The organism is Paenibacillus sp. FSL R7-0198, assembly GCF_038000415.1.
Classification (GTDB): domain Bacteria; phylum Bacillota; class Bacilli; order Paenibacillales; family Paenibacillaceae; genus Paenibacillus.
This window is the reverse complement of the sequence record NZ_JBBOCB010000001.1, coordinates 807,399-865,069: the sequence shown is the minus strand read 5'-3', so window position 1 is coordinate 865,069 and position 57,671 is coordinate 807,399. Positions and strand designations below refer to the sequence as shown.

General features: G+C 45.1%; 43 protein-coding genes and 1 other annotated feature (1 of these 44 only partly in view). Of the genes, 31 read left to right on the top strand and 12 right to left on the bottom strand.

The features are described from left to right. From MKY87_RS03540 to MKY87_RS03530, 3 genes are all read left to right on the top strand, one after another. On the top strand, positions 1-1,414 hold the final stretch of the coding sequence (locus tag MKY87_RS03540) for an amino acid adenylation domain-containing protein (RefSeq protein ID WP_340962951.1). 10,478 nt of this gene lie to the left of the window's left edge; only the last 1,414 of its 11,892 coding nucleotides appear in the window; its start codon lies beyond the left edge, outside the window; the stop codon is at positions 1,412-1,414. Positions 1,415-1,449: 35 nt separating this feature from the next. After that, positions 1,450-11,271 (top strand): amino acid adenylation domain-containing protein, encoded by a 9,822-nt coding sequence (locus MKY87_RS03535; protein ID WP_340962948.1) that lies wholly within the window; start codon positions 1,450-1,452, stop codon positions 11,269-11,271. A 474-nt stretch (positions 11,272-11,745) separates the two neighbouring features. Further along, positions 11,746-11,928 carry a YjfB family protein gene (locus tag MKY87_RS03530; protein WP_017687882.1) on the top strand — a complete coding sequence of 61 codons (183 nt, stop codon included), beginning with the start codon at positions 11,746-11,748 and terminating at the stop codon, positions 11,926-11,928. Positions 11,929-12,072: 144 nt separating this feature from the next. On the opposite strand, the gene MKY87_RS03525 is transcribed toward MKY87_RS03530, so the two are convergent. From MKY87_RS03525 to MKY87_RS03505, 5 genes are all read right to left on the bottom strand, one after another. Further along, the gene (locus tag MKY87_RS03525) at positions 12,073-12,810 is read right to left on the bottom strand and encodes an HAD family hydrolase (protein ID WP_340962945.1); all 738 of its coding nucleotides are present in this window, start codon (positions 12,808-12,810) and stop codon (positions 12,073-12,075) included. A gap of 71 nt (positions 12,811-12,881) precedes the next feature. Then, entirely contained in the window at positions 12,882-13,931 is a 1,050-nt protein-coding gene (locus MKY87_RS03520; protein ID WP_340962944.1) for a zinc-dependent alcohol dehydrogenase, read from the bottom strand. A gap of 275 nt (positions 13,932-14,206) precedes the next feature. Beyond that, on the bottom strand, positions 14,207-15,445 hold the full coding sequence (locus MKY87_RS03515; RefSeq protein ID WP_076250125.1) for an aspartate aminotransferase family protein: 1,239 nt from the start codon (positions 15,443-15,445) through the stop codon (positions 14,207-14,209). A 90-nt stretch (positions 15,446-15,535) separates the two neighbouring features. After that, positions 15,536-16,744 (bottom strand): MFS transporter, encoded by a 1,209-nt coding sequence (locus MKY87_RS03510; RefSeq protein WP_340962941.1) that lies wholly within the window; start codon positions 16,742-16,744, stop codon positions 15,536-15,538. A 341-nt stretch (positions 16,745-17,085) separates the two neighbouring features. Continuing rightward, positions 17,086-17,718, bottom strand: a complete 633-nt coding sequence (locus tag MKY87_RS03505; RefSeq protein ID WP_340962940.1) for a DUF1963 domain-containing protein — start codon at positions 17,716-17,718, stop codon at positions 17,086-17,088. A gap of 204 nt (positions 17,719-17,922) precedes the next feature. On the opposite strand from MKY87_RS03505, the gene MKY87_RS03500 reads away from it, so the two are divergent. Beyond that, a complete protein-coding gene (locus MKY87_RS03500; RefSeq protein WP_340962938.1) occupies positions 17,923-18,624 on the top strand; it encodes a pseudouridine synthase in 702 nt (233 codons plus the stop codon). 70 nt (positions 18,625-18,694) lie between these two features. Here the strand turns inward: MKY87_RS03500 and MKY87_RS03495 are convergent, their stop codons facing one another. The 3 genes from MKY87_RS03495 to MKY87_RS03485 form a co-directional block, all read right to left on the bottom strand. Beyond that, positions 18,695-19,624 carry a DMT family transporter gene (locus MKY87_RS03495; RefSeq protein WP_340962935.1) on the bottom strand — a complete coding sequence of 310 codons (930 nt, stop codon included), beginning with the start codon at positions 19,622-19,624 and terminating at the stop codon, positions 18,695-18,697. Further along, a complete protein-coding gene (locus tag MKY87_RS03490) occupies positions 19,621-20,472 on the bottom strand; it encodes an AraC family transcriptional regulator (protein ID WP_340962934.1) in 852 nt (283 codons plus the stop codon). The genes MKY87_RS03495 and MKY87_RS03490 overlap by 4 nt, the downstream gene beginning before the upstream one ends. Before the next feature lie 227 nt (positions 20,473-20,699). Then, positions 20,700-21,815, bottom strand: a complete 1,116-nt coding sequence (locus MKY87_RS03485) for an NADH:flavin oxidoreductase (protein ID WP_339783209.1) — start codon at positions 21,813-21,815, stop codon at positions 20,700-20,702. Positions 21,816-22,038: 223 nt separating this feature from the next. Between MKY87_RS03485 and MKY87_RS03480 the strand changes: the two genes are divergently transcribed. The 8 genes from MKY87_RS03480 (at position 22,039) to tyrS (ending at position 29,838) form a co-directional block, all read left to right on the top strand. After that, positions 22,039-22,620: a TetR/AcrR family transcriptional regulator gene (locus MKY87_RS03480; protein ID WP_339783211.1), complete on the top strand. Its 582-nt coding sequence runs from the start codon at positions 22,039-22,041 to the stop codon at positions 22,618-22,620. Positions 22,621-22,675: 55 nt separating this feature from the next. Then, entirely contained in the window at positions 22,676-22,975 is a 300-nt protein-coding gene (locus MKY87_RS03475) for a Dabb family protein (RefSeq protein ID WP_340962931.1), read from the top strand. Between the two features lie 46 nt (positions 22,976-23,021). Continuing rightward, on the top strand, positions 23,022-23,801 hold the full coding sequence (locus tag MKY87_RS03470; protein ID WP_340962930.1) for an NRDE family protein: 780 nt from the start codon (positions 23,022-23,024) through the stop codon (positions 23,799-23,801). 240 nt (positions 23,802-24,041) lie between these two features. Continuing rightward, the gene (locus MKY87_RS03465) at positions 24,042-25,358 is read left to right on the top strand and encodes a nucleobase:cation symporter-2 family protein (RefSeq protein WP_340962928.1); all 1,317 of its coding nucleotides are present in this window, start codon (positions 24,042-24,044) and stop codon (positions 25,356-25,358) included. A gap of 299 nt (positions 25,359-25,657) precedes the next feature. Next, positions 25,658-27,127 (top strand): protein adenylyltransferase SelO, encoded by a 1,470-nt coding sequence (locus tag MKY87_RS03460; RefSeq protein ID WP_340962927.1) that lies wholly within the window; start codon positions 25,658-25,660, stop codon positions 27,125-27,127. A gap of 91 nt (positions 27,128-27,218) precedes the next feature. Beyond that, complete coding sequence (locus MKY87_RS03455) at positions 27,219-27,662, top strand: Imm63 family immunity protein (protein ID WP_340962926.1); 444 nt, start codon at positions 27,219-27,221, stop codon at positions 27,660-27,662. Between the two features lie 20 nt (positions 27,663-27,682). Next, on the top strand, positions 27,683-28,132 hold the full coding sequence (locus MKY87_RS03450) for a DMP19 family protein (RefSeq protein WP_339783223.1): 450 nt from the start codon (positions 27,683-27,685) through the stop codon (positions 28,130-28,132). Between the two features lie 99 nt (positions 28,133-28,231). Continuing rightward, positions 28,232-28,459 (top strand) — a binding site (T-box leader). A 116-nt stretch (positions 28,460-28,575) separates the two neighbouring features. Then, on the top strand, positions 28,576-29,838 hold the full coding sequence (tyrS, locus tag MKY87_RS03445) for a tyrosine--tRNA ligase (RefSeq protein ID WP_091011938.1): 1,263 nt from the start codon (positions 28,576-28,578) through the stop codon (positions 29,836-29,838). A 158-nt stretch (positions 29,839-29,996) separates the two neighbouring features. Here tyrS and MKY87_RS03440 read toward each other — a convergent pair whose 3' ends face one another. The 4 genes from MKY87_RS03440 to MKY87_RS03425 all read right to left on the bottom strand — a co-directional run bounded on the left by MKY87_RS03440 (position 29,997) and on the right by MKY87_RS03425 (position 32,199). Next, a complete protein-coding gene (locus MKY87_RS03440) occupies positions 29,997-30,275 on the bottom strand; it encodes a YxcD family protein (protein ID WP_017687903.1) in 279 nt (92 codons plus the stop codon). Between the two features lie 5 nt (positions 30,276-30,280). Next, positions 30,281-30,784 (bottom strand): hypothetical protein, encoded by a 504-nt coding sequence (locus MKY87_RS03435; protein ID WP_091029269.1) that lies wholly within the window; start codon positions 30,782-30,784, stop codon positions 30,281-30,283. A 98-nt stretch (positions 30,785-30,882) separates the two neighbouring features. Continuing rightward, a complete protein-coding gene (locus MKY87_RS03430) occupies positions 30,883-31,449 on the bottom strand; it encodes a PadR family transcriptional regulator (RefSeq protein ID WP_036613540.1) in 567 nt (188 codons plus the stop codon). Between the two features lie 174 nt (positions 31,450-31,623). Further along, entirely contained in the window at positions 31,624-32,199 is a 576-nt protein-coding gene (locus MKY87_RS03425; RefSeq protein WP_062835011.1) for a beta-class carbonic anhydrase, read from the bottom strand. A gap of 349 nt (positions 32,200-32,548) precedes the next feature. On the opposite strand from MKY87_RS03425, the gene MKY87_RS03420 reads away from it, so the two are divergent. The 19 genes from MKY87_RS03420 to glnA all read left to right on the top strand — a co-directional run bounded on the left by MKY87_RS03420 (position 32,549) and on the right by glnA (position 57,563). Next, a complete protein-coding gene (locus MKY87_RS03420; RefSeq protein WP_339783225.1) occupies positions 32,549-34,063 on the top strand; it encodes a carboxypeptidase M32 in 1,515 nt (504 codons plus the stop codon). Between the two features lie 159 nt (positions 34,064-34,222). Next, positions 34,223-35,227 carry an ABC transporter substrate-binding protein gene (locus MKY87_RS03415; RefSeq protein WP_339783227.1) on the top strand — a complete coding sequence of 335 codons (1,005 nt, stop codon included), beginning with the start codon at positions 34,223-34,225 and terminating at the stop codon, positions 35,225-35,227. Between the two features lie 28 nt (positions 35,228-35,255). Beyond that, positions 35,256-36,050 (top strand): ABC transporter ATP-binding protein, encoded by a 795-nt coding sequence (locus MKY87_RS03410; RefSeq protein WP_076317596.1) that lies wholly within the window; start codon positions 35,256-35,258, stop codon positions 36,048-36,050. A 38-nt stretch (positions 36,051-36,088) separates the two neighbouring features. Next, positions 36,089-36,880 carry an ABC transporter permease gene (locus MKY87_RS03405; protein WP_370739078.1) on the top strand — a complete coding sequence of 264 codons (792 nt, stop codon included), beginning with the start codon at positions 36,089-36,091 and terminating at the stop codon, positions 36,878-36,880. A 347-nt stretch (positions 36,881-37,227) separates the two neighbouring features. Beyond that, positions 37,228-38,205 (top strand): aromatic acid exporter family protein, encoded by a 978-nt coding sequence (locus tag MKY87_RS03400; RefSeq protein WP_315935873.1) that lies wholly within the window; start codon positions 37,228-37,230, stop codon positions 38,203-38,205. Positions 38,206-38,280: 75 nt separating this feature from the next. Beyond that, positions 38,281-38,841: an outer spore coat protein CotE gene (locus MKY87_RS03395; protein WP_017687912.1), complete on the top strand. Its 561-nt coding sequence runs from the start codon at positions 38,281-38,283 to the stop codon at positions 38,839-38,841. 202 nt (positions 38,842-39,043) lie between these two features. Next, positions 39,044-40,294 carry a putative amidoligase domain-containing protein gene (locus MKY87_RS03390; RefSeq protein ID WP_339783229.1) on the top strand — a complete coding sequence of 417 codons (1,251 nt, stop codon included), beginning with the start codon at positions 39,044-39,046 and terminating at the stop codon, positions 40,292-40,294. 386 nt (positions 40,295-40,680) lie between these two features. Beyond that, entirely contained in the window at positions 40,681-43,482 is a 2,802-nt protein-coding gene (gene mutS, locus MKY87_RS03385) for a DNA mismatch repair protein MutS (RefSeq protein ID WP_340962925.1), read from the top strand. Between the two features lie 21 nt (positions 43,483-43,503). Continuing rightward, entirely contained in the window at positions 43,504-45,726 is a 2,223-nt protein-coding gene (mutL, locus tag MKY87_RS03380; RefSeq protein WP_340962923.1) for a DNA mismatch repair endonuclease MutL, read from the top strand. A gap of 17 nt (positions 45,727-45,743) precedes the next feature. Continuing rightward, entirely contained in the window at positions 45,744-46,529 is a 786-nt protein-coding gene (locus tag MKY87_RS03375) for a class I SAM-dependent methyltransferase (RefSeq protein WP_339783234.1), read from the top strand. Then, complete coding sequence (miaA, locus tag MKY87_RS03370; RefSeq protein WP_307411331.1) at positions 46,510-47,466, top strand: tRNA (adenosine(37)-N6)-dimethylallyltransferase MiaA; 957 nt, start codon at positions 46,510-46,512, stop codon at positions 47,464-47,466. The genes MKY87_RS03375 and miaA overlap by 20 nt, the downstream gene beginning before the upstream one ends. Before the next feature lie 374 nt (positions 47,467-47,840). Then, positions 47,841-48,083, top strand: a complete 243-nt coding sequence (gene hfq, locus MKY87_RS03365; protein ID WP_017687918.1) for an RNA chaperone Hfq — start codon at positions 47,841-47,843, stop codon at positions 48,081-48,083. Between the two features lie 170 nt (positions 48,084-48,253). Next, the gene (locus MKY87_RS03360; protein WP_340962922.1) at positions 48,254-50,926 is read left to right on the top strand and encodes a PBP1A family penicillin-binding protein; all 2,673 of its coding nucleotides are present in this window, start codon (positions 48,254-48,256) and stop codon (positions 50,924-50,926) included. A 289-nt stretch (positions 50,927-51,215) separates the two neighbouring features. Further along, positions 51,216-51,779 carry a DUF402 domain-containing protein gene (locus MKY87_RS03355; RefSeq protein WP_091029289.1) on the top strand — a complete coding sequence of 188 codons (564 nt, stop codon included), beginning with the start codon at positions 51,216-51,218 and terminating at the stop codon, positions 51,777-51,779. Between the two features lie 110 nt (positions 51,780-51,889). Continuing rightward, positions 51,890-52,861 carry an AAA family ATPase gene (locus MKY87_RS03350; RefSeq protein ID WP_062834999.1) on the top strand — a complete coding sequence of 324 codons (972 nt, stop codon included), beginning with the start codon at positions 51,890-51,892 and terminating at the stop codon, positions 52,859-52,861. A 124-nt stretch (positions 52,862-52,985) separates the two neighbouring features. Continuing rightward, positions 52,986-54,272 carry a GTPase HflX gene (hflX, locus tag MKY87_RS03345; RefSeq protein WP_340962920.1) on the top strand — a complete coding sequence of 429 codons (1,287 nt, stop codon included), beginning with the start codon at positions 52,986-52,988 and terminating at the stop codon, positions 54,270-54,272. A gap of 83 nt (positions 54,273-54,355) precedes the next feature. Beyond that, positions 54,356-55,609 carry a methionine gamma-lyase family protein gene (locus tag MKY87_RS03340; protein WP_340962919.1) on the top strand — a complete coding sequence of 418 codons (1,254 nt, stop codon included), beginning with the start codon at positions 54,356-54,358 and terminating at the stop codon, positions 55,607-55,609. A gap of 82 nt (positions 55,610-55,691) precedes the next feature. Next, a complete protein-coding gene (locus tag MKY87_RS03335; protein ID WP_017687924.1) occupies positions 55,692-56,105 on the top strand; it encodes a MerR family transcriptional regulator in 414 nt (137 codons plus the stop codon). 129 nt (positions 56,106-56,234) lie between these two features. Next, entirely contained in the window at positions 56,235-57,563 is a 1,329-nt protein-coding gene (gene glnA, locus MKY87_RS03330; RefSeq protein WP_340962918.1) for a type I glutamate--ammonia ligase, read from the top strand. Positions 57,564-57,671: the final 108 nt, after the last annotated feature.

Sequence of the window (57,671 nt, the reverse complement as noted above, 5' to 3'; positions counted from 1 at the left end):
TGAATGGCAGACCATTGAACAGATGGCTCAATCTATTGAACAAATGGAACAGGATGTATTAGTGTCCATTCCTCAAGTAGAGGAAAAAGAATATTATCCTATTTCTTCGGCGCAAATGAGAATGTACATTATGAGCATCAAAGCTGGCAAGGAACTCATGTACAACATGTCAGGCATGTTTATGTTGGAAGGATCGCTTGATCGGATCAGATTGGAAGAAGCATTCCAACAATTGATTCATCGTCATGAATCGCTTCGGACTGGATTCAAAGTCATACATGGAGAACCGAAACAGATCGTATACCCTAAAGTGAACTTTGGAATTGAATTGATCGAGTCAACGGAAGCAGAGATCGAAGATCGAATTGAACAGTTTGTTCGCACATTTGATCTCGGGCAAGCACCTCTTATGAGGGTGGGACTTATTGAACTTCAGCAGGAGCGTCATGTATTGCTGGTAGATCTCCACCATATCATTGCAGACGGACTATCCGTGCATCTTCTGATGACTGAACTTAGCCAGTTCTATAAAGGAGAGGAGCTATCTCCTCTTCGAATTCAGTATAAGGACTATGCAGAATGGCAGCAAATGCAACTTCATAGTGAGCGGATGAAAAAGCAGGAGAAGTATTGGCTTACTGTGTTTGGTGAGAGTATCCCGCTATTGGATCTGCCAACAGACTACGAAAGACCTGAAACGCTAAGCTATGCGGGAGATGTATTGGACATTGTTTTGCAGGAAGACATTCTTCCAGGCTTAAGGAACATGGAAGTACGGACAGGAACAACGCTATATATGATTCTATTAGCCGCCTATACGATTCTATTATCTAAATACAGCGGGCAAGAAGATATCATTGTAGGCACGCCGATTGCAGGAAGGACACATGCTGAGCTGGAGCCGGTTATGGGGATGTTTGTGAATACACTGGCTATTCGAAATTATCCTGCGGGGGATAAAACATTCACGGAGTATCTGCTGGAAGTGAAAGAAAATATGTTGAACGCATATGAGAATCAGGATTATCCGTTTGAAGAATTGATTGAGAAAGTAAATGTAACCAAAGATGCTCGGAGGAATCCGTTGTTTGACACCATGTTTGTATTGCAGAATACAGATGCTTCAGAGATTCAGATGGATGGAGTAACCTGTAAGCCTTATGCTCCAAATACGAGAGTATCCAAATTCGATTTAACGCTGTATGTTACCGAATTGCAACACAAGTTAGAAGTGGCCTTTGAATACAGTACGATTTTATTTGAGAAAACAACGATTGAAGCGATGTCACAAAATCTGTTGGTCATATTAACAACCATTGCCAACGACCCTCATATTGAGATCAACAAGATTCAATTGGTTGAAGAATTAATAGACGGGGATACGCTGGCTGATCTAATTGAAGTAGATTTCTAGAATAACTAAAAATATAAATGTGATCGGGGTGCCGTATGTCTATTTTTAAGAAACAGGAATCGTATTGGGCAAGCCGATTTGAAGATGATGATCATCTTGTTCATTTGCCTTATTGCAAAACAACCTCCAAACACCCAGACGATACGCAGCACCAGAATGCTATATATAAGTCTTTGTCAGCCGATGTTTCATATAAAATCAAGTCCATGTCGCGAAATGCTCCTATGGCAATATATACGATCTTATTAACGGGAGTTCAGTGTCTGTTATATAAATACACGAATGAAACCAAGATGATTATTGGCATACCTACGATGGAAGAAAAGAACAATGATCTATCGCTCTCGAATAAGGTTCTTGTCTTAAAAAATAATATCAATCATGCGATGACATTCAAATCCATATTTAATCAAGTGAAGACCAGTTTAACCGAAGCTATTCAGCATCAACGAATCCCTTTCAGAAAAATGGTTGAACGTTTAAATGTTCAGTATGATTCGAACCATGTACCTCTGATTCATACCTTGGTTTCGTTGAATGAAATTCATCCTGACCTTGATGAAAATAACGTAAAAGCGGCGACAATGTTCCACTTTGATCTGGAGAACGACTCCATTCAGTTAAGATTAGTTTATGATGATGATCGTTATGATCGAGAGTATATGGTTCAAGTTGTAGAACATCTTGACCAATTGTTATCCGTTGTGCTGTACCAACCTGATCTGGAGTTAAGTCATGCCGATATGTTATCAGAGTTTCATCGAAACAAGCTGTTATATGACTTTAACGATACAAGGGTTGAGTATCCACAGAACAAGACGATGCATCAATTATTTGAAGAACAGGTGGAACGAACACCGGACTATCCGGCAGTCGTATTTGAGAATAGACAGTTAACGTACAGAGAGTTAAATCAAAAATCCAACCAATTGGCCCGATTGCTTCAAGCTAAGGGGGTGCAGGCGGGTCAGTTCGTTGGCATTATGGCAGAGCGCTCGCTTGAGATGATCGTAGGTTTATTCGGTATTTTAAAAGCTGGGGCAGCTTATGTTCCAATCGATCCGGAATATCCGGCAGACCGTATTCACTATATCCTTGAGGATTCAAAAGTTGCTTCGTTGCTGCATCAAAGTCATATACAGAAGCCGGAACATTATGCAGGGACATGTGTCATTCTGGATTCTGAAATAAATCACTATGAGGATCATTTAAATTTGGTAGATGGAGCGATCTCCAGTGATTTGGCATACATGATCTACACGTCTGGAACAACAGGTCATCCCAAAGGCGTAATGATTGAACATGCCAGCATTGTGAATTCCCTGCAATGGAAATCGGATTTTTATCATTTTACCGGAGATGATCGGGTATTAATGCTGAATCCCTTCGTGTTTGATTCGTTTATTACCCACTTCTTTGGTCCGATAATATCTGGATCGACGGTATATTTGTTAAACCAGCAACAGTGTAAAGATGCTGTAGCCATCAATACGATGGTCAAAAAACAGCAAATCACGCACATCCAAAGTCCACCCAGTTTCTTGATGACCCTATTGGAACAAGTAAGCGGGGAAGATTGGGCATCCATGAAAAATGTGGTGGCTGCGGGAGAGAAAATTGTTCCTGCCTTAATACACAAATTGCAGCGCATCAATCCACGCATCGAAGTGTGTAATGAATACGGTCCAACTGAAAATAGTGTTGTATCCACAGTTCTGTCGATCAAGTCGGCAGATCAAAAGATTTCAATCGGGAAGCCCATTGCGAACAATAGAGTCTACATTTTAGGAGAACGGAATGAATTGCAGCCTATTGGAGTTCAGGGAGAATTATGTGTAGCCGGAGCAGGGCTATCCAGAGGTTACTTGAACCGTCCAGATCTGACTGCGGAGAAATTCGTGGATGATCCATTTGTTTCGGGAGCAAAAATGTACAAGACAGGTGACTTCGCAAGATGGCTGCCCGATGGGAACATAGAGTATATAGGAAGGGTAGATCATCAAGAGAAAATTCGTGGACACCGGATTGAACTTGGTGAAGTGGAGACGGCTCTTCTAAATAGTACCCAGATAAAAGAGGCCATCGTCATAGCCAGAGAAGATGAAACGGGAACCAAACAATTATGTGCATACCTGGTAGGAGAGGATGCAATCACGATCGGGGAACTGCGGGAGGCGCTGTCCCAGCAGCTGCCAAACTACATGATTCCGTCCTATTTTATACAACTGGATCAGATGCCGCTCACGTCTAACGGGAAAATCGATCGCAAAGCTTTGCCTGCTCCCAAAGAACATATGTTGAAGGGCATGGAGTACGAAGCACCCCGAACGATGGTGGAACAACAACTTGTATCGATCTGGGAAGAGGTACTTGGGGTAGAGAACATTGGGATTTTGGATAATTTCTTCGAGCTTGGAGGAGATTCGATTAAATCCATTCAAGTCTCTTCAAGGTTATATCAAGCAGGTTACCAGGTGCAGATGGATCATCTGTTTAAAAATCCAACCATAGCAAGCTTGATTCCCTATGTTCAACCCATAAGTACCCTGTCAGAACAGGGAATCATCACTGGAATAGTGATGCTGACTCCAATCCAGCATTGGTTTTTTGAGCAATACAAGGTAGATGCCCATCATTATAATCAGTCCGTGATGTTGTATCGGAAAGAAGGTTTTCACGAAGTCACACTTCGCCGTGTATTCGATAAATTGAGTGAGCATCATGATGCACTTCGTACAGTATATCGTCTTACAGAACAGGGTTATGAAGCGTGGAATGAAGGGTTGGCAAGGGAATCCTTATATACACTTGAAGTGATGGACTTCAGGTCATTAGCAGATCCGTCTCAAGAAATCGAGAAGAAGGCAAATGAAATGCAAAGCAAGTTTAACGTGGAACGTGGACCCTTGATGAAGCTGGGCGTATTTCAATGTGCAGACGGAGATCATCTACTAATCGTTATTCATCATCTAGTCATCGACGGAGTTTCATGGCGAATTTTGATCGAAGACCTATCGAGGGGTTATGAACAATTAAGTGATGGCGAACCCATTCAACTACCGCAAAAAACGGCTTCCTTTCAATTATGGGCAGAACAGCTCCAGTTGTATGCGAACAGTGATGCGGTAACGAAAGAAATTGCATATTGGAATGAAATTGAACAAGCAAGCTATAAGCCGTTACCTACAGATTTCGAAGCGGATCATGCACTGGAAAAAGACAGTGAAGAAATCACCATGGAATGGTCAGCGGCAGAAACGGAGCAATTATTAAAACAAGCGAATCGTGCGTATAAAACGGAGATTGGCGATTTGCTGCTCCATGCATTAGGCATGTCTATTCACCAATGGACGGGCATGGATAAAGTGCTGGTCAATCTGGAGGGACATGGAAGAGAACAAATTTTACCGGATCTCGATATTACACGAACGATCGGATGGTTTACGAGCCAGTATCCGGTTGTACTTGATATGGAAACAAGTTCAAATATGTCTCTTTTCATCAAAACAAACAAAGAAATGATTCGTCAAATCCCTAAAAAAGGGATTGGTTATGGTATTTTACGATATTTAAGTGCACATCAGCAAGAAACGCCCTTTACCTCGAATCCTGAAATTAGTTTTAACTATTTGGGACAATTTGATCAGGATCTTCAGAATAGTGGGATGCAGATCTCTCCCTATCCAGGCGGAGCAACAGCAAGCGACAATCACAGAAGAAATGTTCTTATCGATATGAATGCCTTAATTGTGGAAGGCAAATTGACGTTGTCACTTCGGTATAGTCGCACCCAATATCAAAAAGAAACGATGGAGCGAGTGGTAACATATTTTAGAGATCATCTGCAAGAAATAGTGATGCATTGTGTGACAAAAGAGAAGCCGGAATGTACACCAAGTGATCTAACGTTAAAAGGAATTACGATTGAAGAATTAGAAGGATTTGTTCAAGAATCGGAACACATTGGTGAAATCGAAGATATATATGCTTTGTCACCGATGCAAAATGGGATGTTCTTTCATCATTTGCTTCATTCAAAATCGGAAGCGTATTTCCTTCAAACCACGCTGGATCTTCATGGTCCGTTAGACGTGGAAGCTTTTACGAAGAGTCTGGATCAGTTGATGCAGCGAAATTCGATTCTCAGAACAAATTTTCATAGCAAATGGAAGAATGGACCTCTGCAAGTGGTATACCGTCATAAACGGAATGGGCTAATATACGAAGATTTGCGTGAGATGAATGAAAAAGATCGTGAAGCATACGTGGCAGAATATACAAGAGCAGATAAAATAAAAGGTTTCGACCTGTCTCAGGATGTGTTAATGCGTATTTCGATCTTGCAAACGCATGACCAAACCTATCGTTTCATTTGGAATTATCATCATATTCTGATGGATGGCTGGTGCCTGTCGCTTGTAATTCAGGAGTTGTTTGATGGATACTTTGCTATTCAGGAACAACGAAAACTGGAGGCAAAGAGTACGATTCCATACAAACATTATATTGAATGGCTGGACAACCAAGATCATGAAGAGTCCCTGAAATACTGGCGTGACTATTTGCAAGGTTATGATGAGCAGACCACTTTGCCAAAAGAACATTCAATTACGAAGAGTGATGAATATCATTCAGAGCATATGATTTGTACATTAAGTCAGGAATTAACCGGACAAATCGCACATGTGGCCAGTCAGAATCAGGTGACGCTGAATACGTTTATGCAGACAGCCTGGGGAATGTTGCTACAGATATATAACGGCAGTGAGGATGTCGTATTCGGAAGCGTGGTGTCGGGCAGACCTGCGGCGATTGTCGGAGTTGAGCGAATCATCGGTTTATTCATCAATACCATTCCTGTACGCGTTCAGACTCAAGGTAACGAGACATTTGCAGCGGTTATGAAGCGGAATCAGGAACAAGCTGTGGCTTCGCATCCACATGACACGTATCCGTTATACGAGATTCAAGCGGAAACATCGCAAAAGCAAAATTTGATTGATCATATCCTGATATTCGAGAATTATCCTGTACAGGGCATTATGGAACAGTTTGGGGATCAGGAAGAGACAGCTCTTCGGATTACGAATGTAGAAGCAGATGAACAAACGAATTATGACTTTAACCTGATTATCAAACCAGGCCAATCCATAAAATGCATGTTCTATTACAATGCTAACGTTTATGATCGGTCAAGCGTAGAACGGATTCAAGGTCACTTGATTCGAATGCTGGAGCAAGTGGTCAACAATCCGCTTATCCCTATCCATGACATTGACTTGACCACAACACAGGAGAAAACGCAAATTTTGGAACAGTTTAATGATTCTATGGCTGAATACCCAATGGACAAGACGATTCATGGACTGTTTGAGGAACAAGCGGCAAGAACTCCTGCACACGTTGCGGTTGTATTTGAGGATCAACATTTGACCTATCAAGGGCTGAACGAGAAAGCCAACCAATTGGCAAGAACGCTGAAGGCTAAAGGCATTCAAAATGATCAGTTAATCGGGATCATCGCTGATCGTTCGCTAGACATGGTTGTAGGAATCCTTGCGATTTTGAAAGCAGGTGGCGCATACGTACCGATTGATCCCGAATATCCAGAGGAACGTGTAAACTACATGCTTGAGGATTCGGGTGTACATGTATTATTGCTGCAAAGTCATTTGAAAGAACGCATCTCTTTTGCAGGAGAGGTCGTTTGCCTAGATCTACCTGATTCCTATCATGAAGATCATTCCAACTTGGGAGTGACTGCTGCACCAACAGGCTTGGCATATGTAATTTATACCTCAGGAACGACAGGTAAACCAAAAGGGACATGTATTGAACATAAAAATGTGGTTCGATTGTTGTTCAACAGTAAAAATTTGTTTGATTTTAATACATCAGATATATGGACCTTATTCCATTCTTTTTGCTTTGATTTTTCGGTATGGGAAATGTATGGGGCATTGCTCTATGGCGGAAAACTGGTTATTGTACCTCAAATGACGGCAAAAAGTCCGGAACAATTTCTACAATTGTTAAAAGACGAGCAAGTGACGATATTGAATCAAACGCCAACGTATTTCTATCATCTTCTTCAAGAAGAACTGGCAGGTCATGCAGCAGATCTGAAATTAAGAAAAGTGATTTTTGGAGGAGAAGCCCTCAATCCCGTGTTATTGAAGGATTGGAAGCTGAAATATCCATTTATCCAGTTAATTAATATGTATGGGATAACCGAAACAACGGTTCATGTAACGTATAAGGAAATAACCGACATTGAAATAAATGCTGGAAAGAGCAATATTGGAAAACCAATCCCAACGTTGCAGACCTATATTTTAGATCAACATCAACGGATTCAACCAATCGGTGTTCAGGGAGAATTAGTTGTAGCAGGTGAGGGCCTTGCCAGAGGGTATCTGAACCGTCCTGATTTAACCTCAGAGAAATTTGTTGATCACCCATGGATTACAGAAGGGAAAATGTATCGCACAGGAGATGCCGCAAGATGGCTGCCGGATGGCAATATTGAATATCTGGGACGAATCGATCATCAGGTGAAAATTCGCGGTTACCGAATTGAGCTTGGCGAAGTGGAAACAGCGCTTTTGCAAATAGACTCCATTCAGGAAGCGGTCGTTATTGCCCGTGAGCATGAGGATGGTTCGAAGCAGTTGTGTGCGTATTGGAAAGGCGACAGCTCACTGACAGCGAAGAAAATCAGAATGGCATTATCTCATGAAATTCCGGATTATATGATCCCGTCTTATTTTGTTCAATTAGAGCATATACCATTAACTTCCAATGGGAAGGTTGACCGTAAGGGATTACCATCTCCACAAGAACATATGCAAAAAGGGACCGAGTATATGGCGCCGCAGAACGCTGTAGAACAAGCGATCGTCTCTGCCTGGGAAGCTGTGCTTGGTGTGCAGAAGATTAGCACATCAGATCATTTCTTTGAACTCGGGGGCGATTCGATTAAATGTATTCAAGTTTCCTCACGACTGCTTCAAGCAGGGTATAAAGTGGAAATGAAGCATTTCTTCACCTATCCGACAGTAGCGGAGTTGAGTGAACACGTTACATCCGTGAGCACTATTTCTGACCAAGGGGAAGTTACGGGACAAGTGATGCTGACACCTGTTCAGCGCTGGTTCTTTGATCAAAATATGGTGGACGCACATCATTACAATCAGGAAATGATGTTCTTTCGTGAAAAAGGGTTTGATGTCCGCTTCATTCACAGCATCATGGATAAGATCGTTAAACAGCATGATGCTCTACGTACCCTTTATCGACAAGCGCCTGAAGGCGGATATGAAGCGTGGAACCGAGGGGCAGACGAAGATGGATTATACAGCCTTGAAATCGTTGACCTCAAAACAGAAGCAGATCCTGCATCGTTCATTGAAAATAAAGCAAAAGAAATTCAGAGTGGTATGGATCTGTCTCACGGACCTTTGATCAAACTTGGGTTGTTCCAATGTGCTCAAGGGGATCACCTGCTTATTGCCATTCATCATTTGTTGGTAGACGGGGTTTCATGGCGTATTTTATATGAAGATATTCAGACAGGGCAAGACCAGTTCCTGAGAGGCCAAGAAATCCGGCTTCCTCAAAAAACGACCTCGTTTAAACAATGGGCAGAACAATTGTCTACGTTTGCAGACAGCCCGGCGATGAAGCAAGAGAATCCATACTGGAGTCATGTGGAGCAGGCCCAGCTAAGCCCGCTGCCAAAAGATATGGATTGTGATGAGACGATTGGCAAAGATAGTGAAACGATCACTATTCATTGGACAGCAGCGGAAACCGAGCAATTATTAAAGCAAACACATCATGCGTACCATACGGAAATTAATGATATATTGCTAACGGCATTGGGAATGGCTGTTCATGATTGGACAGGCATGGGAGAAATCCTCGTAAATCTGGAAGGACACGGTAGAGAAGACATTCTGCCAGAGCTGGACATTACGCGTACAGTGGGATGGTTTACGAGCATGTACCCCGTTATGATTACGATGGAGTCCGGGGCTGACTTATCAAGGAAGATTAAGACCGTCAAGGAAGGACTGCGCCAGATCCCAACCAAGGGCATCGGTTACGGAATTTCGAGGTATTTGTCACATGGAAATGAAGGATTCAAGTTAGAGAAAAATCCTGAAATTAGTTTCAATTATATGGGACAGGTGAATCAGGATTCGGGCCAAGATGGCATTAAATTCTCGCCTTATTTCAGCGGACCATCCGTAAGTGAAAACAACAAGAGACCATTTGTGCTTAATATCAATGGCATTGTTACAGAGGGACGGTTGTCGCTGTCCATTAACTATAGTTCAAAACAATATCGCCGGGAAACGATGGAGCAACTGGCTTGTCTCTATAAGGAAGGTCTTAATAGAGTCGTTGAACATTGTGTAACGAAGGAACAAACCGAGCTTACGCCAAGTGATATTTCATGCAAGTCATTAACCATTGATCAATTGGATCAAATCGTGGAACAAACTGGGCACATCGGTCGAATCGAAAATGTGTACCCACTTACACCATTACAGAAGGAAATGCTGTACGAAAGTGAACGGAATCCAATTTCCGGCGCTTACTTTGTACAAATCATGTTTGACATGCGTGGTGATTTGGATGTTACCTCTTTTGCGCAAAGCTTGGATCAATTAATGCAAAGGCATGCGATATTAAGAACTAATTTTTACAGTGATTTCATGGACATCCCTCTTCAAATCGTGTATCAAGAGAAGAAATTTGAATTTAACTATGAAGTTGTAGCTGGCACAAGTGAGCTGCAACGTAAAACGTATGTTGACGAGTATATTGAGCAGGACAAGGCAAGAGGATTTGACTTACAACGAGATTCGCTAATACGCATGTCTGTTTTACGAACAAAGCCTGAGGAATACCGTGTCATATGGAGTTTTCACCATATTTTGATGGACGGCTGGTGTATGTCTCTGGTAAGCAAAGAGATATTTGAAAATTATTTTGCGATTCGGGAAAATAGAAAGCCTCAAGTGACTCTATTAACACCGTATAGTCAATTCATTGAATGGCTGGAACAGCAAGATCATCAAGGTGCAATAACGTATTGGAGTCATTACCTGGAAGGTTATGAAGGGCAAACGAAATTGCCTGGAGAAAAAATCAAACCAAAACATGAAAGACAGGATTCCAGAACGCTAAACTGTAATTTGGATGATGTACTAATCGAGCAAATGAAACAGATTGCGGAACAGCAGCATGTAACGCTCCATACGTTAGTGCAGACTGCCTGGGGTGTATTGTTGCAGCAATACAATGAAAGCAATGATGTTGTATTCGGAAGTGTTGTGTCGGGCAGACCACCTGTCATTCCTGGGATCGAAAGTATGATTGGATTATTTATTAATGCGATTCCTGTTCGTATCCAGGCTCAGGCCGATGAGTCATTTATATCTCTAATGAAAAGGAATCAGGCACAAGCTGTGGAGTCACATGCATATGATACGTATTCGTTAAATGATATTCAAAATCTGACCAAGCAAAAACAATCTCTGATTAACCATGTTGTTGTGTATCAGAACTTCCCGGTAGAGAACCGAATGGAGAGTCTGGGTCAGAAAGGTGAAACACCGCTTGAGATTATGAATATTGGGGGTACAGAACATAATAGTTTTGATTTTACCTTGATTGTCAAGCCTCATGAAAACATGAAGATCATATTGATGTACAATGCCAATGTGTATGACTTATCTACCGTTGAACAGATTCAAAAACACTTTATTTCCATGATTCAACAGGTGGTAAGTAACCCGGAAGTTAAAATAAACGAACTTGCGTTGAGTACGTCGAACAGTTATTAATGCACAAGTAATGGGCCGCTCCAAAAGTGAGTTTCCTCCTCACTCAAAGCGCTAACGAATCTGACGCGTCTTAAGAGGGAGATTCGATGTGAACGGCAAACTTTAACGAACCTAAGTAACGTTATTTCATCATATCAGGGTGTCAGAACCTAAAAAACGACCCAATCGACGAAATAACGTCTCTGTGATTCGTTACACCATAGACTTGTGCAAATCAGAGCGAATAGCGTGTGCCAGGTTCATTAGAACAAAATAACGTTAATAAGGGATGTCCTCAGTCATGCTCATGACTTATGGCATCCCCTTTTTATGCTCCATTAATGATGCAAAGGAACTGCCTGAAGCTGAGGGTGGTTATGATTGAATGGAATGCATTTCCGTATACATTTTGATCGACCTTTTAACAATTCCTCCCTTCTGACCGATATATAATAAGTACATCTATGTAATGAGAAAGTGAAAGGAGTGCAGAACATGGATATTGCAGCATTATCAATGGCGATGAGCCAAGCTTCAGTAGTGCAGTCGGCAAGCTTGCAAGTGATGTCGATTACAAAAGACATGGCACAGCAGCAAGGCCAGCAGATGGCGGAAATGTTGAAGTCAGTGCCTGCTCCTCATCCCAATCTGGGTGGAAGTCTTGATCTTTCGGTTTAGTTGAAATTACAGCATGTGTCCTCATGTAACACCCATTGCAGCAAGCAAAACCCAAACAGCTCCAATTCGAATGAATTGAAGCCGTTTGGGTTGTTTTTTTCTAAATACTCATTCCAAAATTACGATCTTTTTATTACGATCTTCTCAGCGAAACTTTGCCAAACTTGGCAATCTGCCTTCAAAGGGCAGTGTGTCCTTCAATGTCCATAACTCATCGTAATTGGAAATCTGAAGATCGGCTTTGGACAAGTCCTGATTGCCTGATCCCGGATTACGATATCCGATGCAGCGCATGCCTGCACTTTTGGCGGCCTGAACACCATTGCGCGAGTCCTCGATCACCAGACAATTCGAAGGGGATGCACCAATCATCTCAGCGGTGGTCAGGAAAATATCTGGTGCCGGCTTGCCGTTTGTAACTTCCTCACCTGTCATTCGCACCTCAAAGTATTGTCCAAGTCCGGTTTTGTCCATGATCAGATCAATCAGTGCACGTGGAGAGGAAGAAGCAACGGCTATGGGTACGTGTTGCTCATGCAGCCAGCTTAACCAGCGTTCCACGGAAGGCATTGCTATGAGATTCGAATGGGCAAGCATGGTTTGCATCACATTATGCTGATGATAAGCAAATACTTCTTCCAGCGTAGCTGTCAGTTGATGTTTGTCCAATACTTGCTGCCACATGGATTCCAGCGTAACTCCAACATAGGTATGATGTTCTTCTTCCGTCACCCTGGCTCCAAAATGGGTAAAAGAGCTGCGCTCAATCTCGAAATAAATCGGTTCGCTGTCAATCAGTACACCATCCATGTCAAAAATGACTGCTTGGATGATGTCATCATTGGGCGTTCCCAGTCCGTCAGACTCTTTGTTTGCTGCCATGCTGTATTCCTCCTCCAGGATTGTGTAAACATATATCTCTAATCTAACCCATTCATGGTTAACGTTCCACTTTAGAAACTGGAACCACTGGATTGCAACACTACTTTAATAGCATGTGAGGAGGCTTGAAGTGTGCGTCCCTGAATATCGCAGCCAAGTGTGCGGAAAGCCTCTTCGTAATCCTCCAACGGGAAGGAGTGGGTGATGATTTTTTTAGCCGGAATAATCCCTTGTTCAATCATATAATGTGCGGTTGCAAATGTGCCCAGAGAATCGATGGAACCAATAATTTTTAGACTACGGTCCACAACTTCCTTGGGATTGAAGGATGTGTTTCCATCTCTCAGACCAACCAGCATCAGGTAACCGCCGCTGGCGAGCTGGGAGAGCACTTGTGTGCCCACAACGCCCGTTGTATCAACAATCATATCGACCTGATGGGGTGCGGGTGACAGTGATTCTATTGCATTTTCGAAGGATGAATGAACTTCCCAACGATCAGGTGCAATGGAACCGGCAATGGCTAAGCGTTCTTCGGAGATGTCGACCAGACAGCCGGTGACCCCTTTAGAAGCGAGCGCGTAGCTGTACAGAATGCCAATCGGGCCTGCGCCGAGGATGATCGTTCTGAAATTCGGCAATAAATGAATCTGATTAATCCCCGTCAGCATACAACTGAGCGGTTCCGTCAAAGTTGCTTCTTCATATCTCACATGATCCTTCAATTTGTACAAAAAACGATCCTCGGTCACATAATAATCTGTAAATGTTCCGTCAGCACTCACACCTGTCTCGGTAACAGACTTATGTGTGCAATGATTTTGTCTGCCTGTTCTGCACATGTCACATTGTCCGCAATAGTAGGTAGGGTCGATCACAACACGGTCGCCCGGTTGTAATGTCGTTACCGCAGAGCCAACAGCAATGACTTCCCCGGCAGACTCATGACCGAGAATGACAGAAGGGACCGCATGATATTTGCCGCTGACAATACCGAGATCGGTACCGCATACACCAGTTGCTCGAATACGAACCAACACTTGATTATCTCTCATGATTTCTGGAACAGGCCGTTCCTCAAGCGCCACATCCCAAGCCGATTTGTATACCAATGCAAGCATGATATAACCTCCTTGTAATTATATAAAATATAAAAATAGCGATTCATCTTAAACAGTTTTTGACAAGATACGAAAGTAGTGAAGGGGACGAAATCGATTCTGGAGAAGCGAAGCGTTAGCCTAAAAGCTTTCTGAAAGAAAGCTGCTTCGGAAGCATACGCTATCAACGGATTTTTCCCTTGGGAAAGGAAAATCAAGAAAATCCGTGGATAACAGCGATCATAAGAACGATTCGTAACCGAAACGACCACTTCGAACAGTTGCATTGAAATGTTTTAATGAACGCTGGCAAGCACCGAATCCAGTCGCTCCACGATCTCTACCAGTTCGTCTTCGGTTGTGGTAAGGGAAGGCCGGACCTTAACAACGTTACCGAAGCCATATCTTGAACTTCTCAAGATTAGATGCTCATCTGTAAAAGCACGGTCAACAATGGCATTGGTTTTTAGCGTATCCGGTTCATTACCGTCACCTACGATCTCTAACCCCCACATTAACCCGACACCACGAGCTTCACCGATACTTGGGTATTTCATAGCCAATTCATGCAGCAATTCACCCAAAATTTCACCTTTGCGTTTTACGGCATCCAGAAACCCGGGTTCGGATACCACTTCCAAGGTGGATTTGGCAGCGGTTACGGAGATCAGATTGCTTCCTGAGGTAAAGGAGTGTTCGTGCTTTTCGAGCACATTCAGCCGGGATTGCATTAATACCGCAGCAACAGGTACACCGATCCCGCCAAGACCTTTTGCAAGGGTAATCATATCAGGCTGGATATCAAACAGTTCGCTGGCGAACATGGTTCCGGTACGACCGATGCCTGTCTGCACTTCGTCAGCAATAAGAATAATATTGTACTCATCACACAGTTTACGCAGACGTTTGAAATACCCGGCGGGAGGGATGATGTTGCCGCCATTTCCAAGAATGGGTTCGATAATCATGCATGCGACTGAGCCGGAACTTGCATATTCTATCGCATCAGATATAGCTTCAACGCATTGATAGCCGCAGTCTCCATTTGAGGATTTGAATGGGCAGCGATAACAGTATGGGGCAGGTACATGGACAGCGTTAGCCACAGCCGAATTGGGGAACCGTTTCCGCCGGAAGGCATTCCCCGAAATCCCGGTGGCAAATTGGGTCTGCCCATGATGGGACAGATACAGGCTGATGATGTCTGTTGATTCGGTATACTTCTGTGCAATTTTGGTTGCACATTCGTTGGCAGTTGAACCAGTGATATCCCGCATCCATCCGGCATTAATGTCGTTTGGAGCATATTCGATTAAGTGATCAAGTACTTCATTTACGTACGGTTCGGTGAAGGAGGAAGACATATGCGTCAGATTGCCGACTTGTTCCTGAATTTTGCTGACAACATGTGGGTGATTATAGCCCAGTGACAGATTGAACGTGCCCGACACGCCATCCAGGTATTCAACACCTGAATCGTCAATCAACTTAATCCCTTTTCCGGCTATGAAGCGGTTGTTGGTTAAAGTTTGCATACGATTTCCTCCAATATAATGGTGTACTAACTCGAACGAAGCTCAACAATCCCGGATGATGCGGGCATCACCTCCCTTAAGAAACGATGTTTACATTTCCTTACTATGTTGTGCGAGAGCAGTACGTACTGCATTATTTTTTACAGTCCATAGATGAGAGATCATCAATGTGAGCAGCAGGATCAGACAGAATCCGGCCAAAATCCAGATCGTATTCACGACAGGCCCTGTGCTCATACTCCATCCAGTCACATACTGCAAGATGGCACCTCCAATACCACCCGATGCGATCAGGATACTGGTTGTCCGCTCGGTCATACCGGGAATCAGAACATTTGCGTAGACCAGTGCGATACAGAACAGCCCTGACATGAACAGACCGGTTCCGAAGATGAGCACATACGTTGCCCACTGTCCAGTTACAAATACCATAGCGACCGTAAACAAAAGCGTGCCAACCGTACTCCAGATCAGAAAAGGCATATAGTTGACGGCTTCCGCTATTTTTCCGGAGAAAAGACGACCGATGATCATCGCAATCCACAGGATGGAGACACTCAGCGATGCGACAGATTCCTGAAGGTGCAATCGTTCTACGAGAATGGAGGGCAGGAAGTTCATCAATCCCAGTTCCAATCCCATGTAGATGAAAAAGAAAATGACAAAGATCGTCAGCAGACCTAGATGTTTTCTCGAATATTGGGCTTTGCCTGCTGTATGTGCCACTGTATTCTCGCCAGCCTGTTCCAGATACAGTGCGGCTGGACGGGGCATAGTGATCCACAGCAGCATAAGAACCAGTGACAACACGGCCACCGTATAAAAAGTAAGATGCCACTGATCCATCCAGATGAATAAAGCAGCGACAGCCGGGATGAGAAGTGCTCCAAGAGCAAAGAAGACATCCAGCTTGGACATGGCGACCGCCTTTTGATTCTCAGTGAATTCGATCGTGAATGCACCTACAGAGGGTTCGATGATACCTGAACCGAAACCTACGATAATTGTGAGAAGAAGAACTACAGACCAGGATGGCAGAAAACCGAGTAATGTATAGGCGGCTACAATACAGATCAGGGCAAGGGTCAGCATAGCTTTTCTTCCGATACGGGCTGTCAGGGCAGGAGCTACAAGTACACCGACAAGAAATCCAAGAAACTGCAGAAATAACAAAAATCCGCCATCACTGTAACCGCGCTCATAATATGTCAATAAAACAGGGAGAAGTGCGCCGAGTACAACGCTGGTTATGCCGATTAACAGATAAAAACCGCAGCTTAGAGCGAATATTCTTTTCAAAAGCCCGCCTCCTAGTTGGATGAAATTTTTATATTATGTAATAAATGTTTATTTCATATATAACTTATACCATAAATGTGCAAATGTACATGCTTTTTGTTGTAAAATAATGTTAAATTTTGATGAAGAGAAATATTTCTCGTGCTAAGTTTTTTCTAAAACGATTTCGTGTCGAAAGGGTAGATATGATTTAATTCATATGACCTTTTAACAGGGTTTGGCATCTGTATTGATCGAGAATAGTAAAACGTGCATATAAAAAAAACGTTCCCTGTCTAGGTAGACGGGAAACGTTCTGATTAGCCGTTTATATGATGATAACTGATCTCAACGTATCGCTGTTAAGCAGTCTGTACAAAGAAAATTCCATCCAATGGTGCGTGAGCAGACGCGGGACCTCTCCGTAAAAATAAATAACCGTTTGCATCGGGAAGACCCAATATATCCCGATAAGGCTCAGGAAAATCTCCGGAATACATTTGACACACCAGTTGATATTCCTCTAGCAAATGGTCAATTCCTTTCACGCCGTTTGGTAAAGTGGAAGAGAAAAATGAAAATGCAGGAAACTCCTGATCGTGAAGCTCCATTTCAATCAAACGTACGCCGCTTAACGGAATGGGTGGAACGGGACATACGGAAGTGAGTGGATGCGAAGAAACCGACACATAAGTGCATCCGGCAAGAATATTCTCGTTCCATTCCAGCTCATCTCCCGTATAGGTTACCTGATCCAGAAAATATTCGGAGGCGGAGTAGGTTGAGAAGACCGAGATATATTTATCTTGTGGTAAAGATGGGATATGGGCCTGCTTTGAAAGTGTATTGCAATTGATGGAGAACAGATGTAATAAAGGCTGACCCTCAGGGTTGAGTGGCCAGTCGGAAACGTATGCCGTTTCTCCACCAATCCACATGCCAGAGTCTTGGTTGGGATCATCGGGGTCAACTGTAAATCGAGTAACTTTGTACATGAGAAACTCCCTCCAGAGTGTATTTTGGTTTTCCTATGTAACGTTGTATGTGTTTTTATATAACAATTTATTGCTTCGTTTCAGTATAAATGAGATGATGTGGAATGAAAATCAGTACAAGGTACTAACTCATTGCACGAAGCGAATGAACGTACCAGCACTCTAAGAACCAGTGGCAATACTATAGATGAGAAGTGGTGACACATGTTAATTAACAAATACATAAGTGAAACGGGATTCTGCTCACGCAGGGAAACGAACCGTTTAATTGCGGCCGGACGCATAACGATCAATGGCAGGGTTTGTGAAAAAGGAGCCGAAGTTGAACCTCATGATGTGGTCCTTATTGATGGCAAGGAGATTCCTCGTAATGACAGCAAACCTGTCTATATTGCTCTGAATAAACCCATCGGTATTGTCTGCACAGCAGCAGCACATGTGGAAGGGAATATCATTCAATATATGAATTTTCCTTCTCGCATATTTGCGATAGGCAGGCTGGATAAGGCATCTGAAGGGCTGATATTGCTTACGAATGACGGAGGCATTGTAAACAAGATGATGCGTTCGGAGCATAATCATGATAAAGAATATGTAGTGACCGTAGACAAACCCATAACAGACGAATTTGTAAAGTCCATGTCTGAAGGTGTTGAAATTCTGGATGTGGTGACCAAGCCCTGCGAAGTGTATAGGCAGAGTGACAATGTATTTCGTATTATTCTGACACAGGGTCTCAACCTGCAGATCCGCAGAATGTGCAAAGCCCTGGGGTACCGAGTCCTGAAGCTGGAGCGCATCCGAATTATGAATATTACGCTGGATCAACTGGAGCGGGGGCAATGGCGTCATCTGGAGCAAGTGGAACTGGAGATTCTGCTGTCTCAATTAAATGAGATAAAATGAATGACTTCTGCTCATGTCAACGGTGGTCAACCACGATGTCCAGTTTTATCAGTAAAAAATGAAACAAACACTAACCCCTATGCGGATTAGTGTTTTTGTTGTTAAGCTTGTTTCCTGTTCTCTCTGAAATGTATGAGCCAAATAGGGTTAAGAACGCACCGAGTACAATCACCCAGGTTATCTGCTCTTGAAGAATCAGTGAAGATGACACAACAGTAATGACAGGCACCAGATAGATATATACACTCGTTTTGATAGCTCCGAGAAGATTCACAGCCCGGTTCCAGGTCACGAAACACAGCGCGGAGGCACCCAGACCGAGGTAGAGAATATTGGGGAGATTGGTCATATTCGTGAAGCGTCCGAGATCCCAATGGAATTCAAACAGGAACAGAGCTGGCAGCATGAAGATTAGGCCATAGAAGAATACTTTGCGGGTCGCACCAATGGTGTGATAACGAAGTTGGCCAATTTTCCGCATTAGTACAGAATATATCGCCCATACCGCAGGTGCTATAAAAGCAAGCAGATCACCTACCGGATTCAGTTGCAGAATGAAACTGCCGTTCAGTGCGATGAGTAGGATGCCGCTCAAGGCAATCCCAAATCCGATCAGAAAACGGCGAGTTAACTTCTCACCATCCAGGAAGAAATTGGCGAGCACGGCAGTGAAGAACGGAGCGATGGAGACAATAACCCCCACGTTGGAAGCTGTTGTGTACACCAGAGCAATATTTTCAATAAGAAAATATAACGTCACCCCGCATAAACCTGCTCCGATAAATAACCATTCTTCTCTGAATGAGGCGGTCCGCAGTGAACGTGGATAGATCAATAACAGTACCAAATACCCGATCAGGAAACGGAAAAATAAAATTTCTACAGGAGTGAAATCAATCAGCAGAACCTTGGTCGAGACAAACGTAGTTCCCCAGATCAATATGGTAAATAAGGCGAGCAAATGTCCGGTAGCGGCATTGGTGTTATGATGACTCGTCATACGAGGTTATCGATGGTTCGTTTCAATTCCGTATCATGGTTGAAGATACGTCTGTATTGCTTCGGCGTCAGCCCGATCAGTTTTTTGAAAAAATTCGTGAAATGGCTCTGGTCACTGAATCCTGTCTGTGCGGCTACTTCAATGGGAAGCAGACCTTGTTCCAGCAGACGTTTGGCTTGATTAATGCGAATCGTTTCCAGGTAGCGGTAAGGTGATATGCCTTTCTGACGAGTGAATAAACGCAGCAAGTGATACTTACTCATCTCCGTCAAATCAGCTAACTCGTTCAGCGAGATGATCTCCATGTAATGGGCTTCTATGTAATCACATATGCGTCTAATCTCTGTGGTAACATCCTGAGTGGATACAGGCGGTTCAGCATCCGAATAATCTCGCATTAATTGATCCAGCAGAAAGAGTAACAATTCTTCTTTGCAGAAATCGGATTGCTCCTCCAGAATCATCTGATGCAGCTCGTGCAGGGAACCCACAAGTTCACTTTGGTAGAGAACGGGGGATGTAAACCGTGGCAAGTAAGCTTGTCCAGTAATCTCTCTTGCATACTCTCGCATAACCTCAGGCTGGACGTTGATACAGCGATAATCGAGGGTTCTGCCATCGACCTGTTCGCAGGCATGAGGATCATGTGGATTAAAAACAATCATGTCGCCACTATTCAGAATGTATTCTTCGTTGTTGCAGATGAGGTGTCGCTTGCCTTGCTCAATGAATCCAATGACGTAATAGTCATGAAAATGATTGGGAAACTTCTGCATAATGCCTTCAAATTGATAAGCTTCTAGCTGTAAGTCGGTATCAAAAACGACAGTCCGGACTTCCCGAGTCATGATGCACCTTCTTTCTGGTAAGTTAAGATCATTATAGGTTGCAAAGAAGGAATTTTCTTGAACGATATTGCTATTGCTCGAAGTGTCTGATCGGACAGATATCTCCAAAAAACAAAATACCCGCAATCCCGGAGGGAAAGCGAGCCCTTTGCTTAGTATAGTTGATTCATGAGTTCAAACCTACTATATAGGGGAGAAAAAATCTCTGGAACAATAAGTAATTGTTCTTAGTGTAACGTAGCGAGCGCTTCAGGTGTAAAAGCCTGTATCTCAGATATGCGGCCTTCGCGTATTTTGGCAGCCCACGCCGGATCACCAAGGAGTGCACGTCCAACAGCCACCAGATCAAATTCCTGTTGCTCATATCGCTTCATAAGTTCGCTCATACCCGGATGTTTTACTTCACTGCCTTCTGCTTCAGGCTCATCCGCCATACCTACAGAACCGACCGTTATCGTGGTTTGACCACTTAGCTTCCGTACCCACCCTGCAAATCCTAGATCAGATCCTTCGAACTCGGGCTCCCAGAAGCGTCGTGTTGAGCAGTGGAAGATATCTACACCTGCGTCAACTAACAAACGAAGGAATTGTTCCAGTTCTTCCGGTGTATCGAACAGTCTGGCTTGATAATCATTCATCTTCCATTGGGAAATTCGCATCGCAATAGGAAAATCAGGACCTACCGCAGCACGCACTGCCATGACAAGTTCAACCGCGAATTGAGTTCGTTTCTGAAGGTCACCACCATAGCGGTCCGTTCTCCTATTCGTCGTTTTCCAGAAAAACTGATCGATTAGAAAACCGTGTGCACCGTGAAGTTCAATTCCGTCAAAACCAATACTTTGCGCATTGGCTGCTGCATCTGCATAGGCTTGAATCACAGTTGCAATCTCTGCCTCCGTCATGGGTGCACCTACTTGAGTACCTCCCATGTCAACTCCCGATGGACTCAGTGATGCAGCTTCCGGGTGTGGGTCAGATCCTGAAGGACGAACGATTCCCATGTGTAAAATCTGAGGGAAGATTTTGCCGCCAGCATCATGAACTTGTCTGACCACTTCAGCCCAGCCTTGAAGAGCTGCTTCTCCATACATATGAGGGATTCTAGGCTCACTTGATGCAGATGGATGCTCAATGGTCGCACCTTCGGTAATAATGAGTCCAACACCATGCTCGGCACGTCGACGATAATATGCGGCTACGTCTGGGCCAGGGACACCGTCCGGGGAAAAAGCACGAGCCATGGGGGACATGACGATGCGTGAGGACAGGGTTAGCTTTGAAACAGTGTATGGTTGAAACAAACGCTCTGTAGAAATAATGTTATATTGTGGATTACTCAAAATATACACCTCCATTATGTTGTACCTCTCAGTGGGTACGAGTGCAATGTTAACAAGGTCTATAGGCATGCTCAACCAACAATCGGAGCATTTTGTTGCTTAAGCGAAAGACACGGATTATTGTATGGTGTCTTTGCACTTACTTTCACTTGTTGAACAAATAACACTTATCTATAATGAAGGAGTCTAACCAAATATTTTGTGTACAAAGGAGGATTGGGGCATGTCTGGTGTATTGTCTCCAAACTCGAATGATCCGCGTGTAATCCGCACGCGTCAATTAATTCTTGATGCGTTTTTAAACCAATTGAATCTTAAAAATTTCAACAGCATTACGATTCAAAACATCACGGAACAAGCTACAATTAACAGAGCTACTTTCTACGCCCATTTTCAGGATAAATATGCACTGCTTGAAGCCTTGTTATCGGATGCTTTTATGGAATATGTAACGAAAAGGGTGGACTCGGATGCCCGGTTATCAGCCGAAACCATACAGCAACTTATATTTTCATTATGTGACTATCACGTCTCAAGTAATGGATGCATTAAAAAATATGAGACGGTTGCACCAATTATTGAAGAAAATATCAAGACACAGCTGGAGCAATTCCTTCTTGAATTAATGAGCAAAGTAGCGGGGGATGTAGATCCCAAAACGCTGAAAATTACGGCAACCATGCTAAGCTGGTCCATCTATGGAATGACATATCGTTGGAATATTGAGGGCGGACAGGAATCCCCGGCTGAATTAGCCAACAGAGTGGTCCCCTATATGATGGGCGGATTGGAATTGTTGAATTAACTTCATTTCACGAAATTTCATTTACTATTCGAATGGACATAGGAGGAATAACAAGATGTTTGAACATTTGGTTGTTTTTAAATTTAACGATAAAACCACACTAGCCAAACAACAGGAATGGGTGGCTCAATTGCTCGCGTTACAGGAACAAATCCCTGGAATTGTCACGCTGACCGCAGGGATCAATGCAACTGAAGAAACGGACCGTATCCAAGGTTACACGATTGGATTGAGAGTGACGTTTGAAGATCAGGAGGCATTGCGCGCCTATGGTCCCCATCCTGCTCATCAGGCATTTGTAGCTTCCCTCGATGGTTGGGTGGAAGATGTCATTGTAGTTGATTATGCGATATAAAGCCACGATATCAGAGGGTTAACGAATATAGGAGTTGAAGATTCCCATGTGTTTAATTTTATTTGCATACAACATGCATCCAAAGTATCCGCTTATTCTGGGATCAAATAGGGATGAATTCTATCACAGACCTACGGCTCAAGCACACTATTGGGAAGATCATCCTCATATATTAGCGGGCAGGGATTTGTCGAAAATGGGAACCTGGATGGGCGTAACCACAGGTGGACGTCTGGCTGCTGTTACGAATTATCGTGATCCGAATGAAGAGGTACAGGCCAGGGGCTCAAGAGGAGATCTGGTTGCTGACTTTTTAAAAGGAACGTCCACACCTGAGCAATATATACAACATGCGGAGAGAAGTCGCAATGATTATCCTGGCTACAATTTGTTAGTGGGTGATCCTGACGACCTCTATTATTATTCTAATGTGGGTACTGTCGTGATGAAGTTGAAACCGGGAATATACGGGATTAGTAATCACTTGATTAATACAGATTGGCCCAAGGTGAGACGTGGGAAAGAAGGGCTGGAGAAAATCATCCAAGGGGAAGACGAAGATACCCTGACAGAACAAATATTAGGTTTGCTGCAAATGGCAGACCCTTCAGTGGATGAGCTTCTCCCCCATACAGGTGTTCCATTGGAATGGGAGCGTTTGCTTTCTCCAATCTTTGTTAGAAGTGAGAAATTCGACTATGGGACCAGAGCTTCATCCGTTGTTCTGATGAACAGAGATGAAGTGTTTTATACGGAGATGGTTCACCAGAACGGAGAGGTAATGGAACAACGTTTTAACATCAAGCCACTCAACTGGACAAGCTGAGAATATGCAGCAAGTGTATTCAGCCCTTATGCATTAACGTGTCAACTTATATAACGCGACATAAACGGTATTAGAGTACCTTTTGTATAACACGCCCAATTTTAGTTGGGCTCTTTATCTCTTATCACAATTCTATGTTATGAATCATGGAACTTCCCTGAATAGTTTATATAATGTGAATCAACATAACATCATTTTGCAGCGGTTTAGTTGATTCTAATTTCAGGGGGGCAACGTGGGATGAAAGAAACCAAAAAGATGAGAATTTTTTCACTGGGGATTCAGCACGTACTCGCGATGTATGCGGGAGCAATTCTGGTGCCTTTGCTTGTGGGCAGAGCACTAAATCTGACTGCAGAGCAGTTGGCGTATCTGGTATCCATTGACCTGTTAACGTGTGGGATTGCAACATGGCTTCAGGCTCGGAAAGGGAAGTACTTGGGTATTGGATTGCCAGCGGTGCTCGGAAGTTCTTTTGTAGCGGTGACACCGATGATTGCGATTGGATCGCAATACGGAATTCCTGCCATATATGGGTCGATCATTGCAGCGGGTTTATTTATCGTCATCTTTGCCGTGTTTTTCAGCAAAATCGTCAAATTGTTTCCGCCAGTTGTGATCGGTACAGTGGTAACCATCATCGGTCTTGCGTTAATCCCAACCGGCATTAAAAACATGGCGGGTGGAGCAAACAGCGAGAATTTCGGAAGTTTGGATAATCTGGCGCTTTCATTTGGCGTATTACTTTTTATTCTAATCCTGAATCGATATGCTCGCGGGTTTGTTAAATCCCTGGCTGTTCTCCTTGGTATTATTGTGGGGACCCTCATCGCAGCCTTCATGGGAAAAGTGAACTTTGCCGCTGTACAGGAAGCCTCCTGGTTCCATTTGCCCCACCCCTTCTACTTTGGATGGCCAACCTTCGAAATCGGCCCCATTATTACAATGATTATTGTAGGTACAGTCGTTATCATCGAATCAACTGGTGTATTTATGGCTTTGAGCAAAATCTGTGATCAACCGATCAACGAAAAAGATCTGGCACGGGGATATCGTGCAGAAGGTCTCGCGTTTGTCCTGGGCGGCATATTTAATGCTTTTCCATACAATACATTTGCACAGAATGTTGGTTTGGTTCAGCTCTCCAAAGTGAAAACGACCAATGTTGTTGTTGCAGCCGGAGGTATCCTGGTCTTTCTGGGACTCATTCCGAAGGTAGCTGCTTTTGCAACCATTATTCCAAGTGCTGTCCTCGGAGGAGCAACTGTTGTCCTGTTTGGAATGGTCGTCTCATCCGGGATCAAAATGCTGCAGAACGTCGACTTTGGCAAACAATCCAATCTATTGATCGTGGCTTGCTCCGTTTCACTTGGGCTCGGTGTTACTGCTGTACCCGACCTGTTTGCCCAGCTTCCTCAAAGTATTCGGATTATTGTTAGCGATGGTATTATCACGGGAAGCCTGTCAGCGATCCTGCTTAATGTCTTCTTTAACCTTGCTTGGAAAAAAGAGAGCTTGCCAGTACAGCCTGTACAGGCTCAGGAAGCACACACGTAATCCTTGTAATAACAGACGTGTCATCTGGTAGTAAGTAAGCGGAATAGATCCAAGATGGTTTTCTGGGAAGTGGAATGAAAGACAATGACTCCACTTGCAAAGAAACCTCTTGGATTTTTTTGTGCTTACGATTCATGAGGAATGCAAAAGGCATGCAAATATGCTAAAGTTTCATCAAGAACATTTTATATGTTCCCTACATTGAATTTCCATGCGACTACATAAATGAGCATTGCTTCACAAGGCTAAAATAAAACCAAGGGATATCCCCTGGGTACAGAAAAGGAGTTGTGAGCACCATGCAACAAGAGACATCGAACAAAGGATGGAATTTGGACAATAGTTATGCGCAGTTACCGCAACCCTTTTTTACAATTCAGGGCGCAGTACCTGTTGAATCACCAAAGCTAATCATTTTTAATAGACTGCTTGCATCCAGCTTGGGACTGGATGTGGAGTCTCTTGACAGTGATGAAGGAGCGCAAATTTTTGCAGGTAACCTGATTCCGGAAGGGGCCGAGCCCTTAGCTCAAGCCTACGCAGGACATCAATTCGGCAATTTTAACATGCTTGGTGATGGACGCGCTTTGCTACTGGGTGAACAGATTACGCCACAGGGCGAGCGAGTGGATATCCAGCTGAAAGGTTCAGGGAGAACACCCTACTCTCGTGGAGGAGATGGACGTGCTGCTGTAGGGCCCATGTTGCGAGAATATATTATTAGTGAAGCGATGTATGCACTAGGTATTCCAACGACACGCAGTCTGGCGGTGGTATCGACAGGAGAAAACATTATCCGCGAAACAGAGCGGCCTGGGGCCATATTGACCCGGGTGGCTTCCAGTCATATTCGTGTAGCAACCTTCCAGTATGCAGCTAGATGGGGGTCTATCGACGATCTTCAGGCGTTGGCTGATTACACGTTGAATCGACATTTTCCTGAGGTTGCTCAGGCCGAAAACCGTTATCTTCTGCTCCTTCAGGAGGTGATTAAGCGGCAAGCGGTTCTCATTGCCCAATGGCAGCGTGTTGGTTTCATTCATGGCGTGATGAACACGGATAACATGGCGATCAGTGGTGAGACCATCGATTATGGTCCGTGCGCCTTTATGGATGCGTACAATCCTTCAACCGTATTTAGCTCCATTGACAGACAAGGCCGCTATGCTTATGGTAATCAACCGTATATTGCCGGGTGGAATTTGGCTCGTTTTGCTGAGACGCTTCTGCCGTTGTTGCATGAAGATGAAGAGCAGGCGGTGCAACTCGCGCAGGATACCATCGCACAATTTTCTGAATTGTATCATCATCACTGGCTCAAGGGGATGCGTGCCAAACTGGGCTTGTTGGATGAAGAGGCCGATGATGAGGCATTGATCAAGGATCTTCTTGAACTTATGGAGAAGCATAGTGCAGATTACACCAATACGTTCCTGGCTTTGACCTTTGATACATTGGAAGGAACAGCTTTGTTTGGCACGACAGAATTTGCTGAATGGCAAGAGCGGTGGCAAGCGAGATTGGACAGACAGCAGGGGGAGAAGGAAGTCTCTAAGCAGTTGATGAGAACAAGCAATCCAGCTGTCATTCCCCGCAATCATCGGGTCGAAGAAGCGCTTGAGCGAGCAGAGAATCATGGAGATCTTAGCGTGATGGAGAAGCTTTTGGCAGTTCTTTCAGATCCGTTCGCGCACTCACCTGAGCAGGCTGAATATGCCGAACTACCTGCACAATGCAATACTTCCTACCAAACTTTTTGTGGGACCTGATTGAACAATACGGAAGAAGAGGCTGCCTTCGGCAGCTTTTTCATTTTTTCATTCTGTCATCGATGTTACTTTTATATAGGCAGGTGCATTCATGTCCAACATGTTAAGCAAACAACAATTGGCAGACATCCTTATACAGCTTTTAGAGCGTACATCTCTCCGTAGGGAACAGATGCAGAACTATGTTAACCGCTTGTTTGAGACCTTTAAATGCGATGGTGTGCCCTATGTAGAGAATGGAGAAGATGCGTATATTGTTCGAATATACGAACGTGGTCTCGTCTCATTGGAGAAACGGGTGAAACAGCCGGATGAAGTCGTCTATTGGCTGCTGGAGGATATTATTTTCACCGCGACGCATGTAGGGTTGTTGGAAAGATATGGCGTGGATAATAAACAGACGTATTTGAACTACACAAATGAAGTGATGAATGAACTAAACAGGGGTGTTCAGGAAGCCTTCCAGCAGATCGGTGATCCGTACTTACATTGGTATCAGACGGGTAAACGTCAGGAGTTAGAGGGCATGAAGTAAATAAAAATGAGGTGTGTTACATGAGCGAGCAAGATATTAATGATGTATGGTATGACTATGCTGTGTTATTTGTCGAAAAAAAGAATAAATCTGAACAGGGCTGGGCTTCGTTGACTTCGAACGAGCAGGATATTGCTGCTTTATGGCTGTTAGAGGCGGATGTCTTTAATGGCGGTTTTATTCAGTTTTTCTGTAACTGGGGGGAAGAGGTATACCGTTACGCGTTGCGGGCATTACATACCATTGGTGCGACTCAAGTCGTGGAGATTATAACGTCAGCATACGGCTGCATGGAGCATCTGAAAGAGGATGAAAGGCTTACTGAACTGTGGGACATTCCTAAATTACTGACCAAGGAACAAGAGGACCAGTTAGATGCGCTGGATCAGAAATTTTGGAATAATGAGGATCAGATTGCGGAGAAAGCCTATGGTTATTATCACGGAAAATTGAACATGATGATTATATAATCTGGTTTCAATTATGCATCCGTTGTTCTGTTCAAAGATTGCATACTTGGTCTTGCAATGACTGGAACGTTCGGCTATACTTGCTATAAATTGAATACATGAATCACGTTGATAGAGCGCAGTAGCGGCTTTGTCCCTGTTACAGAAAGTCAGGGGTTGATGGAACCTGATACATACAAGGGCTGCGAATTACACTCTGGAGTACTTGGGTAATGCCAAGCGGATGGGCAAACGATATATTGCCAAAAGTGGTATGGATAACGTGTTAAGCTCACGTGTTGTCCATGCAATTTGGGTGGTACCACGGTTATGATAATCGTCCCTGTGTCTAATGAAGACAAGGAGGCGATTTTTTTGTGTCCAAAAAAGCCGTTCCAGCGTGTAATTTCGTAATTTAACGTAGATCATGACTGAATTTTGAGGATAGAAAAGGGGTTATACGAATGAATATTATTGATGAACTACAGTGGCGTGACGCCATTAACCAGCAGACGGATGCAGAGGGACTACGTGAATTGACTGAAACGAAATCCGTTTCTTTGTACTGCGGCGTTGACCCTACGGGGGATAGCATGCATATCGGACATCTCATTCCCTTCATGATGCTGAAAAGGTTTCAACTGGCAGGACATCGTCCGGTTATTTTGATTGGTGGAGCTACAGGCACGATTGGTGACCCAAGTGGTCGTCAGGCAGAGCGTTCTCTGCAAACGATGGAGCAAGTGCAGGAGAATGTGGATGCACTGACAGCGCAGATGAAGAAGTTGTTCGTAACAGACGGTGATAATCAGGTTCGCATGGTGAACAACTACGATTGGACACACAAAATCAATGTCATTGAATTCTTACGTGACTACGGCAAAAACTTTAACCTCAACACGATGCTTGCTAAGGATGTAGTTGCGAGCAGACTGGAAGGCGGAATCTCGTTCACCGAGTTTTCATACCAGATCCTTCAATCTCTCGACTACCTGCACCTGTTCCAAAATGAAGATGTACAGCTTCAAATCGGCGGTTCTGATCAATGGGGGAATATCACGAGTGGTCTTGATCTGATTCGTAAAAAAGAAGGATCTGAAGCGAAGGCGTACGGTCTGACCATTCCGCTCATGCTCAAATCCGACGGTACGAAATTTGGTAAAACAGCTGGCGGCGCAATCTGGCTTGATCCGAACAAAACGACACCATTTGAATTCTACCAGTTCTGGGCGAATACAGATGACCGTGATGTGATCAAATACCTGAAATACTTTACCTTCCTGAGCAAAGAAGAAATCGAAGCTTTGGCTGAAAAGGTAGAGACAGAGCCGCATAGACGTGAAGCACAGAAAGCACTCGCGGAAGAAATGACAAAATTTGTTCACGGCGAAGAAATGCTCGAACAGGCTAAACGAATTACAGCGGCGCTGTTCAGTGGTGATATCCGTTCCCTGACAGCTGATGAAATCGAACAGGGCTTCAAGGAAATGCCAACATTCGAAACGGACGGCGAAGCGAAAAATATCGTCGACTGGCTCGTAGATCTGGGGCTGGAGCCATCCAAACGCCAGGCGCGTGAGGATGTCACTAAAGGCGCAATCTCCATGAACGGTGAGAAAATCACAGAGCTTGAATTTACAGTCTCGGCAGAGCATGCCATTGGCGGTAAATTCATCATTATCCGTAAAGGTAAGAAGAACTACAGCTTGGTCAAACTTCAATCGTAGTTTCCAAGAAATAGTACGTAACACAGGCACGTATAGAGACTAAAATAGACACACAAATAAAGATACAAATACAGAAACAAAAAGACCGTCTTCCATCTCTGTCAGGCGACAGAAGGGAGACGGTCTTTAGTATAACAGGTCATTGCTTGACCTATAGTTTATTGATTAACGATCGCTGTGATTTCTTCATCCAGATCAAGTCGTACATTCTCACGATACGCCCGGATGTTGTATTCACTGTGCAGGTAACGAAGAATCGCTTCAATCATATTGGACTCGACCAGATATTGACTGCGTCCTTGGATCCAAACTTCAGCGGAATAACCTGTATCTTCTTCCCAGCTCAGTTCTACATTCACATCGGTTGGACGTACACCCTTACGTTCTGCCATATGAATACAGATTGCATTCACAATTTCATCCATGCTCAGAACCATAGAGATTAGTACCGTCCGTTTCTGTTACGGTCATCATCACGATCATTGCGACGGTCATAACGACCATCCGCTGCAGGTTTGCGACGATTGGAGATGGCTCTGAAGAGTGCCATAGCCAGCATAACAATCAACATGATTGCTGCAACGTTCACGAGCAATCCAAGGATGTTACCAAGGGCGCCCATGCCACCGAACAGTCCGCCGAACATCATACCAGCAAGACCACCAAGCATCATGCCTTTCATGAAGCCACCGCCACCGCCAAAGAATCCACCACCACGGGTTGCAGCTGCACCAGTACCGGAGTTATTACCGGAATTGGATTGATTCACGTTGTTGTTGGAGTCGGATTTCTTAGGAGTGTTGGTATAACTTTTTGTACCGGATTTGAATCCGCCACCACGTCTTGCATCCGCAGAATCCGGATTTGTTACTCCCACTGTTGCGAACAATAATGTAAAGGCCATAAATACCATCATTAGATGTTTAACTCCGAATTTTTTCTTCATTGTAAAGATCGTAACCCCCCGTTTAATTTGTTTGAATCGCCCAAAAATGGGCCTTACTCATGTAATACGGTCAACTTGCAGGAACGTTTCAAATTTTATTAAATTTCTGAAACGCTAGGACTTGGGTCTTGAATTGCAGCTTGGCCATCAAGCAATTGGGTAACCCAATGACACCATTCCAGGCCAGTTTGTGCGTGCATTAACCCTTTTTGTACCAGGATGTAGCTTCCAAAATCTCGGTTGCCTACACGAAGATTATCCTGAGGTATACGTGACTTCAGATCCTCGAAATAACGTATGCGTTCCATAAACCAGCTTTTACGCTCGTTAAGAATGCGTCTCATGCTTCCGTCTTCCGCTATGCCAACACACAAAATACGCAAATTAAATTCATCGCGTGTAACCGGTGCGGTAACAGGAGTAATCATCCATTCCAAGAGCTTTTCAATGCCTTTTTCCGTAACTGCGTACATTTTCTTGTCCGGTTTGTCAGACTGTTGTACCCAGCGGGAGGCCAATAACTCATCGTTTTCCATCTTGGACAGGAGTGGGTAGATCTGGCTGTGTTTCGCCTGCCAATGCGGCTGGATCTTCAGCATCAGATCATAGCCCGATGACTCCTCGCGGGTAAGCAGCCCGAGCAATCCGTAGGAAAGTATGTTCATGCACATGTCTCCTTAATATTAGGGCTAGGTCAGAGAGAACAATCGTTTTTACTTTCTTTGACCGCTTTCATAAAAAGTGTACACTGAAACTGTATGGTTTGACAACCTGACAGAACAACTGCCTTAATTTAGACAAAAAAAAGTGCGAACCATAAGGTCCGCACTCCAAACCATTTAGAGAGATGCCTGTTGTCCATACCCCTCAGCGACAAGATCAAGCTCACCTGTAGCAGAATCGATAACCATGCCGTGGACGGGTACATTGGGAGGAAGTAAAGGATGCTTCTTGATCACTTCCACAGTATGTTTTACCCCTTCTTCGACGCTGTCAAACCCACGCAACCATTTTTGCAAACGGATGCCCGAATTCTCCAGAGTAGTCATGACTTCTTCTGATACACCACGCTCTACCATATGTCCAATCATGGTCTCAGCGTGAAGGGAAGCCATGCCACATTCCGTATGTCCAACTACCAGGACTTCATCTGCACCCAGTTCATAGATGGCGACAAGTACACTACGCATTACACTCCCGAAAGGCTGAGAGATAATTGCGCCTGCGTTTTTGATGATTTTCACATCACCGTTTTTCAGGTTCATGGCCTTGGGCAGCATTTCCACCAGACGTGTATCCATACAAGTGATGATAACCATCTTTTTGGTTGGAAACTTGCCAGCCGTATACTTTTCGTATTCTTTGGTCTCGACAAATGATTTGTTGTAAGCCAAAATCTCTTGAATGTTGTTCATGTCCATTGCCTCCTGTTATCCAATACGACGAGCACGGCCACTTGCATATGATGCAGCTTGTCCTACGCGCCTTTGCTTTAATAGTATTTCACGGTCAGCAGATGGCATTACTCCAACCCTTTAGAGGTTGTTCAAAAAGTCCACTTTTGATTACAAATGATGCCTGAGGGCATCATCAGCATCGAAGTTGAGCGCCATTTCTATCTTCTCGGTAATGAAAACCAGACTTTTTGAACACGTATCTTTAGGAGAACAATGCAATTTTCATCTGTTAAAAGTTGATTATACGCAATGCAAAAAGTATCATCAATAGGGTATAACATTTTTTTTGAAGAGGTGAACGATAACAATGGATAAACAAACACAGGAACATTTGGAATCCTTCCGTAATCTGGCTCGTAAAATCAAGAGTTACCATGAAGCCATTGGTTTGCTTCACTGGGATCTGCGTACAGGTGCACCGAAAAAAGGCGTTCCGACCCGTTCGGAGACGTTGGGTATGTTGTCCACCGAAGCATTCAAGCTGCAAACCTCAGCTGACATGAAGACTTACCTGGATGCATTAACAACTCCAGCGGTATTGGAACAACTCGAAGATATAGATCGTCGTCTGGTTGAAGATTGCAAGAAAGAACATGATCGCAGTCAATCCGTACCACCTGAGAAAGTACAAGCCTATACCGTGCTTACGGCCAAGTCGGAAACGGCATGGGAAGATGCCAAGCATAACAGTGATTTTGCAGGATTCTCACCTTATCTGACAGATATCGTTAAGCTCAAACAAGAGCTTATTGATTATTGGGGTGTGAAGGATACCCGTTATGATACGCTGCTTGATATGTATGAACCGGATCTGACGGTTGAAAAAGTGGACGCTGTGTTCGCCCGCCTCAAAGCACGTTTGGTGCCTCTACAAGAGAAGATTAATGCTTCAGAAAACAAGCCCAATACAGAGTTCCTGAATCAATTGTTTGACACCAAACAGCAGGAAAAATTCAGTCTGTTCATCCTGGAACAAATGGGCTATGACTTTGAAGCTGGACGATTGGATGAGAGTGTTCATCCTTTTGCAACGGGTCTTAACCCGGGGGATGTGCGGATCACAACACATTATCTGCAAGATGATGTAGCAAGCGCAGTCTTCAGTTCGTTGCATGAGGGCGGACATGCCCTATACGAGCAAAATATTGATGACAGTCTGGCGGGTACCCTTCTTGCCGAAGGAACGTCCATGGGGATTCATGAGTCTCAGTCCCGTCTATGGGAAAACATGATTGGTCGCAGCCTGCCATTCTGGACACGCTATTACAAAGATTTGCAGCAGCATTTCCCGCAATTGAGCGAGGTTGAACTGGAAGATTTCTATCGTGCAATCAACCGCGTGGAGAGTTCACTTATTCGGATTGAAGCCGATGAACTGACCTATAACCTGCACATTATTATCCGCTATGAGATCGAGAAAATGTTATTCAACGATGGCCTTGAAGTGAAGGATCTGCCAGAGACCTGGAATGCAAAATATAAAGAATACCTCGGTATTATGCCAACGAATGATGGAGATGGTGTTCTTCAGGATGTTCACTGGTCCGGTGGTGACTTTGGTTACTTTGCATCGTATTCTCTGGGTAATATGTATGCAGCTCAAATTCTACATACATTGCGCAAGGAAATGCCGGAGTTTGATACCCTTATTGCCGAAGGTAATCTGATTCCAATTAAGGAATGGCTTACAGACAAGATCTATCGGTATGGTAGAAGTCGCACACCTTCCGAATTGATTGTTGCCGTAACGGGTGAAGAATTGAACCCGGATTATCTGGCCGATTATCTGGAAGCCAAATATGCCGAGATTTACAAGCTGTAGGTATCCCATAAATAACATATTGAATAACATTTAGAAGAGCTGAAGAGTCGGGTATTATTGCCCGGCTCTTTTTTGCATTCAAGTTCTTAACCTTTTGCTGGGCATCGGCATATCCATAATAGAGAGAAACTGCTGAAACCAGTGAAGGAGGGAAACAACATGAAATACACGCCATGGTTCGTCCGGGGCATCGTTATTCTGCTGATTATTATTGTGGCGCTCACCAGCTGTAATAAGGAAGAGAATGAAGCCAAAATTACGATTGGCGAAGTGACTCGTTCGGTATTTTATGCACCGGAGTATGTGGCCGTGGCTCAAGGCTTTTTTGAGGAGCAGGGGCTTGAGGTGGACATTCAGACGACTGCTGGCGGTGACAAAACGATGGCCGCATTACTCGCAGGTTCGGTGGATATCGCCCTGGTAGGAGCGGAGACGTCCATATACGTCTATCAGCAGGGAGCGGAAGATCCGGTCATTAACTTTGCCCAGCTCACCCAGACGGATGGTACATTTTTGTTCGCTCGTAACACAGAAGGTAGCTTCGATTGGGAGCAACTGAGGGATTCCACATTTCTCGGTCAGCGCAAAGGCGGCATGCCACAAATGGCAGGGGAGTTCGCACTGAACAAACATGGCATTGATCCGCAAAGTGATCTGGAGCTGATTCAAAATGTGGACTTTGCAAATATTGCGTCTGCTTTTGCCTCAGGCACGGGAGATTATGTTCAACTGTTTGAACCCCAGGCATCCATCTTTGAACAAGAAGGTCGGGGCAAGGTTGTTGCATCGTTTGGAACAGAAAGTGGTCTTCTGCCTTACACCGTCTTCATGACAAAACAGAGTTATCTTAACGACAATAAGGATGTCGTACAGAAGTTTACAAATGGTCTGCACAAAGCGCAGGCATGGGTGGATTCCCATACGGCTGAAGAGATTGCTGAAGTCATTTCTCCTTTTTTCAAAGACATCGATCCAGCCATTTTGGTAAGCAGTGTGAACCGTTATAAGGAACAGGGCAGCTACGCAACAGACCCGATCATTGATGAGGAAGAGTGGAACAATCTGCTTGATGTCATGAGTGCCGCCGGAGAGTTGAAAGAACGCGTGGATTTGAATGCAATTGTGGATAATGCCTATGCGGGAGAAGCTACGAAATCAAAGTGATGGGTATTCAGGAAAGGAAGTGAGCAGAATGCCTGAATCCGAAAGTGTGATCCGACTGGAGGGGATCTCTCAAGTATACGTCAGCGAGCGGGAAGCTTCATTGGTGATTGAAGACTTGAGTCTGGAGATCCAAAAAGGAGAGTTCGTCAGTCTGGTTGGACCGAGTGGATGCGGTAAAACGACATTGTTGTCGATCATCGCCGGGCTGCTCACACCCACCCGAGGAGAGGTTAAAGTTAAAGGCAAACTTGTTGGCGGCCCCTCAGCACAGATTGGTTATATGCTTCAACAAGACTATCTGTTTCCATGGCGGACCATTCTGGATAATGCATTGATCGGTCTTGAACTGACAGGCAGACTGGATGAACGGAGCCGTGAGCGTGTACGGGAACTGCTGGTAAGTATGGGGTTGGCCGGAACGGAGAATCAGTACCCTTCAGAGCTTTCAGGGGGCATGAGACAGCGAGTAGCTCTGGTGCGCACGTTGGCAACCGATCCGGGAATTTTATTGTTGGATGAACCATTCTCAGCACTTGATTATCAAACCAAGTTGCAATTGGAGGATCTGGTCTCGGACACGTTAAAACAGTTTGGCAAAACATCCGTTCTCGTCACCCATGATTTGTCTGAAGCGATTGCGGTCAGTGACCGCGTCATTGTACTGGATCGCAATCCGGGCCGCATCCGTCGTGAATTTATCATTCCCGATGGAATTCGTAAATCTCAGCCGTTTCATGCCAGGGAGCAAGAAGGATTCAATGCGTTGTTTCAGGCGTTGTGGAGTGAACTGGATCAGTCCGGGGGAGGTGAGGAAGACGCGTGAATCCAATGAATCCGAAGCAGGAAAAGCGTGACGAATGGATGGGACAGCTGCATCGGAATCATATTCAGCAGGTGGCCAGATGGCGACACCAAGTGCTTGCCGTACAGTTATCTATGCTAGTATGTATGTTTTTGCTATGGGAAGTGGCAGGCAGACTCCGTTGGATTGATGTACTGTTATTCAGTTATCCGAGTAAGGTTTTTGCCCAGATTGGCAAGGACATCGCTAGTGGCGAGTTGTGGGCACATGTTGGGGTAACCGTAGGGGAAACGGCAGTTGGTTTTTTACTGGGAACACTGGTGGGAACCTTGCTTGCGGTTTTAATTTGGTGGTCTCCTTTTTTGTCCAAAGTGCTGGACCCCTATATGGTTGTGTTCAACAGTATGCCGAAGGTAGCACTTGGCCCGATCTTTATTGTGATGTTCGGCGCGGGTTTTACAGCAATTGTCATGACCACATTGTCCATTACGGTCATTATTACAACGTTAGTGGTGTATAACAGCTTCAATGAAGTCGATCCCAATTATATTAAAGTGATTCGTACGTTTGGTGGAGAACGTTCCGAGATTTTTACCAAAGTTGTATTACCTGCTTCTTTTCCGGCGATTGTATCGACCTTAAAAGTGAACGTTGGCATGGCTTGGGTGGGTGTAATTGTGGGTGAGTTTCTGGTCGCCAAACAAGGGCTAGGTTATCTCATTATCTACGGATTTCAGGTATTCAACTTCACACTTGTATTATCAAGTCTGTTAATTATTGCTGCCGTTGCAACAGCCATGTACCAACTTGTTGTTTATGCAGAACGCAAAATGCTGGCTGGCCGCAGGTGATTCGGACGTGTTTTACTCGTAATGTGACCGGGTATGATATGTATACAATTTCACAAGGGGTGTCACGTTGCCCGATACCGTAAAATCAAGTACCATATTTAGTATGAATATTCCGCGCAGATCCGGAATTAATGCGATGATTGGAGAAGAGGGCCTTGAGGTTCTGTCGCAACGATCTAACTTGCCAGCGTCCCTCATTCGGGGCGTGTTGCTGTGACCGGCATGCATGCGCATGTCGGTTGATGTCGTCTAGTTTCATTTGGATGAGACATACTAGTCATGATAAATGAATGAGGCGACGAGCTGGCTAAGAATTTTTTTGCAGCTTAGAGGAGATGGAATGTTAAATGGGTTTTAGGGTAATTAAAACCGCAATCGCCGCATTAATGGCTGTATTGATTGCGGACTGGTGTCGCTTGCCGGGACCAACATCAGCGGGATTGCTTGCCATTCTTGGCGTGGATGTAACGAGAAAAAGAAGTATTCGCACCATATCGGCGCGTTTCTTTGCTTCCGTAGTTGGACTTTTATTTGCAAGTGTACTTTTTCACTTTCTAGGCTTCCATTATTGGGTGCTGGCCGTATACATATTGATCGCATTCCCGGTTATTGTCCGGGTTGGCTTCAAGGAAGGTATTGTAACAGGTTCGGTCGTGGTATTTCGGGTGTTCGGCGGCGGGGAAATGGACGTGCATGTCGTCCTCGTACAAATTGCTTTGCTGCTAATTGGTCTTGGTTCCGCAATGGCGGTTAACCTGGCCTATATGCCGGCAGCTGATCCACAGATGCTACGCATTCGCAAACGAATCGATGAACTCTTCTCGAAGATTTTCAAGGAATTCGCAGCCACGCTGCGTAATCCCAATGAAGCATGGGCGGGGAGAGAGCTTATTGAAGCGGATAAAGCTATCCTTGGCGGTATCGATGCAGCCAAGCGTTCTCTGGAGAATCAGGTGATTCATCCGAATGAGGAATGGAGTGTCTACTTCTATATGCGCAAAACGCAGCTGGACTCCATCCAGCATATGATGCATCTGGTGTCCCAGATCTATCAGAAGATGCCACATGCGGAAATGGTATCGGAGCTGTTCGATCAGCTTAGTCAGGATGTACTTACTGAATCCTACACCGGACGAACTGAAAAACTTCTTGCAGATGTGCAAGAAGAATTCAAACGTATGGAGCTGCCGGATACAAGGGAAGAATTCGAGATTCGTTCCGCAATTCTCCAGCTGTGCCGTGAACTCGCGCTGTATCTGAAAGTCGCGAAGAAGGACAAAGCGCCGTCCCCAATCTCGGACCGGTCCCAATCTACAAACGAATAATAGAAAATAGTTGTCACCCTAGACGAATGCCCTGCATACACTTGTAGTGAATGATTGTATGGAGGAGGTTTAAAGATGTCATTGAGTCATAAACATCAATGTAGAGAGATTATCACGAAGGCGATCTGCGGCAAAGGTCGTAAGTTCTCTACCGTAACACATACCGTGACTCCGCCAAATGGTCCGACAAGTATTTTGGGGGCTTGGATTATCAACCACCAATATGAAGCCGTATCAGCGGGTGACGGAATTGAAGTTATTGGTACTTACGATATCAACATTTGGTATTCCTATGACAAGAATTCGCAGACGGATGTAGCCAAAGAAACGGTCTCGTATGTAGAACATGTGCCTTTGTCCTATCTGGACCCGAAACACCGGACTTCCACAGTGGAGGTATCTGCGGATGCAACGCAGGAACCTAGCTGTGTGGAAGCCACAGTATCCGCAGGTGGAAGCAGTGTAATTATCCGGGTAGAACGAGAATTCGCTGTGGAACTCGTTGCCGAAACCAAAGTTTGTGTGAAGGTCTGCACAGATGGTTGCGGTGATTACGAAGACAAGGACTATGACTTTGGCAGTGCCGATGGAGATTATGACGATCTCGATCCCGATCTGCTCGACGATGAGCTGTGAGTTTGACGCCTGTATTTGATAACCTAAGGTATCATATGCGCCAGAAGGCGCGGTGAAGAGGGCGTAAGCCCTCTTTCTTCTTAAATATTGAAAAATGGGTGGTAACGAGCCTCGCAATGTGCCTGGAATACCTTTCACGGGAAGGCTCCGCATTGCGGGGTTATTTTTATTTTAGTTGCATGATCCGGGAGGGGGGGACGTAATGAATGTGATGGAACAAGCGGAGGAAGCGCTGCGCCGATATGAAAGGATGACTTCTGGAGAACGCACAGAACGGTTGAAACAGGCAGGCATTGAAGTATTATCATTGCAAGATCGGCGCAAACGTGAACCAGGCTTGCGTGTACGCTATGACGTGGAGATAAGCTGTCTGCAGGCGATCCGGATTAAGCGCAAGGATACTAGTGGCATGGGAGGGGCACAGGAAACTCTGTTGGAGCGTGAAGCGAGTTCAACCTTGTTCAAGCGCGTAGAACGACTTGCGATCAAAACGCTGTATACGCTAGGGCTGGATCATGGAGCTGTTCGAATGGAATCCTCAGAGAACGGCGGTTGTGCAGTGATTTCGATTGATCCGTGTCCCTGGAAAGGGGTGACCAACCTTGCTTTTACCTATATGGAAAGCTGGAAGCAGCATCAGGAACTGCTGGATGAGGAACTGAGTCACAGACCCATTCCAATACTCGGCATGGACCCCGAGTTCCTTCTGGTTCAGATGCCAGAATCTAAAATCGTACCTGCCTCCAAATTTCTTGAACGTACCGGAATGGCAGGCTGTGATTCCGTGACGATTGGTGGACGGCGCATATATCCGGTTGCCGAACTGAGACCGTCTCCAAGCTCCGAACCACGAGAACTGCTGGCTCATCTGATGAGGGCATTCGCAGCCGCTTCCCGCAGCATTAGTGATCACTCGCTCATCTGGCAGGCAGGAGGGATGCCACAGCGGGGGTTACCTCTAGGCGGTCATATTCATTTTAGTGGCGTGAATCTTACCGGAGACCTGCTCCGAGCACTGGACAATTATCTGGCATTGCCACTGGCATTTCTTCAAGACCCGCGTGGATCCGGAAGACGGCCACGTTATGGAGCACTTGGGGATTTTCGCCTGAAATCCTACGGTGGGTTTGAGTATCGTACGTTACCCAGCTTTCTTGTGTCGCCCCTTGTTGCAAAGGGCGTTGTGGCCTTGGCAGGTCTAATCGCGAGCGGGTATACTCAATTACGGCAGCGTCCGTTGGAGAAAGCTGAAGTTCATGCCGCTTTTTATGAAGGAAAGCGCGAAGTAATCAAGGAATACATTCCAGCTCTGGCAGATGATCTGAAGAAGTTGGAGGGATATGCACGTTATGAACGGTATGCGTCACCGTTACTCCTTCAATTAAAACTGGGAAGAACCTGGGATGAGAGCCGTGATATTCGCAAACTCTGGAATATTCGGGCAGGTTCATGAAGTACGGACGTTTTTTTGATATAATAAGAAACAAGTCTTTTATAAGTGCGAGTTCAAAAAGAACGGTTTTCAGTACCGAGAAGATGGGATGAAGCTAGAAATGGAGTAGCGGAGCGTAGGAAAACTACGTGAGCAACGGACATTTCGGCTGAATGCCATATTCGATGCTGATGATGCCACTAGGCATCCTTCGTAATCAAAAGCGGACTTTTTGAACAACCTTTATAAGTTATAGCTACGGAAGATATGGAGCAGCAACCTTTGAAGGAAGTGGCGATTAGCCAACACATAAGGCGGAGGCGCAAACACAGTGCCTGACCGTCTTATTGTCCTTCTAGGACGCGTTTCTTCCTGACATTATAGGAACGGGATGGAGGATATTCATCATGGCTCAGTATACGCCAATGATTCAACAATATTTGCAAGTGAAGGCCGAAGCACAAGATGCTTTTCTATTTTTTAGACTGGGTGACTTCTATGAACTGTTCTTCGAGGATGCGATTAATGCTGCTCGTGAACTAGAGATCACGCTGACCGCACGTAACGGAGGCACGGATGACAAAATTCCGATGTGCGGTGTACCTTATCATTCGGCTGACAATTACATACAGCGTCTGATTGAAAAAGGATATAAAGTTGCGATATGTGAACAGATGGAAGATGCGAGTGTAACGAAAGGTATGGTACGACGCGAAATTGTACGTGTGGTTACACCCGGAACGGTGATGGAAGGCAAAACGCTGGGGGATAAATCCAACAACTACATGGTCTGTCTTACAGGTAATCAAAATACGCTGGCGCTCGCGGCCTGTGATCTGTCAACGGGTGAGTTGTATGTGACATCGGTGCCCTATTCCAAGGAATGGCTCAAGGATGAAATCGGCATCTACGAACCATCCGAGCTGGTGGGGGATGCAGCGCTGCTTGAAACAGTAGAAGCCGAGGCGTCTCCAATCGGTCGCCCTGTGGTCTACACGTCGTGGACAAAGAATAAGGAAGATTTGGTCCGTCAGCAGTTTGGCGAGGCTGTCTGGGCAAGATTAGAGCCTGAACGTCAAGCGTGCATTGCACGACTTTTCTCCTATCTTAGTGAGACACAGAAACGTTCTCTTGGGCAATTAACTCAAATCTCTACCTATGAGCCAGATCATTATATGATCTTGGACCCGTTTACCCGCCGGAACCTGGAATTGGTGGAAACCGTGCGTGAACGCTCAAAAAAAGGTTCATTACTCTGGTTGCTTGATCGGACAGAGACTTCCATGGGTGCAAGAATGCTGCGTCGCTGGGTCGATAAGCCATTATTGCAAAAAGGGAAGATTAATGAGCGTCTTGAAGCAGTGGATACCTTGTACAACCAGTTTATATTGCGTGAGGACCTTCGGGCAGAACTCAAAGACATCTATGATTTGGAGCGTTTGGTAGGCCGGATTGCATTTGGTAATGCCAATGGTCGTGACCTGAATGCGCTCAAATCATCGCTGGAGAAAATCCCAGGACTTCGTCAGCATTGCGCAGGATCATCTTCCACAACATTGCAGCATATTGCCGAAACGATGGATGATTGCAATGATCTGCTTGAAGCTATCGGGCAAGCCATTGTGGACGAGCCGCCTGTATCGGTAAGGGACGGAGGTCTGATTCGTGAAGGGTACCATGAACGTCTGGATGAATTGCGTGAGGCTTCGGTTAACGGGAAACAGTGGATTGCGGAGCTGGAAGCGCGCGAGCGTGAGGCGACAGGCATTCGATCGCTGAAGATTGGATATAACAAAGTGTTTGGTTATTATATCGAGATCACCAAGTCCAATCTGTCCGCGTTGCCAGAGGGACGATATGAACGTAAACAGACACTTGCCAATGCAGAACGATATATTACGCCGGAGTTGAAGGAAAAAGAGACGCTAATTCTCGAAGCTCAGGACAAAATGGTTGATATTGAGTATGGACTGTTCGCAGAGCTGCGCGAGCGGCTGAACAAAGAGATCGCAAGATTGCAGAAGCTGGCCGAACAGGTAGCCGAAATTGATGTGTATCAATCTTTTGCGGTGATTAGTGCTGAGCGAAACTTTGTACGGCCTACGTTGACCGACGGTTATGATCTGGTTGTGGAAGAAGGGCGCCATCCGGTTGTCGAGGCTGTCATGCGAGATGGCGCATTTATTGCCAACCATACGGCAATGACCAAGGAAGAGGCACGTATTCTGCTGATTACTGGACCAAATATGGCTGGTAAGAGTACGTATATGAGACAGGTCGCTTTGATCTCCATTTTGGCGCAAGTGGGTTGCTTTGTGCCAGCGGGTCAGGCGGAGGTGCCGATCATGGATCGCATTTTCACACGAATCGGTGCCGCGGATGATCTCATTGGTGGACAGAGCACATTCATGGTGGAGATGGTCGACATTCAGGTCATGACGGACAAAGCCACACCACGCAGTCTGATTATTATCGATGAATTGGGACGGGGAACGTCGACAAGTGAAGGTATGGCGATTGCTCAGTCTGTTATTGAATATGTACATGATATCATCGGCTGTAAAGCTCTTGTATCAACTCATTTCCATGAGCTTGCTCATCTGGAGGAGAGTCTGGACAAGCTGGCCAACTACTCAATGGCGGTACAGGAGAGCGGTGACAAAGTTAATTTCCTGCGCAAATTGATTGCCGGGGCAGCCAGCAGCAGTTATGGTATCTATTGTGCACGCCTTGCAGGTCTGCCTGATAGCATTATTGAGCGCGCGAACGGACTATTGCATGGGTTCGAACATGCGGCCGCTCAAGTAGCTGTGGGCAGTGAATATATCGGTAGCGAGAAGCAGGAAGAAGGCTTGAAAATAAAAGGTGGAGAATTCCAGCACACGGATTCAGTACCATTGATCCGGGAACACGAGATTGTGGAGAGTGCAGAGTACACACCTTCTATTGAAGAGTCGGTCGGGAAGCAACATGCCAAGAAATCAAACAGCAAGGTACAGTCCAGTGCAAACCATTCGGATGTGGTTCAACTGTCCATCTTTGGGGATGATGAGCCGAATGTGGCAACGAAACCGGATGTAGTTGCGGTGGATAAACCAGCGCGAGAATTCATCCGTACGATGAAAGATATCGATGTCATGAATATGACGCCTCTTCAGGCGATGCAGATATTAAATGATCTCAAATTGAAGGCACAGCAATTATCCTGAATATAAGGGAGGGGAAAACCTGTGGCGAAAATACATGTGCTTGATGAACATATTGCCAACCAGATTGCGGCGGGTGAAGTGGTCGAACGGCCTGCTTCGGTTGTCAAAGAGTTGCTCGAAAACTCGGTGGATGCAGGCGCCACCAAGATTGAAGTAACCGTGGAAGAGGGCGGACTCCTCAGTATTCGTGTCAAAGACAATGGTTCAGGTATCGAACCAGAGGATATGGAAACTGCCTTTTATCGTCATGCGACCAGCAAAATAGCCCATGGCCGAGATCTGTTCCAGATCACAAGTCTTGGATTCCGTGGAGAAGCCTTGGCGAGTATCGCCGCAGTATCCAAGGTAGAGGTATTGTCGGCAAGTGACAATGATGGGCGGGGGCGCCGCATCGTGATTGAAGGCGGGAACCTTGTCTCTCATGAAGATGCAACCTCACCCCAAGGTACAGATTTTGCAGTGAGAGAACTATTTTACAATACACCAGCCAGACTCAAATATATGAAAACGATCCAGACGGAACTGGGACATATATCAGATGTTCTTTACCGGATGGCGATGTCTCACCCCAATATTTCGTTCAGACTGCGCCATAATGAGAATGTGTTGCTTCAGACGTTGGGAAATGGCGATCTGCTGCAAGTGGTTGCAGCGATCTATGGGACAAGTGCTGCCAAAGCGATGCTTCCCATCCAGGGAGAAAGTCTGGATTACCGTGTGAGTGGGCTGATCAGCCTGCCAGAATGGACACGAGCGAATCGTAATGGGATGTCGACGATTGTTAATGGCCGATTTGTTCGCAATTACGGTCTCAATCAGGCTATTCTTAAGGCCTACCATACCTTGCTGCCCATTAACCGTTTCCCACTTGTCGTGGTGCAATTGGAGATGCATCCTTCCCTTGTGGATGTGAACGTGCATCCGGCTAAGCTGGAGGTTCGCTTCAGCAAGGAACCGGAACTCTATGAATTCGTAGAGACGACGTTGCGAGGGATACTCCGGCAGGAGGTATTGATTCCACAGGTCAAAAAACAGCAGATCCGACGTGGAGATGATAGCTCCTTCATTCAGGAACAATTTCTCTTTCCACGTGGTCCGCTGAAAGATTCAACTGATGCAGAAGGCTATGGACAACAAGGCCCACTCGGGAAACCTGCCAGTGCATTGTTGAAGTTGATTGCAGAAGATGATGATTTGGATTTGGATGCTCCAGCGGATGTGTCCGCAGCACAGCAGGTATCTGAACAGGGGCAGACCGTGCCGTTGCCCGAAGCTCCACCTGAGGTTACACATCCCCCTGAGCAGTTAGAAAGTTGGAATGGGGATAGTTTGCAGAAGGGGACTAGTCTTGACGGGGGGCAGACATCCGTTAACGTGCAAGAAGGCACTAAGGATGTAAGTACAAGTACAAGTTCTACCGAAACTGTTCCCAAATCTGACCTCTCTTCTCAAGATGGTGGGGATCGTGTAGCAACAGAGAAACCACTGGCTGAAGGAAAACCGGCTACCTATCGTTCCGATTCCGTAACTTCACCGGTTAGAGAAGCACGTACATCCTACAATCCATCTTCGATTGCGAGAGAAGAACGAACGTGGAAAATTTCAAATCTGCCTGATGCCACTAAACTTGCTGCTGCTATGAAATCGGATGCATCCATGCCCGCATTTCCGGAGCTGAGTCTGATCGGACAGCATCATGGTACGTATTTGATCGCGCAAAATGACCAAGGTTTATATTTGATTGATCAGCATGCCGCTCATGAACGCGTGAATTATGAGTACTATTACGAGAAATTTGGTAATCCTGCCCAGGCCTCACAAGAGTTATTGCTGCCGATTACGCTGGAGTTCACACCTTCAGAGACCGAAAAACTGAAAACAAGACTGGCCTGGTTCGAGCAGGCAGGTGTATATTTGGAGCATTTTGGTGGACAGACGTTCCGTGTGCGCTCCCATCCGTTCTGGTTCCCTAAAGGGGACGAGAAAGACATTATCGAAGAAATGTCCGAATGGGTTCTTAGCGAACGCAGCATAGATGTGGCCAAGATGCGGGAAGCTGCATCTATTATGTGCTCCTGCAAGGCGTCCATCAAAGCCAACCAGAAGCTGACGGATCAGGAAGCAGAAGTGCTAATTCAGCGTTTGGGTTCATGTCGTCAGCCCTACACTTGTCCACATGGGCGGCCGATTGTGGTTTCATTTTCAACGTATGATCTGGAAAAATTATTTAAACGAGTGATGTAGCTATTTAGGGGGACATTATGTACATTACAACCGGTGACAAGGAGATTGCCTCTCAGGTGGAGCGTGCGCGTAAGCTTGCCGAAACGACAGGAGGTACCTACGTACCGCGCAATAGAACGTCTTTACCCAAACTGATTGAACAGTGTGGAACCAACGAAATACTGGTCGTGCTCAATGGCAGAGCGCGTTTGTTTCGCAAAGATGCGACGGAGCTTGAGTTTCACCCCAGTATGGGATTTGTTCGCGCTAAACGTGTTCTAAGAGGTGAAGCCGATCCTATGCTGGAAGCTGGTTCGGTGCTTGAGGGAGACACCATTGTTGATTGTACCGCTGGACTCGGTTCAGATGCGCTGGTATTTTCGGTTGCGGCTGGGAAGAGTGGACAAGTCATTGCCTGTGAAAGTTCTCAACCGCTCTATACCCTGCTGCTGGAGGGCATGTCCCATTATAAGAGCAATCAACCCTTGGTGGATGAGGCTTTTCGGCGCATAGATCTGCGGCATGTGGATCATCTTGAGTTACTGCGTTCCATGCCGGATCGAAGCTGTGACACTGTATATTTTGACCCCATGTTCCGTGAACCAATGATGGATTCAAGTGCTATACAGCCCTTGCGAGATTATGCAAATGCTCATGCGCTGGATGAACAGAGTATTGTGGAAGCGAAACGGGTTGCCCGTAAACGGGTAGTGATGAAAGAAAAGCGCGGCAGCGCGGAGTTTGACAGGCTCGGATTTGAAATACTTGATCGGGCGAATGCAAAAACCCTGTACGGAGTGATTAATGTTGAAAGTGGAAGTTAAACCAAAACCTAAACTGCTTGTGCTGGTTGGGCCGACAGCAGTAGGTAAAACAAGAATGAGCATCGAGCTTGCCCAAGCTTTCAATTGTGAGATTATCTCAGGAGATTCGATGCAGGTATATCGTGAAATGGATATCGGAACAGCCAAGATTACCTCTGAAGAAATGAAGGGTGTTCCTCATCATCTGATTGATATTCATGAACCGGAGTACCCCTATTCTGTGGCCGAGTTTCAGGAAAGTTGCACCCGATTGATAAGTGAAATTCATGAACGTGGGAAAATGCCTTTTATTGTAGGTGGCACCGGTCTGTATGTGGAATCCGTTTGTTACGGCTTCCAATTTTCGGATAGCGGTTCAGATGAAGCGTTCAGAGAGGAACAATTCAGTTATGCGGAGCAATATGGAGCACAGGCCCTTCATGATCGATTGAGGGAAGTTGATCCCGTTAGTGCGGATCGTCTGCATCCGAATGACCAACGGCGAATTGTACGTGCGCTTGAGATCCATCATCTCACAGGCGAGAAGTGGTCTGATCAGCTGGCAGTACAGAAGAAAGAGTCGCCTTATGACCTTCTTATTGTTGGTTTGACAATGGATCGGCAGAAGTTGTACGCCCGGGTAGAAGAGCGGATTGATCTGATGATCGAACAAGGTCTGGTGGATGAAGTGAAGTCTCTGTTGGAACGCGGAGTGGCCAGAGGTCATATTTCCATGCAAGGGCTGGGGTATAAGGAGATTGCAGCGTTCCTACAAGGGGAAGTGAGTTGGGAAGCTGCGGTTGAGTGGTTGAAGAGGGATACACGTCGGTTTGCCAAACGGCAGCTTTCCTGGTTCCGTCATATGAAAGATATTGAATGGGTGGACATGACGGATACCCAAGATTTTGAAGGGAAATACAAGCAGATAAGTGAATTGATTACACGAAAATTTGATTGATTTGAGCGATTATTAGTAATCTTCTGACAGGCATCGATTAGATCAAGATATGTAAACCTCTACCTTTTAGTCAACAAAAGGATAGAGTTTTTTTACTTATCACTAGAACAGATGGTAGAGATTAAGCGTTCGCTAAACAACGAATAATTGTGCTTTAAAATGAAGATTTCGTCCCTCTTTTGCAAAACAGACAAGCGGTGTATAATGGATAAGTCTTCTATTTGTTCACCTCGCCAAGAATGGGGGTAAAATAGCAGACAAGGGGTTTTTGTGGATTATATGAAACTGTTCATGATATAATAGCACGAAAGCTACTCAGCGATATTGAATATTACTTGAACACGAATTCAAATGAACCAATGGGGGTACGGCTAATGAACAAGTCCATCAACATCCAAGATACGTTCTTGAACCAACTGCGGAAAGAAAATATTCCTGCTACGGTCTATCTGACCAACGGCTTCCAAATCCGCGGGACGATCAAGGCATTTGACAATTTTACGATCGTCATTGACAGCGACGGACGCCAGCAAATGGTCTACAAGCATGCCATCTCCACGTTCACGCCGCAACGCAGCGTATCGCTGATGCAGCAAGATAACAGCGGCGAAGCTTAAAAAAATTACGAAACCTTTTCACCAATCATTTCGTCTACAAGTATAGGTATTGAAACAGAGCAACCTGAATAAAGGGTTGTTCTTTTCATTCCGGGCAAAATATGTTTAATATATGCCTGAGCCTACAGACGATTAGAAATTATGCAACCGAAAGGGAGTCAGGAGGTAACATGCCAAACGATCCGTTGTCGAGGTCTAACAATCGCAACAACAATAACAAGTCACCCAAAAAAGCGAAGCCAAAGACCTCTAAAAAGAAAAAAATTACGGGTAAACGCGTTGGATGGACACTGTTTTTCACAATGGCTATCGCCATATTCTGTGCACTAGGCGGATATTTATTTATTATGGTGAGTGGTGAAAATCTGCTCAAAGCTAACAAGGACAAAACTACAATTAATGAAACTTCAAAAGTATATGATCGCAATGGCCAATTAATGGGGGAGCTATCCATTCAGAAGCTGGAGCCCGTCAAAGAAGACGATATTCCTGAATTGGTGAAGCAAGCCTTTGTTGCGACGGAGGATAAACGCTTCTACGATCACCAAGGTGTGGACATCTGGTCCATTGGGCGTGCTGCGGTTAAGGACGTCATGGCTCGTTCCATGGTGGAGGGTGGTAGTACACTAACCCAACAGCTTGCCAAGAACATGTTCTTGTCCCGTGACAAGACGTTCTTCCGTAAAGCAACGGAAGTATCGATTGCCATGGCATTAGAGCGCAAGTACACAAAAGACGAAATCCTGACGATGTATCTGAACCGGATTTTCTTCGGCCATCAGCGTTACGGGATTAAAGCGGCATCTGAATTTTATTTTGGAGTTACCGATCTCAAGAGGTTGAAGTTGTGGCAAATTGCAACATTGGCAGCTATGCCGAAAGGGCCATCTGCCTATAACCCGGTAAGCAATCCAAACGACTCTAAAGCACGCCGTGGTGTGGTATTGCAGCTGATGTATGAACAAGGCTACATTACCAAGGCGGAGATGGATGAAGCAAAAGAAGTTAACTATAACTACAAGCGACCTGAGAAAGACATGAAGTATCAAGCCTTTATTGATTATGTGCTCCGTGAAGCTGAACGAGTAACAGGTAAAACGGAAGATGATCTGAATATCGGCGGATACAAAATCTATACAACCATGGATGCTCAGGCTCAAACAGCCATGGAAACTGCCTTCACAGATGATAGTCTGTTCGAGGCAAGTAAAGATGATCAACAGGTTCAAGGCTCCATGGTTATCATGAATCACGAGAATGGCAGTCTCGTTGCCCTCTTGGGCGGGCGTGATTATCAGACTAAAGGTTATAGCCGTGTTACGCAGAGTCGAAGACAACCAGGTTCTGCTTTTAAACCGATTGTGTCTTATGCACCGGCGCTTGAGTCAGGAAATTACAGTGCCAACTCGTCGCTGAGTAATGCGAAGCAATGTTTTGGTAACTATTGTCCGGGTAACTTGCATGGATATTCTTCAACGATCAGTATGACGGATGCCATTACGAAATCGGAAAATATTCCTGCGGTTTGGCTGCTTGATAAAATAGGTGTTAACACAGGCATTAATTTTGCCAAGAGTGTAGGTATACAGCTGACAGATGAAGACAAAAACTTGGCGATTGCCCTCGGTGGTCTAAGTAAAGGTACAAATACACTGGAAATGGCGCAAGCCTATAGTGCATTTGCCAACCTCGGAGAATACCGACAAGCCTATTCGATTAAGGAAATTAAGGATAGCGCAGGCAAAACCACTTACAAACACGATAACTCGGACACAACTCGTGTCATGAGCGAGCAAAATGCGTATCAGCTTACACAGATGCTGCAGAACGTTGTTAATGACGGTACGGGACGTTCAGCGCGTCTAGATCGTCCGGTAGCGGGTAAAACAGGAACTGTTCAAAGTGGTATCTCTGGCAACAGTGCCAACCGTGATGTATGGTTTGTTGGATACACACCGGAATGGACTGCTGCAGTCTGGATGGGCTATGACAATCCGGATGCCAATCACATGCTTAAGAACAGCAGTAAGCTGTCGGCAGCTTTCTTTGCCAAAGTCATGGGAGATGCTTTAAAAGGCGTTCCAGTGAAGCAATTCAAAACACCAGCTGGAGGGCAAGCACCTCCTCCAGTAGAAGAACCAGAAAAGCCAGCTCTGTCCGTTAGTGGGCTGAGTGGATCATACGACCCAAATGCACAAACTGTCTCACTGAGTTGGACTGGAACGGGTGACGGAAGTACGCAATATCGGATTTATCGGAAAGAAACATCTGAAGCCCAGTTCACTCATCTAATTGATGCAATAGGAGCGACCAATGCACAAGATTTAAGTGCGTTGCCTGGTCTAACCTATGAGTACTATGTGACAGCTTACGATGTGGCATCAGGACTTGAGACGGATCCTTCCAACACTATTTCCTTGATGATTGAAGCACAGGAAATGCCGCCGGAGGAACCTGATCCTGGTATAGACCCTGGAACAGAGATAGATCCTGAGCAGCCAGGTACGGAGAATCCGGACAATGGTTCACCGGATAATGGCAACTCGAACGGTAATAACGGTAATGGAAATGAAAATGGCAACAACGGAAATGGTAATGGTAACAACGGAAACAATGGCAACGGTGGCAATAACGGTGGACCCGGCCAAGGAAACGGTCAACCTGGGGGAGGAAACACGACCCCACCTGGCCAGGGGACAACAGAGCCAGGCGGTACCGGTGAAGGCTCCGATGATGGGGCCGTAACAACGCCGGGCGAGGTTGTAACTCCGGACAGCGGAACGAGTGGGGATACTGGAGGAACAGATGCACCTGCAGATTCTCAAGCTGGAACCGGCGGTTAAGCCAATGAATCACTAAATAGCTACATTAAAAAACTGCTTCCCGGGAAAACCGGTGAAGCAGTTTTTTTTGTTATACGGAACCAACTGTAATGGAAGCTGATTTGATGAATAGGTGGGACAAAGCTTGATTTTGAGTGTAAACCTTAAATATGGTAAGCTGTAACTATTCGTAATACGTTGTGCAAGGGCGGGCCCAGAGCGCTGGAATCCATCAGGCGGACGTTATTACATTGTTCACCAATAACATCAGAGCAGGTCACGGACCTGTAGTCGGCAAAGAGGGGTTCGTATGAAACGGAAATTCGGGGACCGCGCGAACTGGCGCCGGATTACGAACCGACAATTCACATGCCGGTTCGTTCAATCCAAAATTTTCACAGGTTATATTACGTTGTACACCATACAGGATTTGAAAGAACCTCTGTGGAAAACTTATGGAGGCAGTACCTTCTGTATCGCAGATAAAGGTTATTCCTGGCTGCAATACTATCCGAAGGGAGAGCACTTTGTTGTAACGGCGATGTTTGACGATCAGGAACGGATTGTAGAGTGGTATATTGATACATGTCGTAGTCAGGGGATAACCGATCAGGGTGTTCCTTGGTTTGATGACCTGTATCTGGATGTCGTTGTACTGAAAGATGGAGAAGTATTTTTGCTGGATGAAGATGAGCTTGAAGATGCGCTGTCACGGAAACATATTACAACGGGTGATTATGACCTGGCGAACAAGACGGCTAAGGAACTGCTGCATGCCATTGATGCACATGTATTTCCGTACTTTCAGTTATCGCTGAAGCATAGGAAGAGTTTGTTTGAGAACGGAGAGTTTCGAAAAAACATTCAGATTTGATACATGTACCTATCCGTAGAATTCTTCATGATCCTTCTAATATTGGAGCACCTGATAGAATACATTAATAATCAGGAGAGTTCAGCCCGATAAAATAGAGGTGATGGCGAATGAACGGACGGGTCATGGCTGCAGGAGAGCAACCAGGAGGCAGACCATCCAGACAAATTAATATTGTGTTGCGTAACCAGGAACCTCAGATGTTGGTCAAAGATGAAGCAGCGGCAGTACAGGCAGCCAAGAGTATAACCAAACATGCACACTTCCAGGAGATACAGGGTGAATTGGAGCAACTGGTTGGACTTGAAAATATCAAAGACTTGGTATTTGAGATCTATGCTTTCCTACAGATTGCTCAGATGCGTACCGAAGCAGGCTTACTTAGTGGTGCGCACGTGTATCATATGATCTTCAAAGGCAATCCGGGGACCGGTAAGACCACCGTGGCGAGGATCGTTGCCAAACTCTTTCAGAAGATGGGTGTGTTGAGTAAGGGGCATCTTATTGAAGTAGAGCGTGCGGATCTGGTTGGAGAATATATCGGTCACACGGCGCAGAAAACAAGAGATCTGGTTAAGAAGGCACTCGGTGGGATATTGTTCATTGATGAAGCTTACAGTTTGGCCCGCGGGGGAGAGAAGGATTTTGGCAAGGAAGCTATTGATACGCTTGTTAAGTCTATGGAAGATAACAAAAATCAGTTTATACTGATTCTTGCCGGGTACTCGGAAGAAATTGATTTTTTTCTCCAGACGAATCCCGGATTACCTTCCCGCTTCCCCATTCAAGTGGAGTTTCCAGACTATAGCATTGATCAGTTGATTCAAATCTCTGAGATTATGGCCAAAGAGCGTGATTATATTCTAATGCCACAGACCATACTCAAGCTAAAGCAGCATTTGCTTCAGGAAAAAAATGATTCGCTGCATGCGTTCAGTAACGCCAGATACGTTCGTAATGCCATTGAGCGTTCGATCAGGCATCAAGCGGTTCGTTTGTTGGAACAATACTCGGAAGGCAGTCCAGGAAAACTGGAGCTGATGACAATCCGTACAGAGGATTTGAACTTTGAGCGAAAGTAAGCGATAATATAGTTTTTACACCAGCCGGCCGGGCCAACCGGTTCGGCTTAAGGCATGCCATGGCATATTCGTGGCAATGTATATTAACGAATTAATTTAGTAATTAGAGGGAGTGAACATATACATGACAAATGGCACGCATGATACAGATATGGTCAAAAAAGATCGCGCCGTCTTGGTGAGTCTTGTTACGGATGATGTAAAACGTACAGGTATCAACCCTGAGTACTCTTTAGAGGAACTGGTGAAACTTGCCGAGACAGCTGGAGTGGAAGTGCTAAGTGTACTTTCTCAGAACAGGGAAAAACGTGATACCAAATGGTTCATTGGTAAAGGTAAGGTAGAAGAACTCCGTTTAATCGCGGAGGAGCTCGGAGCAACTACGGCTATTTTTGATCAGGAATTGTCAGGTGCACAGGTTCGTAATCTGGAAGAAACCCTCGATCTTAAAATTATTGACCGTACCCAACTGATTTTGGACATCTTTGCACAACGTGCCAACACTAGAGAAGGTATCATTCAAGTGGAATTGGCTCAACATAGCTATTTGCTGCCACGGTTGTCGGGTCATGGTAAGAACCTGTCCAGACTCGGGGGAGGAATCGGAACAAGGGGCCCAGGTGAAAGCAAACTGGAGACAGACCGTCGTCACATCCGTGGTCGCATCGATGATCTGAAGCGTCATCTGGAAGAATTGACTCGTCATCGTAAGTTACATCGTGAACGCCGCAAAAAAACAGGCATTGTACAGGTGGCCCTTGTTGGTTATACCAATGCTGGCAAATCAACCTTGCTCAAGCAGTTGACGGCTGCAGATGTGTATATTCAAGATCAGCTATTCGCTACATTGGATCCCACATCACGTACGATGGAACTTCCAAGTGGAAAAGAAATCGTACTTACCGACACGGTTGGATTTATTCAAAATCTACCGCATGATCTGATTGCAGCATTCCGAGCAACACTGGAGGAAGTGAATGAAGCAGACCTGATCCTGCATGTTGTGGACGCCTCATCAGCTATGCGTGAAGATCAGATGCGGACGGTTAATACGATTCTGCAAGAACTTGGTTCAGGGGACAAGCCGCAGTTAGTCCTGTATAACAAAAAAGATGCGTGCACACCAGAGCAGCTTGAGATGCTTCCATTGGATAAAGGCCATATTAAAGTAAGCGCATTAGACTCGGAGGATCTGCTTAAAATCCGTGAATTCATTCAGACAGAGCTGACAGGTGATACGAAGCGCTTCCGTATACCGGCAGAACGTGGTGATCTTACGTCGGTACTTTACAAAATTGGTGATGTAGTGGATACCAGCTTTGAAGAGAATGATGTCATTTATGAAGTTGAATTGCAAAAAGGTGAATATGAGAAATTTGGTTATATGCTTGAAGAATTCATTGAATTGTAATATTCATGACATATTGATGTGATAAGTTACACGATAATGGATATTCGACGTCAGATTCGTGCTATGAAGGGGAATGAAGTAAGATGGTAAGCTTTGATTCAGAAATATCTGAACTTCAACGTCAAGTGGAGCGTCAGATTGAAGGACAACTTCAACAGATTGATCGGATCACAGATCACAATCAATGGAAGGTGATTAATGCTTTCCAACAGCGAAAAGTAAGTGATTTTCACTTTGCAGGTTCAACAGGTTATGCCTATAACGATCGTGGGCGTGAAGTACTTGATGAAGTATATGCTGATGTATTCGGCGCGGAAGCCGCGTTGGTGCGTCCTCATTTTGCTTCAGGTACTCATACGATTAGTACAGCTCTCTTTGGAGTTTTGCGTCCAGGTGACGAATTATTGTACATCACGGGTAAGCCTTACGACACATTGCATAAAGTTATTGGCAAACCCGGTGATGGTACAGGTTCATTACGCGATTTTGGCATCGGTTACCGTGAGACGGCCTTAACTGATGAAGGTGGAGTGGACTGGGCAGCAGTTGAAAAAAGCATTACACCGGCTACAAAAGTTATTGGGATTCAACGTTCACGTGGTTATGACTGGCGCTCCTCCTTCTGCGTTGCTGAGATTGCTGACATGGTTACGCGTGTTAAAGCGCTTAAGGAAGATGTCATCGTATTTGTAGATAATTGTTACGGTGAATTCACGGAGGAACGTGAACCGACAGAAGTCGGAGTTGATCTGATGGCCGGATCACTGATCAAGAATCCTGGTGGAGGCATTGCGGAAACCGGTGGATACATATGTGGGAAGGAACAATACGTACAGCTGGCAGCTTATCGTCTAACAGCCCCTGGAATTGGGGGAGAGGTTGGAGCAATGCTGGGGACAACACGTGGCATCTACCAAGGACTTTACATGGCACCGACAATTGTAGGACAAGCTATCAAAGGAAGTGCGTTTGCTGCTGCGATGTTTGCTGAATCCGGATTTGTAACCAAACCCGCCTGGAATGAAGCTCGCACAGATCTGATCCAGGCTGTTAAGTTTAGCTCTGCCGAGCATCTGATCGCCTTCGTGCAGGGAATTCAGCGTGCAGCAGCTGTGGATAGCCATGTGGTTCCTGAACCGTGGGATATGCCTGGTTATGAGCACCCTGTCATTATGGCGGCAGGTACGTTCATTCAGGGTGGAAGTCTGGAATTATCAGCCGACGCGCCTATTCGGGAGCCGTATATCGGGTATATGCAAGGCGGATTAACGTACTCTCATGTCAAATATGGCGTTTTGATGGCGTTACAGACTATGAAAGATCGTAAATTATTGTGAGTTTATCTAACACGTCATTGACACTTGGTAATAACTAAATGTACAATAGGGTGAAGAATAGATGACTGGAAGGTTGATGAACATGGGTGATGAAATCCGCAGAAATATGGCCTTATTCCCAATTGGTATTGTAATGAAACTTACGGATCTATCTGCACGTCAGATTCGTTACTATGAGCAGCACAGCTTGATCGTTCCTGCGAGAACGTCAGGTAATCAACGGTTATTCTCTTTTAATGACGTAGAGAGATTGCTAGAGATCAAGGCTTTGATTGAAAAAGGAGTTAACATCGCGGGCATCAAACAAGTGATGAATCCTGTTTCAAAAGAATCCGAGGAAGCTACAGTGATCACGCCAGATACTGAAGTTAAACGCAGAGAGCTGTCCGATACGCAGTTGCACCGCTTGCTGAAGCAGCAGCTTGTATCAGGTAAGAGACCAGGACAAGTATCTCTCATTCAGGGAGAGCTTTCCCGATTCTTTAATAAAAACTAAATTCGCATAACTTGGCGAGTGAGGGGAAAACATGCACTTTTGGTGTGAGACTCCTTGACCCGTGGAACTTTCTAATGTACAAATATAACAGGCAAGCCAAATACGCAGATAAGAAAGGGAGAGGTTATAGTGAGTTATACAAAAGAAGACATTCTCCGCATTTCGAAAGAAGAAAACGTACGATTCATTCGATTGCAATTTACTGATTTGCTTGGAGCTATCAAAAATGTTGAGATTCCTGTGAGTCAGTTGACTAAGGCTCTGGATAACAAAATGATGTTCGATGGATCTTCCATTGAAGGTTATGTACGTATTGAAGAGTCCGACATGTACCTCTATCCAGATCTAGATTCTTGGCTTATTTTCCCATGGGTTGCAGAGAACCGTGTTGCACGTCTGATTTGCGACGTATATCTTCCGGATGGTAATCCGTTCCCAGGAGATCCACGTGGCATCTTGAAACGAAACCTGCAGGAAGCCCAAGATATGGGATTCACTTCCTTTAACGTTGGTCCTGAACCCGAGTTCTTCTTGTTCAAAACAGACGAAAAAGGAAACCCAACTAACGAACTGAATGACCAAGGTGGTTATTTCGACCTTGCGCCTACGGATCTTGGTGAAAACTGTCGTCGTGACATCGTTATCACACTTGAAGAAATGGGCTTTGAGATCGAAGCTTCTCACCATGAGGTAGCTCCAGGTCAGCATGAGATCGACTTTAAATATGCTGATGCTCTGAAAGCAGCTGACCAGATCCAAACGTTCAAACTCGTTGTTAAAACGATTGCACGTCAGCATGGTTTACATGCTACATTCATGCCGAAACCGCTGTTTGGTATGAACGGATCCGGTATGCACTGTAACCAATCCTTGTTCAAAGGCAATGAGAACGCATTTGTTGATGAGTCGGACGAGTTGGGTCTGAGCAAAACTGCTCGTCACTTCATGGCTGGAACTCTGAAGCACGCACGTGCGTTTGCAGCAATTACTAACCCAACTGTGAACTCATACAAACGTCTTGTACCAGGTTATGAAGCGCCTTGTTATGTAGCATGGTCTGCTAGTAACCGTAGCCCAATGATTCGTATTCCAGCTTCCCGTGGTCTGAGTACACGTGTTGAGGTTCGTAACCCGGATCCGGCTGCTAACCCTTACCTGGCTTTGTCTGTTCTGTTGAAAGCAGGTCTGGACGGAATCAAACGTGAGCTTTCCTTACCAGCTCCAATTGACCGTAACATCTATATCATGTCAGAAGAAGAGCGTGTGGAAGAAGGCATTCCTAGCTTGCCAGCTGACCTGAAAGAAGCATTGAATGAATTGATCCGCAGCGAAGTCATCTGTGACGCTCTCGGCGACCACGCCTTGGCTCATTTCTATGAGCTGAAAGAAATTGAGTGGGATATGTATAGAACACAAGTCCACCAATGGGAACGCGATCAATATATTACGTTGTACTAATAGCTCAATCCCTTGGCGCTCTAGCGCTGAGGGGTTTTTCTTTTTGTGGGCAAGTACCTATATATTTAAAGAAAAATCAAAGTGCCCACAAAATCCCCCAAATGTCCC

Excerpts from the sequence above, each read along its gene's own strand:
- MKY87_RS03515 (WP_076250125.1), bottom strand. The coding sequence starts at position 15,445 with ATGCAAACTTTAACCAACAACCGCTTCATAGCCGGAAAAGGGATTAAG.
- MKY87_RS03520 (WP_340962944.1), bottom strand. The coding sequence starts at position 13,931 with ATGCTTGCATTGGTATACAAATCGGCTTGGGATGTGGCGCTTGAGGAA.
- MKY87_RS03455 (WP_340962926.1), top strand. The coding sequence starts at position 27,219 with ATGTCCAACATGTTAAGCAAACAACAATTGGCAGACATCCTTATACAG.
- MKY87_RS03460 (WP_340962927.1), top strand. The coding sequence starts at position 25,658 with ATGCAACAAGAGACATCGAACAAAGGATGGAATTTGGACAATAGTTAT.
- MKY87_RS03400 (WP_315935873.1), top strand. The coding sequence starts at position 37,228 with ATGGGTTTTAGGGTAATTAAAACCGCAATCGCCGCATTAATGGCTGTA.
- MKY87_RS03350 (WP_062834999.1), top strand. The coding sequence starts at position 51,890 with ATGAACGGACGGGTCATGGCTGCAGGAGAGCAACCAGGAGGCAGACCA.
- hflX (WP_340962920.1), top strand. The coding sequence starts at position 52,986 with ATGACAAATGGCACGCATGATACAGATATGGTCAAAAAAGATCGCGCC.
- MKY87_RS03470 (WP_340962930.1), top strand. The coding sequence starts at position 23,022 with ATGTGTTTAATTTTATTTGCATACAACATGCATCCAAAGTATCCGCTT.
- MKY87_RS03335 (WP_017687924.1), top strand. The coding sequence starts at position 55,692 with ATGGGTGATGAAATCCGCAGAAATATGGCCTTATTCCCAATTGGTATT.
- hfq (WP_017687918.1), top strand. The coding sequence starts at position 47,841 with ATGAACAAGTCCATCAACATCCAAGATACGTTCTTGAACCAACTGCGG.
- MKY87_RS03465 (WP_340962928.1), top strand. The coding sequence starts at position 24,042 with ATGAAAGAAACCAAAAAGATGAGAATTTTTTCACTGGGGATTCAGCAC.
- MKY87_RS03390 (WP_339783229.1), top strand. The coding sequence starts at position 39,044 with ATGAATGTGATGGAACAAGCGGAGGAAGCGCTGCGCCGATATGAAAGG.
- MKY87_RS03415 (WP_339783227.1), top strand. The coding sequence starts at position 34,223 with ATGAAATACACGCCATGGTTCGTCCGGGGCATCGTTATTCTGCTGATT.
- tyrS (WP_091011938.1), top strand. The coding sequence starts at position 28,576 with ATGAATATTATTGATGAACTACAGTGGCGTGACGCCATTAACCAGCAG.
- MKY87_RS03505 (WP_340962940.1), bottom strand. The coding sequence starts at position 17,718 with ATGTACAAAGTTACTCGATTTACAGTTGACCCCGATGATCCCAACCAA.
- MKY87_RS03490 (WP_340962934.1), bottom strand. The coding sequence starts at position 20,472 with ATGACTCGGGAAGTCCGGACTGTCGTTTTTGATACCGACTTACAGCTA.
- MKY87_RS03340 (WP_340962919.1), top strand. The coding sequence starts at position 54,356 with ATGGTAAGCTTTGATTCAGAAATATCTGAACTTCAACGTCAAGTGGAG.
- MKY87_RS03450 (WP_339783223.1), top strand. The coding sequence starts at position 27,683 with ATGAGCGAGCAAGATATTAATGATGTATGGTATGACTATGCTGTGTTA.
- MKY87_RS03425 (WP_062835011.1), bottom strand. The coding sequence starts at position 32,199 with ATGAACAACATTCAAGAGATTTTGGCTTACAACAAATCATTTGTCGAG.
- miaA (WP_307411331.1), top strand. The coding sequence starts at position 46,510 with ATGTTGAAAGTGGAAGTTAAACCAAAACCTAAACTGCTTGTGCTGGTT.
- MKY87_RS03530 (WP_017687882.1), top strand. The coding sequence starts at position 11,746 with ATGGATATTGCAGCATTATCAATGGCGATGAGCCAAGCTTCAGTAGTG.
- MKY87_RS03525 (WP_340962945.1), bottom strand. The coding sequence starts at position 12,810 with ATGGCAGCAAACAAAGAGTCTGACGGACTGGGAACGCCCAATGATGAC.
- MKY87_RS03410 (WP_076317596.1), top strand. The coding sequence starts at position 35,256 with ATGCCTGAATCCGAAAGTGTGATCCGACTGGAGGGGATCTCTCAAGTA.
- MKY87_RS03355 (WP_091029289.1), top strand. The coding sequence starts at position 51,216 with ATGAAACGGAAATTCGGGGACCGCGCGAACTGGCGCCGGATTACGAAC.
- MKY87_RS03360 (WP_340962922.1), top strand. The coding sequence starts at position 48,254 with ATGCCAAACGATCCGTTGTCGAGGTCTAACAATCGCAACAACAATAAC.
- MKY87_RS03395 (WP_017687912.1), top strand. The coding sequence starts at position 38,281 with ATGTCATTGAGTCATAAACATCAATGTAGAGAGATTATCACGAAGGCG.
- MKY87_RS03420 (WP_339783225.1), top strand. The coding sequence starts at position 32,549 with ATGGATAAACAAACACAGGAACATTTGGAATCCTTCCGTAATCTGGCT.
- MKY87_RS03405 (WP_370739078.1), top strand. The coding sequence starts at position 36,089 with ATGGGACAGCTGCATCGGAATCATATTCAGCAGGTGGCCAGATGGCGA.
- MKY87_RS03375 (WP_339783234.1), top strand. The coding sequence starts at position 45,744 with ATGTACATTACAACCGGTGACAAGGAGATTGCCTCTCAGGTGGAGCGT.
- MKY87_RS03475 (WP_340962931.1), top strand. The coding sequence starts at position 22,676 with ATGTTTGAACATTTGGTTGTTTTTAAATTTAACGATAAAACCACACTA.
- mutS (WP_340962925.1), top strand. The coding sequence starts at position 40,681 with ATGGCTCAGTATACGCCAATGATTCAACAATATTTGCAAGTGAAGGCC.
- MKY87_RS03435 (WP_091029269.1), bottom strand. The coding sequence starts at position 30,784 with ATGAAGAAAAAATTCGGAGTTAAACATCTAATGATGGTATTTATGGCC.
- MKY87_RS03480 (WP_339783211.1), top strand. The coding sequence starts at position 22,039 with ATGTCTGGTGTATTGTCTCCAAACTCGAATGATCCGCGTGTAATCCGC.
- MKY87_RS03430 (WP_036613540.1), bottom strand. The coding sequence starts at position 31,449 with ATGAACATACTTTCCTACGGATTGCTCGGGCTGCTTACCCGCGAGGAG.
- MKY87_RS03535 (WP_340962948.1), top strand. The coding sequence starts at position 1,450 with ATGTCTATTTTTAAGAAACAGGAATCGTATTGGGCAAGCCGATTTGAA.
- MKY87_RS03495 (WP_340962935.1), bottom strand. The coding sequence starts at position 19,624 with ATGACGAGTCATCATAACACCAATGCCGCTACCGGACATTTGCTCGCC.
- MKY87_RS03440 (WP_017687903.1), bottom strand. The coding sequence starts at position 30,275 with ATGGTTCTGAGCATGGATGAAATTGTGAATGCAATCTGTATTCATATG.
- MKY87_RS03500 (WP_340962938.1), top strand. The coding sequence starts at position 17,923 with ATGTTAATTAACAAATACATAAGTGAAACGGGATTCTGCTCACGCAGG.